Origin of the sequence: Methylocystis sp. (genome assembly GCF_051062815.1) — a bacterium.
In the GTDB taxonomy this organism is placed as follows: domain Bacteria; phylum Pseudomonadota; class Alphaproteobacteria; order Rhizobiales; family Beijerinckiaceae; genus Methylocystis.
The window spans coordinates 1-41638 of record NZ_JBPFDU010000061.1; the positions used below are offsets into that span (position 1 = coordinate 1).

The following is a 41638-nucleotide window of genomic DNA, read 5'->3' on the forward strand; positions in this document are numbered from 1 at the left end:
GATATGCCCTAAGCGATACTGACGAATTGAAATAAAAGCCCCCGGCCCAAAAGGCCGGGGGTTTTCGTTTGGAGCCGCCCCGCGCCGCCTGTGCCGCAAACCAAGCGCGCCTTCCTATGACGACGCGCCTCCCGCGCGAACACAGAACGCGCCTTCTGCGCGAAGGCGTTGCGCCGAGCGTCAAGCGGCGTTCTGCAAGTCGCCCGCGAAATCCCGCGCAACGCGAACATTCGCGCCTTGGCGCCGTGCTGCTTCTATTTCTCTGTTTCTACTGGCGCTTGTTTCATCAAGCGCCGCTAACTATAAAATACGGGGGGTAAGGCTGCCTCGTGACCGACGGCGCATTGGAGCGCCGCCGGGAGGCCGCGCCCCTTCCATCGCCTCGGCATTGCGCCTGAGGAGCCCACGGCGAGCACGATGTCCGACCTCTCCGAAGTCTTTCGCGCCGGCGCGACGAACGCCTGGATTTTTGCGCCGAGCGCGGTGGCCTTGGGCGCGCTGCACGGACTCGAGCCGGGCCACTCGAAGACGATGATGGCGGCGTTCATCGTCGCGGTTCGCGGCACCGTGGCGCAAGCGGTGCTGCTTGGCGTCGCGGCGACAATTTCCCATACGGCGATCGTCTGGGCCGTGGCGCTGACCGGGCTTTATCTCGGCGCGCAACTGAACGTCGAGGCGAATGAACCTTATCTGCAGATTGTCTCTGGCGCGTTGATCATCGCCGTCGCTGTTTGGATGATGTGGCGAAGCTGGCGCGATATCGCCGCCACAGCAGCCGTGACGGCGCCGGCGCATGAGCGCGGACGGTTTCCGGCCGGCGCCAGCGCCGCGCATGGCCACTCGCACAACGGAGACCATGTTCACGGGCATGTCCACGGCGATGTTCACGCCCATGTTCACGTCCATGACGGCGGCGTGCCGCATACCCATCAGGAAGAGGAATTCGAGAGCGCGCTCCTCGACGTCGATCCCACCGTCTACGCTGACGCGCATGAGCGCGAACATGCCTTGGATATCGATCGGCGCTTCGCCAGTCGCCGCGTGACGACCGGACAGATCATTCTCTTCGGCCTGACGGGCGGGCTCATCCCCTGTCCCGCATCGATTACCGTGCTTCTGCTCTGCCTGCAGGTCGGCCGCATCGGGCTCGGCGCGCTGCTCGTGCTCTGCTTCAGCGTCGGTCTGGCGCTGACCCTCGTGCTTGTCGGGGTGGCGGCGGCGCTCGGCATGCGTCACGCCGCGTCGCGCTGGCCAGGATTGGAAGCGCTGGCGGCCCGCGCCCCCTATGTGTCAGGCGCGATCGTCGCCGCGGTCGGCGCCTATACGATCGCAGTGGGCGCAGCCGCGCTGGGGTAGAGCTATTTGCCGAGGTGAAACGCCGACTTCGTCACCTTTGCGCTGATCGGCGCGTCGAGGAAAAAGTCGAGCACGGCGTCGACCCTCGGATCGACGGCGTAGGTCGAGAAGTCGGTCATGCCTTCTTCCTTTAGGACCTCTACGTCGATGAAGAAATTCCCGCTGCAGCTCTGTGCGGGACGAACCAGAATGGCGTGCGCGGCGTCCGCGACGATCTCGGGCTTTCGGGACCGGCGCAGCAGTTCGTCGCCGCCGAGAAGATTGCCCACGGCGGCCGTCGCGATCGCGGTCTCCGGCCACAGCGAATTCACGGCGACCCCGTCGGCGGCGAGGTCCCGTGCGAGGCCGAGCGTCACGAGGCTCATCCCATATTTCGACATTGTGTAGGCGAGGTTGGGCGAAAACCACTTCGGGTTCAGATCCAGCGGCGGCGACAGCGTCAAGATGTGCGGATTGGCGGATTGGCGCAGATGCGGCAGCGCCGCCTTGCAGCACAGATAGGTCCCGCGCGCGTTGATCTGATGCATCAGATCGAAGCGCTTCATCTCGAGCGCGTCGATCCCACGCAGATCGATGGCGCTGGCGTTGTTGACCAGGATGTCGATCCCGCCAAAGCAGGACGCGGCCTGACTGACCGCCGCCTCGACCTGATCGTCGAAGCGAATGTCGCAGGGCACGGCGAGCGCCTGTCCGCCCGCCGCTTCGATCTCCGCCGCCGCCGTGTAGATCGTGCCGGGAATTCTCGGGTTTTCGGTCACGCTCTTCGCCGCGACGACGACATTCGCGCCGTCGCGCGCGGCGCGCATCGCGACCGCGAGTCCGATGCCTCGGCTCGCGCCGGTGACGAAGAGCGTTTTGCCGGCGAGCGAGCGCGTCGTTGCAGGCGTCATGGCGCGCTCGCGCCGTGGTTCGTCGTGAAACTCACGCGGCGACCTGCGCCGGATAGCCCGCTTCGCTGATCGCCTTGGCGAGCGCCTGCGCGTCTTTCGGCGACGGCGTCACGTCGACCTTGCCGGTGGCGAGATCGACCTTGACGTCGGCGTTCGGCTCGACCGATTGGACCGCCTTGGTGACATGTTTCACGCACATATTGCAGGTCATGTCTTGCACATTGAATGTCGTCATTACTTCCTCCTTGAATTCCTTATCCGCCGCGTGCGTTTCGATCGGCGTCGCTTGCGGGCCGTGGTCGGCGCTTGCGATGACCGGAGCCTTGAAGCGGCGCAGGCGCAGCGCATTGGTCAGCACGAAAACGCTCGACAGCGCCATGGCGGCGGCGCCGAACATCGGCGAGAGCAGCATGCCGTTGACGGGATAGAGCGCGCCCGCCGCGACCGGTATGAGCCCGACGTTATAGCCGAACGCCCAGAACAAATTCTGCTGAATGTTGCGCATCGTCGCGCGCGAGATCGCGAGCGCCGCCGGCACTTTGGCGAGATCGCCCGACATCAGCACCACGTCGGCGGCTTCGATCGCAATGTCGGTTCCCGTGCCGATGGCGATTCCGGCGTCTGCGGCGGCGAGCGCCGGCGCATCGTTTACGCCGTCGCCGACGAAGGCGATCCTGTTGGTTTCTCGCAGCCGCTCGAGCGTCGCGACTTTTCCGTCGGGAAGGACGCCAGCGACGACCTCGTCAATTCCCAGTCTCGCGGCGATGGCCTTCGCCGTTCGCGCGTCATCGCCGGTGATCATCGCGGTTTTGACGCCGAGCGAATGTATCGCGTCGATCGCGGCGCGGCTTGTCGGCTTCAGATCGTCGGCGACCGAGAGTATGGCGCCAAGCTTCCCGTCGACCGCGACGTAAAGCGGGGTTTTGCCTTCCTCGGCGAGCCTCTGAGCGTCCTGCGCGAAGGGCGATGCGTCGAGGCCGAGCGTCGCCATGAAGCGCTCGGCGCCGATGGCGACGGTCTTGCGGTCGACGAGTCCCGTAACTCCCATGCCGGCGATCGATCTGAAGTCGGCGCAGGGCGAAAGCGCCAGATCCGCGGCCTTGGCCGCGGCGACCAGCGCCGCGCCGACGGGATGTTCGGACTGCGCCTCGACGCTCGCGGCAAGCCGCAGAAGCTCGTTCTCCTGCTGGCCGGGCGTTGCGACGAGATCGGTCAGGCGCGGCTTGCCATAAGTGAGCGTGCCGGTCTTGTCGAAGGCGATGAGGGTGACGTCGCGCAGCGTTTGAAGGGCTTCGCCCTTGCGAAACAGCACGCCGAGTTCCGCCGCCCGGCCGGTGCCGGTCATGATCGCCGCCGGCGTCGCCAGCCCCATGGCGCAGGGGCAGGCGATGATGAGCACGGCGACCGCGTTGACCAGCGCGCAAGTGAGGCGCGGCTCCGGCCCGATCAGCATCCAGGCGACGAAAGTCAGCGCCGCGACGGCGAAAACGGCTGGGACGAAGACGGCGGTGACGCGGTCGACCATCGCCTGAATCGGCAGCTTGGCGCCCTGCGCCTGCTCGACCATGCGGATAATGCCGGCGAGCGTCGTATCCGCGCCGACGCGGGTGGCGCGAAACGAGAACCCGCCGGAGCCGTTGACAGTCGCGCCGGTGACGGCTGCGCCCGGCCGCTTGGCGACGGGCGCCGGCTCGCCGGTGACCATCGACTCATCGACATGGGACGAGCCCTGCGTGACGACGCCGTCGGTCGGGATGCGCTCGCCCGGCCGCACCAGCACGATGTCGCCGACGCGCACGTCATCGATATCGACGTCGACGGTCGCGCCGTCGCGTTCGACGCGGGCGGTTTTCGGCTGAAGCCGCGCGAGCGCGCGGATCGCCTCCGACGTGCGGCCCTTGGCGCGCGCTTCGAGATAGCGGCCGAACAGGATCAGGGTGACGATAACGACCGCCGCTTCATAATAGACATGCACCGAGCCGGCCGGCAGCGCATGGGGCGTGAAGGTCGCGACGACCGAATAGAGATAGGCGCTGAGCGTGCCCGTGGCGACGAGGGCGTTCATGTCGGGCTGGCGCCGCAACAGGGAGGGAATCCCCTTGAGGAAGAAAACCAGCCCGGGGCCAAACAGCACGACGCTGGCGAGCAGGAAGGAAATCTCGCGGATCCTCGCCTCGCCGATCACGCTCATCGTCCAGTGATGGACGGCGGGAATGAGATGCCCGCCCATTTCAACCACGAAGATCGGCGCCGTCAGAATGGCGGCGACGATGAGGCGGAAGCGCAGCGCGCGCATCTCCTCCTCACGTCGCATCTTCTCGCGATCGGCGCCGCCGGAATCGGTTTCGATCGCTCGCGGCTCATAGCCGGCCTGTGAAATCGCCCGGCGCAGACGGTCTGTCAGGCCAGGCCCGGCGAGCGCGCGCACGGTCGCGCGTTCGGTCGCCAGATTAACTTTCGCTTCCATCACGCCTGGAACGGCGCTGAGCGCCTTTTCAACATGCGAGACGCAGGAGGCGCAGGTCATGCCGCGAACGCCAATCTCAATCGTCTCGACGACCGCCTCGTAGCCCGCGTCCGAGACCGAATTTACGAGTTGCGCGAGACTCGCTCCCGGCGCCAGCGAAACTTCCGCCCGTTCGGTGGCGAGATTGGCGCTGGCGGCGTTAACGCCGGGCGTATGCGCTAGCGCCTTTTCGACATGCGACACGCAGGAGGCGCAGGTCATGCCCCGGACGGTGAAGTCGAGGCGTTCGCCGCCCGGTAAAGGAGTTTGAGCGTTCATATGTGCCGCCTCAGTCGCAACGCCCTCGCGCCTCAGTTTAAAGCCACCGCCGCGTGCGCGCCATATAGGACCGATAGTCGTCGCCAAATTTCCCAAGAAGATGCCGCTCTTCGGGCTCGATCGCCAGCTTCGTCAGCCCAAAAGCGAGAAGAGGCGTTAACAACAGCGTGAAGGGCGAGCCGAGGAACAGACCAAGTCCAAAGATCAGGGCGACATGAGACACATAGATCGGATTGCGGGAAAAGCGGAACGGCCCCTCGGTGACGAGAGAGGACGCAGCGCGATGCGGCATAATCGTCGTTTGATGGCGCGAGAGGATGCGAAAGCACCAGACGTCATTGGCCAGCGCGAGGACGACGATCGCGGCGCCGGCGAGCTGCGGCAGCGGGGAGGAAGCGCGATCGATGAGTGAAGCCCCTGTCGCGGCGTCGAGCGCCAGTCCGGCGGCGAGCGTCAGCCCCATCAAAATCGGCGGCCAGGGAATGCGGGAGGGGGGCGCGTTTGCGCCGATCTGCGCGTTCATCGCGGCTCCTATCGGGGGAAAACGCTTCTCTTAAGATCGCGGTTCGGGGCGCTCGTTTCAAGTGCGCCTTTGTCAAGGGCGACTTGACGGCAGTCCTGCAGGTTGTCAAGATCAGCTTGACACATGATCGCCCTGGACATGCGAGAGCTGTCATGCTGGCCTTGCCCAAACGTAAGCTGCGCTGTTCATTCTGCAAGAAGTCCGAGACAGAGGTCGCGCGGCTCATCGGCGGCGCAGCCGGCGGCTACATTTGCGAAGATTGCGTGGGGGTCTGCAACAAGATCCTTGACGCCGCGCCTTCGCCGTTCAAAAGCTGGGACGACCTCACCGACGAGCAGCTGTTGACCTCGATCAAGGCGAGCGAGGCCAGCGTGGCGGCGCTGCATTCACTGATTCACGCGCAAGTCGCGGCGCTTCGCAAACGCGAGGTAAGCTGGACGGCGATCGGCAAGGTCCTGGGCGTTTCCCGACAGGCCGCCTGGGAGCGTTTCTCCTGATCGAGCATCGGCCCTTCATGCTTGAGCGCTACGCGCACGATCTTGCGAACCTCGCCGCGCGCGGCAGGCTGCGCGCGCTCGCTTCGCGCGCCGGATTGGATTTCGCGTCGAATGACTATCTGGCTTTAGCCGAGTCGCCGGAACTCGCCGCGGCCGTGACGACGGCGCTGGCGCGCGGCGTTCCCGTTGGCGCCGGCGGTTCGCGGCTGTTGCGCGGCAATCATCCGGAGCATGAAGCGCTGGAAGAGGACGCGGCGCGCTTTTTTGGCGCGGAAAGCGCGCTGTATTTCAGTGGCGGCTTTAACGCCAACGAAGCGCTGCTTTCCACGGCGCCGCAGCGTGACGATCTCATTCTCTATGACGCACTCGCGCACGCCAGCGCCCATGAGGGCATGCGACTGTCGCGCGCGCCGAATGCGCGATTCCCCCATAATGACGTCGGCGCCGCCGAGGACGTGATCCGCGCCTGGCGCGAAAAGGGCGGCCGCGGGCGAATTTGGATCGTCGTGGAAAGCCTTTACAGCATGGACGGCGACAAGGCGCCGCTCGATGATCTGTTCGCGCTCGCCGCGAGGACCGACGCCTTTCTCCTGATCGACGAAGCGCATGCGACCGGCGTCTATGGCCCAGGCGGCCGCGGACTCGCCGCGCGTTTTGAAGGCGCGGAGAACGTCGTCACTTTGCATACATGCGGCAAAGCGCTGGGAGTCGCCGGCGGTCTACTCTGTCTGCCGCACGTCCTGCGCGACTTCATGGTCAACCGCTGCCGGTCCTTTATCTTCGCGACTGCGCCTTCGCCGGTTATGGCCGCCTGCGTGCGCGCGGCGCTCAAGATCATCGAAGCGGCCGACGATCGGCGCGCCGAGCTGATGTCGCGCATCGATTTCGCGGGCGCCGAACTGCGGCGGCTCTGCGCGATCGAACCTTCAGGCTCCCAGATTCAACCGGTCATCGTCGGGGCCGACATCCGCGCGACGACTCTGGCGTCGCGCCTGCAGGCGCATGGCTATGACATTCGCGCCATTCGTCCGCCAACCGTGCCGAACGGCTCTGCTCGCTTGCGCATCGCGCTGACGCTGCATGCGAGCGAAGATGACGTCGCGCGCATGATTGCGCATCTTGGCGAAGAGCTCGCGAGGCTCGAACCATGAAGCGCCGCTTCGTGATCGTGGGAACCGACACCGGCGTCGGGAAAACCGTCGTCTCCGCCGCGCTCGTCGGCGCGCTCAACGCCTGCTATTGGAAGCCCGTGCAGTCGGGCCTCGATGGCGAGACGGACTCGCAGATCGTCGCGCGTCTTTCGGGCGCGCCGGCTGAGCATATTTTCCCAGAAGCCTGGCGGCTGCGTCGACCGGCCTCGCCGCATCTTGCCGCGCGCGACGAGGGCGTCGAGATCGATGCCGCCGCGCTGAATCCGCCGCCGTGCGACGGTCCTCTGATCATAGAGACAGCGGGCGGCGTGCTGACGCCGCTCAGCGACCGCGCGTTGACGATCGACGTGCTCGAACGCTGGCGCTTGCCCGTCATACTCGTCGCGCGCACGCGTCTCGGCACGATCAATCACAGCCTGCTCACGCTCGAAGCATTGCGCAGGCGCGGAATTTCGGTAACGGGAATCATTTTCGTCGGCGACGCCGACGCCGACGCGCAACATTCGATCGAGACGATCGGCGGCGCGCGCATTCTCGGCCGTCTGCCGAAACTCGATCCTCTAAATAAAGAAACGCTCGGCGCGGCGTTTAACGCCGCAATCGCGCGCGACGCCTTCGGGAGCGGCGCGTGAGCCTCGTCACAGAGTCCCCGGTCTGGCGGCCGTTCACGCAGCATGCGCTGCAGCCCGGCGCCGTCAAGATTGCGCGCGCGGAAGGCGCTTGGCTCGAAGCCGAGGACGGCAAGCGCTTTCTCGACGCCATCTCGTCCTGGTGGGTCATCACCCACGGCCATCGCCACCCGGCGATCATGCAGGCGATCCGTGAGGAAACCGAGCGGCTCGACCAGATCATCTTCGCCGGCTTCACCCATGAGCCGGCGGAAGCCCTGGCGCGGCGCCTTGTGGCGCTGACGCCGCCGGACCTCGACTACGTGTTCTATTCCGACAGCGGCTCCACCTGCGTCGAAGTGGCGATCAAGATGGCGCTCGGCTTCTGGCGCAATCGCGGCGAAGCGCGCACGCGCATCGTCGCGCTCGAACATGGCTATCACGGCGATACGATCGGCACGATGTCCGTCGGCGCGCGATCGCCCTTCAACGCGCCTTACGAGCCGCTGCTCTACGAGGTCTCGCGCATTCCCTTCCCCACGCGCGGGCGCGCGCAGGAGACGCTCGACGCGCTGGAACGCGCCTGCCGCGACAGACCCGCCGCCTTGCTTGTCGAGCCGCTGATATTGGGCGCGGGCGGCATGCTCATCTACGGCGCCGAGACACTCGCGGAGATGAAGCGCATCTGCGCGCGTTACGACGTGCTGTTCATCGCCGACGAAGTGATGACCGGCTTCGGCCGCACCGGAACGCTCTTCGCCTGCGAGCAGGCGGGCGTCGTTCCGGACATCGCCTGCTACGCCAAGGGCCTCACCGGCGGCGCGCTGCCGCTCGCCGTCACCATGTGCAAACGCGAAGTTTTCGAGGCGCATCTATCGCCGGAGCGCGCCCGCGCCTTTTTTCATTCGAGCTCCTACACCGCCAATCCGATCGCCTGCGCGGCGGCGCTCGCCAATCTCGACGTCTGGGCGACGGGCGAACCCGCCGCCCGCGTCGCGGCGCTGTGCGACATGCAGGCGACGCGCTTAGCGCGCTTTGCCGATGACGCGCGCTTCTCGAACGCCCGTCGGCTCGGAATCGTCACGGCGCTCGATCTCAATGTCGCGGACGGCGGCTATCTTGCGACGATCGCGCTCGATCTCATGCGCTTCTTCAATGCGCGTGGTCTTCTGCTGCGCCCGCTCGGGCCGACGATCTATGTGTTCCCGCCATACTGCGTCGAGGCGGCCGAACTCGACCTCGTCTATGACGCGATCAGCGAGGCGGCCGATTGCTTCGGCGGATCTGCATAGTGCGATCGTCAGCCTTTGAGTTCGGTTCTCACGCTCTTGCCGCGTCCCTCATCAGCGACGGCATTCTTGCGCGCGAGAAATTCGTCCTTGAGCGCGCGCCGCAAGATTTTGCCGACGGTGCTCTTGGGCAGGCTCTCGCGAAATTCGTAATAGCGCGGAACCTTGTAGCTCGTCAGTTGCTCATGCGCGAAAGCGCGCAACTCTTCGCGCGTGAGGCTGGGATCGCGCGCCACGACGAACGCCATCGGCGCTTCGCCGGAATGTTCGTTCGGCACGCCGATGACCGCTGCTTCCTTCACCTTGGGGTGTTCGACGAGGACCGATTCGACTTCGTTCGGATAGACGTTGAAGCCCGAGACGAGGATCATGTCCTTCAACCGATCGACGATCTTGATGAGCCCGTCCGGGGCCATCACCGCAATGTCGCCGGTCTTGAGAAAACCGTCGGGGGTCAGGGCGTTCGCCGTCTCATCTGGCCGGCGCCAATAGCCGCCCATCAACTGCGGGCCCTTGACGCAGAGTTCGCCGCGCTCGCCAAGCGGAACGGGGTCGCCTTCGGGCGAAAGCAACGTAACTTCCGTCGACGGCGCCGGATAGCCGATCGCGCCGGTGAATTCGGCGATCGTCGGCTTGTTGACCGTCACGATCGGCGACGTTTCGGTCAGCCCATAGCCTTCGACGATCGGCTTTCCCGTCAAGGCCTTCCACTTTTGCGCCACGACCTCCTGGGTCGACATGCCGCCGGAGATGGTCAGGAGAAGATTGGAATAGTCGACCGAGCCGGCGGTGGAATGGTCGGCGATCGCCGCGTAAAGCGTGTTGACGCCAGAGAACAATGTGAACGTCGATTTCCGCAGCGTCGCGATCAGGCCCTTGATGTCGCGGGGATTGGCGATCAGCAGGCAGCAACCGCCGGTCTTCACCACAAGCAGCAGGCAGGCCGTCAGTCCGAAAATATGGTAGAGCGGCAGCGCCGTCACCATGATCAGCGGCTTACCTTCGAGGTAGGGCTTCAGCCAGGTCCACGACTGTTCGACATTGGCGGCGACGTTGCGATGCAGCAGCATGGCGCCCTTGGCGACGCCGGTCGTGCCGCCGGTGTATTGCAGAAAGGCGATATCTTCCGGCCCGATTTGCGGCGGCTTGAACGGCTCCTCGGCGCCGGCTTGCAACACATGCGCGAAGCCGACGCAGCCGGGCAGCCGATAGGCGGGGACCATGCGTTTGACCCAGCGCGAAACGAAATTGACGATCAGTCCGCGCAGCCCCATCAGATCGCCGGGCTTCATAATCACCGCACGTTCGACTTTCATGTGCGGCCAAGCGGAGGCCGCCGTATGCGCGAAGTTTTCGAACACGAACAAGAAGCGCGCGCCGGAGTCGTTCATCTGGTGCTCGAGCTCGTGCGGCGTATACAGAGGATTGACGTTCACAACGACGCCGCCGGCCAGCAGGACGCCAAAAAGCGTCGCCGGGTAGGCGAGGACGTTGGGCGACATGATCGCGACCCGATCGCCCTTTCTCAGTCCGCGCGTCTGCAGCCAGGCGGCGACGGCCACCGCGGCGCGGCCGAGCTCCTCGAAGCTGAGCGTCGCGCCGAAACTCTCCATCGCGGTCCGGTCGGCGAATTCCGCAACGCTCGCGTTGAAAATATTGACCAGCGTCGAATAGGAAGATTCGTCGATCTCCGCCGGGACGCCAGCGGGGTAGGACGAGAGCCAGGGCCGCTTGACGTAAGGGCCCTCTATTTTTTCTGCGTTGGTCATGTCGTCCTCGGCTTCGCGGGCGTGAAGCGCGCGACGCGAATCGTCCGCTGCGCCTGTGTGTTCTTGTTCAAGATAGCGCGTCTCGCGTCGAATGAGGCCATTCCCGCGGCGATCATTATGTTGCGTCGCCGCGAGCCGCGTCACGCCGTCCCGGGTGGCGCCGGTCCGAGGCCGAAGAGCAGCGAAACGCCGAGCGCCAGAACGAGGATTGCGGCGACGAACTCGCCGCCGCGGGCGATGATGACCGCGCGCCGTGAATCCTTCGCGCCAAACCGCACCGCGGCGCTTTTGGCGTAAACAGCCGTCGCGGCGAGGGCGCTCGTTGTCATCGCCGTTCCCGCCGACATGGCGATGACCGCTCCGGCGCCGGCGGCGAAAAGCCCCTGCGACAGGGTGAAGACCAGCACCAGAATCGCCCCCGAGCAGGGGCGCAGGCCGGCGGCGACGACGGTCGCGGCGGCGTCGGCGAGGCGAAACTTCGGTCCTCCCAATGTCGAAGGGTCCGGCGCATGGCGGCAGGTCGCGTCATGCACATGCGTTGGGTCGTCGATGGCCTCGCAAACGAACCCGCGCGCCGCCGGTGCGATTGCGGGCATGTGGAGGGCCGCCGATAGCGCGTGGCCTTTCACCCAGGCGAGGCGCGCGCCGAGCGCCGCGACCGCCGCATAGCTCGCAAGCTCGATGAAGTGGGTCGCGTCGCTCATCTGATTCGCGGTCGCGCGGAACAACGCCGCCGCCGCGCCGACGACGGCGATGGCGACCAGTCCTTGCAGCAGCGCGGCGAGCGCCGCGAGCAGCAGACCGCGGCGCAGCGCCGTTTCATTGGCGAGCATGTAGGATGCAAGCACCGCTTTGCCGTGGCCGGGGCCGGCGGCGTGAAAGGCGCCATAGGCGAAACTCGCCGCAGCGAGCACGAAGAACGCGGAAGGATCGGTCTTCAGCGCGCGAACGGCGGCGTGCAGCTCAGCGTGGAACTTGCTCTGCCACGCAAGGATAAGTCCGGCGACGCCCGTCGCCGCCGCGGTCGATTCTTGCGCGCCGATCGCAAACGGATGGCGCGGCGCGCCCCAGGCCGATGAGGCGGCGATCGCGGCCAGCGCCGCGGCGGTGACGCCGAGCCAAACCGCCCTCTGCCCAATCTTCACGGACAGGCCACGATCGCGCGGGTCGCCAGCTTCATGCCGAAATCGGCGCCTGGCGACATGTTCTGAAAAAACGCTTCGCTCAGTTTCTGGTTTTCAGTCGCCACGAGCGGCGCAGGTTCGATCAGACTGAGCGAGCATCCGCCCGGCGCTCCCGCGAGCGTCACGGGATCCTTCTTTTCCAGTCCGAAGGAGACGAAATAGGTCGGGTCATAGACCTGAAAGGAGAACGGCTTCTTGGCCCCGATCGGCTTCTCCAGCGGCAGGAAGAAGCGCAGGGTGACGATCTTCTTGTCATTGGCTTCGAGCGCCACATTTTCCGGCTGCTTGAACGCGAGCTTGGCGCTGTTCTGCTTGGCGAAGGTGAAAAATTCGAATTCGGCCAGCGACTCGACGTTCGTTTTGGCGAGCGGCGCAAGTTCTTCCCGGGTGGGCGGCTTGCCGTCCTTTCCGAGCCCCTGTACGGCATAGGCCGAATACATCTCGTCGAACTCCCAGGCGTGCCGAACGCCCGCGATCTTGCCGTCTGGCGCGAATACGACTTCGCTGTGCACCGCGACCCAGACATGCGGATGGGCCGAGGCCGCGCCAATGCCCGTCGCCATGGTCAAAAGGATGAGAACCCAGTCGATTTTCAGCTTCATGCGAGTCTCGCGCTTAGGCGGCGAAGGCGGCGAAAACGCGGCGCAGGCTCCCGCTTCGAGCCTGTGCATGCTAGCAGATCCGTCCTTGAAAAGGCGCTTCCGTGTGGCATAAGGTGGCGGATATAGAATCGGCGCTACTGGGCGCCTCTGCGGCGGAAGGCCGCGACCAGCTGGGTCTTTAAACCGGATTCGTTCACGGGTTGATCCTTGCTTTAGCGTGTGAGCGCAAGAGTCCCAAGCGCGCTTCGCCCCGATTTCTCGCAGGAGAGCAGTAATGGCGGACACAGCCGCCGGCGACGCAAAGACCGGCTCCGCCTTCGCCGAGGCGTCGCTCTCCGATCGATTTGATCTCGACAGGTCGCGCGTTCTGATCACCGGCACCCAGGCGATCGTGCGTATGCTCCTTATGCAGAAGGAGGCGGACCGCCGCGCTGGACTGAACACTGCGGGTTTCGTGACCGGCTACCGCGGCTCGCCGCTCGGCGGCGTCGACGCGCAGATGCACAAGGCCAAGGCGCTCTTCGACGCCAACAATATCTTGTACATGCCCGGGCTCAACGAGGATCTCGCCGCGACCGCCATCTGGGGCGCGCAGCAGGCCGAGATGCGCGGCGAAGGCAGATATGACGGCGTCTTCTCGCTCTGGTACGGCAAAGGTCCAGGCATCGACCGCAGCGGCGACGCCTTCCGTCACGTCAATCTCGCCGGCACGTCGCGCCATGGCGGCGCGCTGGCCCTCATGGGCGACGATCACACCGCCGAATCCTCAACCACCGCGCATCAGTCCGATTATCATTTTGTCGATGTGATGATCCCCATCCTGTCGCCGGCCGGCGTGCAGGAAATTCTCGATTACGGGCTTTACGGCTTCGCCCTGTCGCGTTTCGCGGGCGTCTGGGTCGGCCTCAAGCTCCTCAAGGATACGGTCGAGTCGACGGCCTCGATCGACGGTTCGCTCGACCGCATTCGCCCGATCGCGCCCCCATCTTTCTTCATGCCGCCCGGCGGCCTCAACATCCGCCCCGGCGATCCGGTTCTCGCGCAGGAAGAGCGCATGCAGGAGAGCAAGCGCGACGCGATGCTCGCCTTCATCCGCGCCAATCGCTTGAACCGCATCATCACCTCCGGCGGCGCCAATCCGAAGATCGGCGTCATCACCGTCGGCAAATCCTATCTCGACGTGCGCCAGGCGATGGACGATCTCGGCCTCGACGAAGTGAAGGCGAACGATCTCGGTCTACGCCTTTACAAGATCGCCGCGCCCTGGCCGCTGGAGCCGCAGGGTCTGCGTGAATTCGCCCGCGGCCTCGACCTCATCATCGTCGTCGAGGAGAAGCGCTCGCTCATTGAAGTGCAGCTGCGGGAGGAACTGTACGGCGCGCCGCATCAGCCGCTCTGCATCGGCAAGAAGGACGAGCGCGGCGAATGGCTGTTCCCGGTCAAGGGCGCGCTCGACTCCAATGACGTCGCCATCGCGATCGGCCGACGGCTGTTGAAATATCATTCGCTCGACGAGCTGGAGGCGCGCGTGCGCCGGCTCGAAAAGCTGCAGGATCGCCGCCGGACGATGACCGACGTCACCGTTCGCGTGCCGCATTTTTGCGCCGGCTGTCCGCATTCGACGTCGACCCATGTGCCCGAGGGCTCGCGCGCCTATACCGGCATAGGCTGCCATTACATGGCGCAATGGATGGACCGCTCGACGGAAGGCTACACCCATATGGGCGGCGAAGGCGCGAACTGGATCGGCGAAGCGCCGTTCTCGACGCGCAAGCATATGTTCCAAAATCTCGGCGACGGCACCTATAATCATTCGGGGTCGCTCGCCATCCGCTTTGCCGTCGCGACCAACACCAACATCACCTTCAAGATTCTCTTCAACGGCGTCGTCGCGATGACCGGCGGCCAGAAGCATGAAGGCGAGCTGACCGTCGAGACGATCGCGCGGCAGGTCGCGGCCGAAGGCGTGCAGAAGATCGCCCTCGTCTCCGATGAGCCTGGCAAATTTGCGCCGACGATCGGCTGGCCGCCGGGCCTGACGATCCATCATCGCAATGTCCTCAACGAGGTGCAGCGCGATCTGGCGCAAACGGACGGCGTCACCGTGCTGATCTATGATCAGACCTGCGCGACCGAAAAGCGTCGCCTGCGCAAGCGCGGGCTGATGAGCGATCCGGATTCGCGCGTCATCATCAACGAACTCGTGTGCGAGGGTTGCGGCGACTGCGGCACGGCGTCGAACTGCGTCGCGGTGCAGCCGGTTGAAACCGAATTCGGCCGCAAGCGGCGCATTGATCAGTCCGCCTGCAACAAGGACTTTTCCTGTCTCGAGGGGTTCTGCCCGAGCTTCGTCACCGTACATGGCGGGCGCATGAAAAAGGCGCCGCTGCCCTCGACGCAGGATAACGGCGGACTGCCGGCGTTGCCGGAGCCTGCGATCGCCGAGATCGGCGCCGTGCCCTACGGCGTTCTCATCGCCGGGCTTGGCGGCACGGGCGTCGTCACGGTTTCCGCCATTCTCGGCATGGCCGCGCATCTCGAGGGCAAAGGCGTTGGCGTCATCGATATGGCCGGCCTCGCGCAGAAGGGCGGGGCGGTCTATTGCCACGTGAAGATCGGCCGCACGCCGGCGGAGGTTCACGCCATCCGCATCGCCGCGGGCGAAGCCGATCTTCTGCTGGGCTGCGACCTCGTCGTCGCCGGCGCGAAGCAGGTGCTCGCCGCCGTCGAGCAGGGCAAGACCGCGGTGCTCGTCAACAGCGCCGAGGTGTTCCCCGGCGATATCGAGCGCAATCCAGACTTCGTGCTGCCTTCGGAAGAGATCAAGCAGGCGATCCGCTGGGCCGCAGGACCGGAGTCGACCTTCATCGACACCACGGCGCTGGCGCAGGCGCTGCTCGGCGACTCGATCGCCGCCAATATTTTCATCCTCGGCTACGCATGGCAGAAGGGCTATCTGCCGCTGTCCGACGCCGCGATCCTGCGCGCCATCGAACTGAACGGCGAATCCGTGCCGATGAATCAGTCGGCCTTCCTGTGGGGCCGACGCGCCGCGCATGATCTGAGCAGCGTGCTCGCCACCGTTAAGTCGCTGCGCCAGCCCAATGGCGATCGCGAGAAATCGAAGACGCTCGAGGAGATTATCGAACGTCGCGCGGCGTTTCTGGTTGATTACCAGAACGAGGCCTACGCCGCTCGCTATCGCGCCCGCGTCGAAAAGATCGCGAGGCTCGAAGCCGCGCGCGCGCCGGGTTCACGCGAACTCACCGAAGCGGTCGCGCGCTATCTCTTCAAGCTGATGGCGACGAAAGACTATTATGAGGTTGCGCGGCTATACACGGACGGCGCTTTCCAGCGCCAGCTCGAGGAAACATTCGACGGCGATCTGCGTCTCGAACTGCATCTCGCGCCGAATTTTCCGTCGCTGCAGCGCAAGACCGACTTCGGCGGCTCGCGCAAAATCACCTTCGGACCCTGGATGTTCAAGGTGCTGCGCGTGTTGGCGCGGATGAAGAGCTTGCGCAACACCTGGTTCGACGTCTTCCGCTTCGACCACGATCGCGTGGTCGAGGGCAGGTTGCTAAAGGATTACGAAGCGCTGCTCGATGAATTTGCCGCTTCGTTGACGCGGGAAAACCACGCGGGCGCCGTCGCGCTGGCGCGCCTGCCGGAATACATCCGCGGGTTTGGCCACATCAAGGCCCGACACATCGCGGCGGCGGACGCTGAGCGCGAGCGGCTCATGGCCGAATATCGCCAGCCAAGCGCGGTGAAACTCGCCGCCGAGTGAGTCCGCCGGGATTAAGCGGTGATATAAATCCGACCGCCAGCGCCTCGGGGCTGTCATTCCCGACAGGCCAAAGGCCTGATCGGGAATCCAGAGCCACATTGCGAGGCTGGATTTGGCCCTGGATTCCCGATCGCGCTTCCGTGCGTCGGGAATGACATCCGCGAAGCAATCAATCAGTTCTGCTGCGATGTGAGTGAATGGAGCGATGGAATTCGGCGTGAGACAGGCGGATTCGACGCCATCTCTTTTCTCCGCAGCGATCGAGCGGCGCCGCGCGCTTGTGCTCGGCGGCTCGAGCGAAGCGCGCGCGCTTGCGACGGGCATCGCCGCCGACCCGCGTCTCGACGGCGTCATTTCGCTCGCCGGACGCACCAGCGCGCCGATGGCGCATGATCTGCCGGTTCGCGTCGGCGGCTTCGGCGGCGTCGAAGGATTGACGCGCTACCTCATCGAAGAACGCATCTCGCATGTCATCGACGCGACGCATCCCTTCGCCGCGCGCATCTCCGCCAACGCCCGAGCCGCCTGCGCCGTCGCCGGCGCGCCGCTGCTCGTCCTGACGCGCCCGCCATGGATCTCTGCGCAGGGCGATCGCTGGATCGACGTCGACGACAACGCCGCGGCGGCCCGCGCGCTCGGCGCCGCGCCGCGCCGGGTCTTTCTCGCGATCGGCCGGCAGGGCGTCGCCGATTTTCGCGTTGCGCCGCAGCACGATTATCTCCTGCGGGTAATCGAACCGCCGCAGGCCGGCGATTTGCCGCCTTCCTGCGAGGTCATCTACGGTCGCGGGCCTTTCGCGCTGGAGGATGAGATCGCGCTGATGCGCAAGAGACGCATCGACATGGTCGTCACCAAGAATAGCGGCGGCGCGCTCGCCTACGCCAAGATCGAAGCGGCGCGGACGCTCGGGCTTGACGTCGTCATGATTGCGCGTCCCGCGAGTGGAGACGCCGCGACGACGCATGACATTGAAGCGGCGCTGGCCTTCCTCGTTTCATGAGCCGCACGCTGATGATCCAGGGCACGGGCTCCGACGTCGGCAAATCGCTGCTCGTCGCCGGGCTCGCGCGCGCCTTCGCCAATCGCGGCGTCAGGGTCGCGCCCTTCAAGCCGCAGAACATGTCGAACAACGCCGCGGTGACGAGCGACGGCGGCGAGATCGGCCGGGCCCAGGCCTTGCAGGCGCGCGCCGCGCGGCTTACGCCTCGCATCGACATGAATCCCGTGCTGCTCAAACCGCAAGGCGCCTCGGGCGCGCAAATCATCGTGCAAGGACGCGTCGTCGGCCAGGCGAAGGCGCGCGACTACCAGGACTTGAAGCCGCGCCTGATGCAGCCTGTGCTCGAGAGCTACGCGCGGCTGAAAGCTGAAGCCGAGCTTGTCATCGTCGAAGGCGCCGGCAGCGCCGCCGAAATCAATCTGCGCAAGAACGACATCGCCAATATGGGCTTCGCCCGTGAAGCCGACGTTCCGGTCGTGCTGGTCGGCGACATCGACCGCGGCGGCGTCATCGCCCAGCTCGTCGGCTGCAAGGCGGCGCTCGGCGATGACGACGCGGCGATGATCGAGGGGTTCATCGTCAACAAGTTTCGCGGCGACGCGTCGCTGTTCGACGATGGCCTGCGTTTCGTCGAAGCGCGGACCGGCTGGCGTTCGCTCGGCCTCGTGCCTTTTTTCGAGGCCGCCGCGAGGCTTCCGGCGGAGGACGCATTCGGGTTGCGTATGCGAGGCCACGATCAGCGCGATGGCGTGACGATCGCTGCGCCGCTGCTCCCGCATATCGCCAATTTCGACGATCTCGATCCGCTGAAAGCCGAGCCCGGCGTGCGCGTGGTCTTCCTCAAGGATGGAGAGCCGCTGCCGCCGGAAACGCAACTCGTCATCCTGCCGGGATCGAAAGCGACGATCGCCGATCTGGCGGCGCTGCGCGCCAATGGCTGGGACATCGACATTCTCGCGCATGTGCGCCGCGGCGGCCGCGTCTTCGGCATTTGCGGCGGCTATCAGATGCTGGGCCGCGTCATCCGCGATCCGCTCGGCGTCGAAGGCGCCGCCGGCGAAGCGCAGGGATTGGGTCTCCTCGATATTGAAACGACGCTGACGGGAGAAAAAGCGCTGGCTCCGGTCAGCGGCCACGCGCCGCTTTTCGACGCGCCGTTCTGCGGCTATGAAATGCATGTTGGCGCAACCAACGGTCCCGACTGCGCGCGACCGGCGCTCCACCTCGCAGATGGTCGCGCGGATGGCGCGACCTCACGCGATGGGCGTGTGGCGGGCGTCTATGCGCATGGAATCTTCGCGGACGATTGCTTGCGCGCGTCGCTGCTGCGCACGCTCGGCGCGCCGCAGTCGTCGTTGCGTTATGAGGAGTCGATCGAAGAGACGCTCGACGCGCTTGCGGCGCATTGCGCGCGCCATATCGATCTCGACGCGCTGTGGGAGATGGCGCGATGACGGCGCATTCCGCCATCGGCGCGCCACCGCTGGTCGCGCATGGCGGGCGACTCGACGCCGCGCGCCGACTCTATCCGAACGCGCCGCAGCCCTGGATTGATCTGTCGACGGGCGTCAATCCGCGCGCCTATCCGCTGCCGCCGCTTGCCGATGAGGTTTTCACGCGCCTTCCGGACGATGACGCTTTCGCCGCGATCGACAGCGCCGCGCGCACGGCCTATGGCGCGCCCGCCGGAGCCGACGTCGTTCCAGGCGGCGGCGCGCAAGCCTTCATTCAGATGCTTCCGCGCGTTTTCCCGGCCAAACGCGTCGCGATCCTCGGCTTCACCTATGCCGAGCACGCCGCCTGTTGGGCCGCAATGGGCGTGCAGGTCGATATCGTGGAAACATTGGACGCGTTTGCGAACGCCGACGTTGGCGTGATCGTCACTCCCAATAATCCGGACGGACGCGTGGTCGAGCCGCAGGACATTTTGTCCGCCGCCACGCAAATGTCGCAACGCGGTCTGCTGATCGTCGATGAATCCTTCATGGATTTCACGCCGGAAGGTAGCGTCGCGCGTTTCGCGCAGAATGAGAGCCTCGTTGTGCTGCGCTCCTTCGGCAAGGCCTATGGGCTTCCCGGATTGCGGCTGGGCTTCGCGCTCTGTTCGCATGCGCTCGGGGCGAAGCTGCGCGCCGCGCTCGGGCCCTGGGCCGCCTCAGGTCCGGCGCTCGCCATCGGCGCCCGCGCGCTTGCGGATCAAGCATGGCGCACAGGCGCGGCGCGAGCCTGCGCGGGCGACGCTGCGCGCCTCGACGCGCTGCTGACGCAGGCTGGTTTTTACATTGTGGGCGGCACGACGCTGTTTCGGCTGGCGGCGCATCCGCAGGCCTCTCGCTTTTTCGTGCATCTCGCCGCGCGCGGCTTGTTGACCCGAGGCTTCGCCGACAGGCCAGACGGGCTGCGGTTCGGTCTGCCGCCAAACGAGTCCGCCTGGGCGCGGCTTGCCGCGGCGCTGGAGAGCGTCGATGGCGGCTGAGTCATCGAAGCCGGATGAGGAGCAAGCGGGTCTTGCGCCCGCCGACGCCTTCAGCGACGCCGAACGCGCGGCGATCTATCGGGTCATCCACGCACGCCGCGACGTGCGGGACGAATTCCTTCCGAAGGACGTGCCGCGCGAAGTTTTGCTGCGCATCCTTGACGCAGCCCACCATGCGCCCTCCGTCGGTTTCATGCAGCCCTGGAACTTCATCATTATCAGTGACATGGAAAAACGACGCGCCGCCTATGCGGCCTTTCAACGCGCCTGTGAAGCCGAGGAGCAGGCGCTGGAGCCGGAGCGTCGCTCGCTGTATCGCAGCCTCAAGCTGCAGGGGATCATCAAGGCGCCGCTGAATATCTGCGTCACCTGCGATCGCGCGCGGTTCGGCGCGACCGGGCTCGGTCGCACGCAGCAGCCGGACACCGATATCCTCAGCACCGCCTGCGCTGTTCAAAATCTATGGCTGGCGGCGCGCGCCGAAGGCGTCGGCGTCGGCTGGGTGAGCATCGTCAGGGAAGCCGATCTGCGCCAGATCTTCAGGATTCCCAATGAGATCGCCATCGTCGCCTACCTTTGCGTCGGCTATGTCGCGCAGGCCTACAAATCGCCAGAACTCGAGGTCAAGCGCTGGGCCTCGCGTCTGCCGTTGGAGAATCTGATCTTCGAGGACAGCTGGGGAGAATTGGCCGCTTCCACAAACCCGCCTTAAATAACTGAAAGGCTGAGCCCGGCTTTCCTGTGGACTTCGATCGACAACCTGTTAGCGCAGTTCGCTTTTTAGCGTGACGCGTGAAAGGGTTGGAGCGTAGGAACCGCCTGATAGTCGAAGCTCCAATTAGGGGGCGTCGGAGACGCGAACATGGCGCTGGTTAATTTGGAACAGCTGTTCGAGAAAGACTTCCCCCTCGCCAACAACATCATTCTCACCGTCACGGAAGTGCCAGACTGCGAAGAGCAGCTGCTGAAACTGTTCGAACGCGCCATGCTGCGCGGCTTCGACAATCACGCGCGGCTCACGCAGATCCAGCTGCCGATGGAACGCTTCCCCGATCTCGATTCGAAGTTCTGGCATATCCCGATCGAGGATTGCGGCGCCGCCCAGGTGTTGCGCTTCTTCTTCGAAACGCCGCAAGCGCCGGCGCACTAAATCACGCTGCGTTTAGGCGGAATCGCCTAAACGCAGATGACGTGATCGATTCCAAAAACTTAGAGCGCGCTGTACGCGAAAAACCGGCGTCCTCTTTTTCGCGGCGCGCTCTAACGTCAAGCGCCGTGGGCTTTTAGCGGCGTGATGCGCTGGTGCGCCGGCGTCGCCGGTTTTTTGCGCCTAAGCCTGCTCATCAGCAGATAGATCACTGGCGTCGTGTAGAGCGTCAGCGCCTGGCTGAGCAGCAATCCGCCGACGATGGTGATGCCGAGCGGACGCCGGAGTTCGGCGCCGATCCCGGTCGCGAAGGCGAGCGGCAGCGCGCCGAAAATCGCGGCGAGCGTCGTCATCAGAATGGGACGGAAGCGTTCGCGCGCCGCCGCGAGCGCCGCGTCATGCACGGACATGCCGCCGTCGCGCTCCGCCTGCAAGGCGAAGTCGACGAGCATGATGCCATTCTTCTTGACGATGCCGATCAGCAGCAAAATGCCGATGAAGGCGATGATGGTGAATTCGACGCCGAAGAGTTCAAGCGACAGTAGCGCGCCGAGACCTGCGGACGGCAGCGTCGAGATGATCGTGATCGGATGAATGAGGCTTTCGTAGAGAATGCCGAGAATGATGTAGACCGAAAGCAGAGCGGCAAGGATCAGCGCCGCCATTCCCGCCGCCACCTTGCGGAAATCCGCGACGTCGCCTGCGAATTCGGCGCGCAGTCCGCCCGGCGGATTGAGTTCCGCAATCGCCTTTTCGATCGCCGCGACGGTCGCGTCGAGACTATAGCCGGGCGCGACATTGTAGGAAATGGTCGTCGCCGGCACCACGCCCTGATGATTGACGACGAGCGGCGTCGAGCTGCGCTCGATATGGGCGAGCGCGGTCAGCGGAATCTGCGCGCCGGTCGTCGACGTCACGTAGACTCCGGCGAGGTCGCGAATGTCTCGCTGCCGTTCGGGCGGCGTTTCGTAGATCACGCGATATTGGTTGCGCTGAGTATAGATGATCGCGTCCTGCCGCTGGCCGAACGCGCTATTCAGCGCCGCGTCGATGGCGGCGATCTGCACATTCATACGGGAGGCGGCGTTGCGATCGATGACGATTTTGGCGCGAAGGCCGCCGCGCTCCTGATCGGTGGTCACGTCGACAAGCTCGGGCGCCTGCTTTAGGCGCGCCACCACCTTGTCGCGCCACGTCTCGAGAGTTTCGACAGACGGACTCGACAGAGTGAACTGATATTGCGACTTGCTCATCCGCCCGCCCTTTCGCAGATCCTGCGAAGGCACCATGAACACGCTGAGGCCGGGGATTTTCGCGAATTGGCCGCGCAGGCGCGCGATCACCTCCTTGCTCGACGCACGCCGTTCGTCCGCCGGCTTCAAGGCGACGAACAGCCGGCCCTGATTCATCGAGGCGGTCAAGCTTTTCGCGCCGATGAACGAGCCGACATTGGCCACATCCGGATCAGCGAGCAGCGTGTCGGACGCGAGCCTTTGCAGCCGCTCCATCTCGGCGAAAGACACGTCGCCAGACGCCTCGGTGGTTCCATTGATCAGGCCGATATCGTCTTGGGGCAGCGTGCCCTTGGGGATCGTCTCGTAGAGACGCACCGTCCAGGCGATCGAGACGACCACGACAATAAGGGTGGCCCACGGATGATCGATCACCGGCCGCAGGCTGCGCGCATACAGATCGACGACCGTGTCGAGAGCGCCTTCGACGATCCGATCGAAGCGCGATGGCGGCTTCTCGCGATGCGCAGGCAAGCGCGCGCAGATCATCGGCGTCACTGTCAGGGAGATGACCGTTGAAATCGCAATCGCGAACGTCAGCGTCCAGGAGAATTCGCGCAGCAGCCGGCCCATCACGCCTTCCATGAAGAGCAGCGGTATAAAAACGGCGACGAGCGAGAGGCTGATCGAAAGGACGGTGAAGCCGATCTGCTTCGCGCCCACCAGCGCCGCTTCCATGCGGCTCAGACCGCGCTCGGCGTTGCTTTGGATGTTTTCGATCATGACGATAGCGTCGTCGACGACGAAGCCGACCGAGACGGTCAGGGCCATCAGCGATAGATTATCGAGCGAAAAACCGGCGGCCCACATCGCCGCGCAAGTGCCGACCAGAGAAAGGGGCACGGTGACGCCGGCGGCTATGACCGGCGTCGAACGGCGCAGAAATACGTAGACGACCATCATCACCAGCAGGACGGAGATCGCCAGCGTGCGCTGAATGTCATGAATGCTGGCGCGAATCGTTTGCGTGCGGTCGGCGAGCACGTTGATCTTGATGCCGCTCGGTATCCATTCCTGAAGCCGCGGCAACAGCGCCTTAATCTGATCGACCGTTTCGATCACATTGGCGTTGGGTTGTTTGGTGACGATAAGCAGCACGGCGGGCTTGCCGTTGAACCAGCCGGCGGCGTTGCGGTTTTTTACGCCGCGCTCGACCGTGGCGACGTCGCCGAGCTTGACCACCGCCCCGTTGCGCGATGCGATGACGATGTTGCGATAATCGTCAGGCGTCGACAGCTGATCGGTCGTGGCGAGCGTGATCTCCCTCGTATCGCCGCCGAGCGCCCCTACGGAGGAGTGGGCGTTGGCGGCGTTGAGCGCACTGGCGACGGCGTCGACGCCGAGCCCCATGGCGGCGAGCCGCGCGCTGTCGACCTGGACGCGGATCGCTGGCTGCTCGGCGCCGGCGAGGCGCGCCTCGCCGACGCCCGGAACCTGCGAAACGCGCTGCAGCATCACGGAGTCGACGGCATCGAAAATGGCGCTCGTCGGCAAGGTGTCGGAGGTCATCGCCAGCACGAGCACGGGCATGCTGGATTGGCTTGCCTTTCGATAGGTCGGCATCGTTGGCAGATCGGTCGGCAGGTCGGTGAGCGCGGCGTTAAGCGCCGCCTGCACGTCGCGCGCCGCGGCGTCGATCGGCCGCGAGATGTCGAACTGGGCGATGATCTGAGTCGAACCGAGCGAATTGGTCGAAGTCAACTCATTCAGGCCGGAGATGGTGGACAGGCGACGTTCGAGCGGCGCCGCGACCGACGCCGCCATCGTCCGCGGATCAGCGCCCGGGCGCTGGGCGGAGATGCCGATGATCGGAAAATCCACCTCCGGCAGGCTCGCGACGGGCAGGAAAAAATAGGCGACGGCTCCCAGCAGAAACAACGCGCCGGCAAGCAGCGTCGTTCCGACCGGCCGCTTGATGAAGGGCGCGGAGACGTTCACTCGGCGGCCTCGCGGGTTGGCGGCTTCGGCAGTTGGCCGATCGGTTCAAACTCCTCGGCGGCGGGCGGCTCGGCCGGCGGCGAGAGCCGGACGCGCAGCCGCTCCACGGCGAGATAGATGACCGGCGTCGTGTAAAGCGTCAGCGCCTGCGAGAGCAGCAGGCCGCCGATGATCGCGACGCCGAGCGGAATGCGCAGTTCGCTGCCCGGCCCATGCGAGAGCGCGAGCGGCAGCGCGCCGAAGAGCGCGGCAAGCGTCGTCATCATGATGGGACGGAAGCGCAGATGGCAGGCGCGCACGATCGCGTCACGCGCCGAGAGTCCCTCATCGCGCTCGGCGTCCAGCGCGAAGTCGATCATCATGATCGCGTTCTTCTTGACGATGCCCATCAGCAGAACGACGCCGATCAGCGCGACAATGGACATTTCGATGTGGAAGGCGAGCAGCGCGAGCAGCGCGCCAACGCCCGCCGAAGGCAGAGTCGTCAGGACGGTGAAGGGATGGGCGAAGCTTTCGTAAAGAACGCCGAGCACGATATAGATCGACACGATCGCCGCGAGAATGAGCCAGGGTTGGCTCGCCAGCGACTTGTTGAATTCGGCGGCGTCGGCGCTGAATACGCCGACGATTGACGACGGCATGCCGACTGCGGCTTCCGCGTTGGCGATCATTTTCACCGCGTCGCCAAGCGAATAGCCTTCGGCAAGATCGAAACTGATTGTCGAGGCTGGAAACTGATCCTGATGCGCGACGGAAAGCGGCGCGGAAAGATTTTCCAGGCGCGCAAAAGTCGCAAGCGGCGTCTGCGGTCCGCCGCCAAGCGGCGCGACATAAAGCTTCTCCAAAGCCGACGGGTCGCGGAGATATTGAGGCGCAGCTTCAAGAATGACGCGATATTGATTCGACTGCGTGTAAATCATCGAAATCTGTCGCTGCCCAAAGGCGTCGTTCAGCGCGTCGTCGACATTTTGCGCCGTAATGCCGAGCCGCCCCATTTTATCGCGGTCGATTCGCATGAGCGTGCGCAAACCGCCCTCCTGCGTTTCGGCGGCGACGTTACGCAAGCCTGGGGTCGTGCGCAGTCGATCGAGCAATCGGCCGGACCATGTCAGCAATTCGCCGCCGTCAGCGGCGGTCAGCGTATATTGAAACTGGGATCGGCTTGGCCGCGTCGTAATCTGGATGTCTTGAACCGGCTGGACGTAAAGCGTGACGCCCGGCGTTTGTTCGCCCGCCGCCTTCAGACGGTCGGCGATCTTTTCGGCGTTCTCCCGGCGCTCGTCATGCGGACGCAGCATCACGGTGAGCCGCGCGACATTGGTCGTCGCATTGAGGGGGCCGACGCCCAGCACCGATGTCACGCCGCTCACGTCCGGGTCGCGGCGAAACTCTTCGGCGATCTTCGCCTGTAGCGCCGTCATCTTGTCGAAGGACGCGTCCGACGAGGCCTCTAAAACCACCGACAGCACGCCGGTGTCCTGTCGCGGCAGGAAGCCTTTGGGAATAACGGCGTAGAGCGCGACGGTGAGCGCCAGAGTCGCGACGGTGAGCGCAAGCATGAATCTCTCGCGCTTGAGCGCCCAATCGAGCGAGACGTGATAAGCGCGATCAAGCGCCAGCGAAAGCGTCTCCCATCGCGATTGTCCCCGCGGCGGCGACATCCGCAGCAGCGCCGCACAAAGCATTGGCGTCAGCGTTAGCGAGATCACTGCCGAAATGACGACGGCGATCGTCAACGTCAGCGCGAATTCGCGGAACATCCGTCCGACGATGCCGGTCATGAACAGCAGCGGTATAAAGACGGCGATAAGCGAGACGGTGAGCGATACGACCGTGAATCCGATTTGGCGCGCGCCGTCGAGCGCGGCCTGGCGTGGGGCTTTGCCTTCCTCGATATTGCGCACGATGTTCTCGATCATCACGATCGCGTCGTCGACGATGAAGCCCGTGCCGATGGTCAGCGCCATCAGCGACAGATTGTCGAGCGAGAAGCCCGCAGCCCACATGATCGCGAATGTGGCGATGATCGAGAGCGGCAGGCTGACGCCGGCGATGACCGTCGCCCGCCAGCTCCGCAGGAACATCAACACGACGAGCACGACGAGCGCCGAGGCGATGACAAGCGTCAGCTGCACCTCGAAAATCGAGGCGCGGATCGTTACGGTGCGGTCGTTGACGATCTCCAGAGACATGCCGGCGGGAAGCGCCCGCTGAATCTGCGGCAGTTCGCTCTTGACCAGCTCGACGGTGTTGATGATGTTGGCGCCGGGCTGGCGCAACACGTCGAGAACGACCGTCTGCTCGCCATTGTGCCAGCCGCCGACGCGCGCATTCTCCAGTCCGTCGATGACCTGAGCCACGTCGCGAAGCATCACCGGCGCGCCGTTGCGCCAGGCGACGATGATGTCGTTGTACTGACTCGCGTGCAGAATCTGGTCGTTGGCGTCCAGCATGTAAGACTGTCGCCTGCCGTCAAGCGAGCCCTTGGCGCCGGCGATGTTTGCCGCGGCGATGGCGAGGCGCAAATCCTCCATGCCGATGCGATTGGCCGCCAGGCGCGCAAGATCGGCCTGAATGCGCACGGCCGGCCGGACGCCGCCCTGCACCGACACGCGGCCGACTCCGGAGACCTGCGAGAGCTGCGGCGCGATCAGCGTATCGGCGCGATCGCTCAAATCGCGCAGGGTGGCGGTCTTTGAACGCAGCGTCAGCGTCAGGATTGGCGTGTCGGCGGGATTAACCTTGGCGTAAACGGGCGGATAGGGGAGATTGCGCGGCAGCGTCGAGGCGGCGGCGTTGATCGCCGCCTGAACGTCTTGCGCGGCCGCGTCGATGTTGCGATCGAGATCGAATTGCAGCGTGATCTGCGAAAGCCCGAAAGAGCTCTGCGACGACATGCTGGTCAGCGACGGGATCTGGCCGAACTGCCGTTCGAGCGACGCCGTCACCAGCGATGCGATCGTATCGGGATTGCCGCCGGGGAGCTGCGTCGTCACCTGAATGGTCGGAAAATCGACCTGCGGAAGCGGCGAGACGGGAAGTCGCAAATACCCCATCACGCCAAACAGCAGAACGGCGAACGCCAAGAGCGACGTCGCCACCGGCCGGCGGATGAAGGGCGCAGATACGTTCATCTTTGCGTTCGATTACCTCGCGTGCGTCGGGTCGGCGCGCTGCGCGCCGCGTTTGAGCGCTGGTCTTCGCCGCTGGCCCCGACATCTTCGGCGCTTGCAGCCGAGGGCGCATTCATGATCTGAATTTTTGCGCCGTCCGTCAGCCGGGAGAAGCCGCTTGTGATGACGACCTCGCCGGGCTGAAGCCCCGAAGCGATGACGGCGATTTTCTCGTCCTGGCGACCCGTCGTCACCTCGCGCATTGTCGCGATATCGTCAGGGCCCGCCACATAGACGAAAGCCCCGTTCGGCCCACGCTGCACCGCTGGACTCGGGGTCACGATAACATTTTTCAGCGTGTCGAGCATCAGACGCACATTGACGAATTGGCCGGGCCAGAGCGACAGCGTTTGATTCGCAAAGGTCGCTTTAATGCGCACCGTTCCCGTCTGCGGGTCGATCTGATTATCGATGACGCTCAGCTCTCCGATTTCGATCGGCGTCACATTGTCCGGACCGAGCGCCGAGACCTTGGCCCTTCCTTGAGCCTGCGCCTTCTGCACCGCGGGCAGCGCCTGCTGAGGCAGGGTGAATACGACATAGATCGGCTTGAGTTGCGTGATGACGACAATGCCGGTCTGGTCCGAGGCATGCAGAATATTGCCGACGTCGACAAGGCGGATGCCGGCGCGACCGTCGATCGGCGAGCGGATCGTCGCATAGTCGAGCGTCGTCTTGGCGTTGTCGATCGCCGCCTTGTCGGCCCGCACCAGCGCTTCGAGCTGAGCGACGGTCGCCTTCTGGGTGGCGTGCTGCTGCTTGGACGCAAAATTGCCGACGACGAGCCTTTCATAGCGCGCGAGATCGACGCGGGCGTTGGCGAGATTGGCCTCGTCCTGCGCCTTCTTGGCGACCGCCTGATCATATTGCGCCTGATAGAGCGCCGGATCGATTTCGGCCAAGATGTCGCCCTTGCGGACGTCCTGTCCCTCGGTGAAGGTGAGGCGCAGCAGCCGCCCGTCGACCTGCGTGCGGATCGTCACCGTGTTGAGCGCCTGCACGGTGCCGACGGCGTCAATGGTCACGGGAACGTCGTCGAGACGCGACTTCGCCGCCGTCACCGTAACGATGCGATCGCCGCGCGGACCGCCGGAACGCGCCGCGCCGGGACCCTGGTCCCTGGCGCCGAATCCGGGAATCTTTCCGGCCTGATACGCCCAGCCCAGGGCGACGGCGAGCGCGAGCGCGCCGATCGCGAGCAGCGTCCTTCGGCTGACGCGGGTCATGGCCATGGTCCCCTGTCGGCCTCATAGGCCGCGTTGGAGCGGGCGATCTCGATTTCGCGGGTCGTCGGCCCCCAGCCGCCGCCGAGCGCTTGATAGAGGCTCGTCGCCGCCTGAAAATGAGAGAGCCGCGCGATGGCGAGCTGTTCCTGCGTCTGGAAATAACTCGTTTGCGTCTGCGCCAGCGTCACGATGTCGATTGTCCCTTCCCGCAGAGTCATTTCCGCCGCCTCCAATGCGCGGCGGGCGGCGGTCACCGCGACGCTCAGGAACTTCATCTGGCGGTCCGTCTCGCGTATTGCAATCAGCGCGTTCTCGGTATCGGACAACGCCGTCAGAATTTGCTTGCGGTAAAGCGCCGCGAGTTCCGAGTAGCGGCCTTTCTGCAGGTCATATTGCCCCTGCAGATTCCATCCGTCGAACACCGGCTGCGTGATCGTCCCGGCGAGCTGTATGGCGATGGCGTCCGGCCGCAAAAGCAGCGTCGAGAGCAGCGCGCTCTGGAAGCCATAGAGGCTGGTCAAGGTTAGAGACGGGAAAAAGGCGGCCCGCGCCTGCAACACTGAAAATTCCTGCGACACGAGTCGCGCTTCCGCCTCGGCCACGTCGGGTCGGCGTAGCAGCACTTCCGACGGCAGACCCGGCGCAATCCGAGGAAAGCTCAACCGAGTCAGCGAACCGCCCCTGATGGTCATGCTTTCGGGCGTCTGTCCGAGCAGCACTGCAAGATTGTTGCGGGTCTGGCGCAGGGTCTGTTCGAGCGGTGGAATCGTCGCCTGTTGCTGGGCAAGGATGGTTAGCTGTTGCGACGTGTCGAGCACGGTCGCCACGCCCACTTCGAGCCTTGCGTTGATGGCGTCCATGACCTGCTGGGCGATCGTGACGTTCTGGCGGGCGATGCGCAGACGATCCTGCGCCGTGAGCACCTGGAAATAGGCGTTCAGCACGGCGGCGACGGTCGAAATTTCGACGACGTCGCGGTCGAAGCGCGAGACGTTGGCGAGGATGCGCCCGGCCATGGAGGCGTCCTCGTTCTTGCCCCAGAAGTCCACTTCATAGCTCGCGGTCAGGCCAAGCTGGAAAAAGCCGAAGTTGCGCGCGCGGAACCCGGAGCTCGAGGTAGAGGTCGAACTCGAGCTCGACGTGGTGGCCGGATTAAATCCGCCGCTTGCGGAGCCGACGTTGATCGTCGTGCCGGGAGTCCGCGTCGTGCGGGCGATATTCGTCATGGAGACCGACGGCCATTGCGCGGCGCTTGAAATGCGCGCCTGAGCGTCGGCTTGGGTGATGCGGGCGATCGCCGCCGCGATGTCGAGGTTGTCGTCGAGCGCGCGCTCGACGAGCCCGGTCAGCTCCTTCGAGCCGAATTTGACGGCGAAATCCCGTCCCCCGGAAATCGGCGGCTGCGGATGCGGCTTCGCCTCTATGAACCGCGCCGGCGGCGGCGCCGACAGATCGGGCTTGTCCCACTCAAGATCGCAGCCGGCAAGCGCCGCCGCGAGCGTCGCGGCGGCCGCCAGCGCTGGTCGAAAAGAGCGAGACGGAGCGGGCGCGGTCAAGTAGCAGACGTCTCCAGAGGAACCGCGGGAACGGCCTGAGCGTCCTCTTCCTTAAGCGCCAGTGGAGGCGTGGGGAAGGCCCGTCGCTCGTCTCTGTAACTCGCAAACTCGCATCGCTCGACCGAAGACCTGACGAGCGACGAGTTGCGGGCCTCTAAGCGGCGGCGGGGGAGGCGCGCGATGGCCGTCAACGCGCGAAAAGCTGTGAATTCTAAGCTCGCGCGGCGCGCCGCGACGGTCAAGTTACCTATCGGTAAGGCCGTCCCCGCCGCGCGCTGGAGCGCGCCGCTATTCCGTTTGGGCTGGCGGGGCTGTCGTCTTGCCTTTCGCCGGTTTCGTCGCCTTGGCTGCAGGCTTCGCCGTCTCCTTGGACGCTGGCTCGTGGGCTGCGGGTTTCGCCGCAGCAGGCTCCTTCGCGTCCGGCGCGGGCGCGGCCGTTTTGGCGGCAGGCTGTCCGGCGGGCTTGGCGTCGGCCGCCGGCTTGGTCGGGCCGGAAACCTTGGTCCAGGTCTCGCTTTGGCAGAGGAAGGCGACGAGGCAGCCGGTCATCGTCAGCGACGTTGGCGAATCAAGCGCGATCTTGCCGATGTAGGTCTTGCCGCTCTCGGGATCATTGATCTCGCCCTCCCAGTGGTTGGGCGTTGTTTTGGCGGCGTTGCGCAAGACCTCCGGGGCCGGTGAGCCGTCTGGCATCGCCTCGATCCCCTTGGCGCAAAGCTTGCCCGAGCAGTCGTAGAATTCCAGCTTGTCGTTCGGATGTCCTTCGCGAACCCAGACGCCGTAAACGGCGTCGACGGCGTATGCCGCCGTGGGGGCGCAGAGGGCCGTCGCCATCGCGATGCGTAGAAGTGCTTTTCTCATGACGCCGGACCTCTGTTCGGTTGCGATGAATATGATTCGCTCAAAGTAGCGAACGGCGGAACGCCGACTCCGTCAAGCCTCCTCCGCGTCCGTTGCTGGGGCGCGCGGCGGGCCAAGAAACGCCGGCACGATAATGAAGGCGGCGAGCAATGTGAAGAACAGCGCAATGGCGAGAAGTTGGCCCATGCTCGCCGTTCCTGGATGGCTCGACAGAATCAAGCTGCCAAAAGCGGTGCCCGTCGTTAGAGAACTGAAAAAGATGGCGCGAGTCAGGCTCGACGCCAACATATCAACGACGCCCTTTCGCCAAGCGATCACATAATAGATATGGAAGGCGACGCCGACGCCAAACATCAGCGGCAGCGCAATGATATTGGCGAAATTAAGCGACATGCCGAGTAAGTCTGCGGCCTGAAGGCTCATGATGCCGGCGAGCACCAGCGGGCCCAGCGTCAAGGCGACGTCGAGCGGATTGCGCAGCGCCACCGCCAAGATGATGAAGATCGCGATAAAGGCGTAGAGTCCAGCTTCGAGAAACGCGCGCGTAATGGTTTTTTGCGCCTCCGACACAATCACCGGCGGACCACTCGCGTCCGGCGCGATTGCTTGCATCGCTTGGGCGAATTCGGTCATGACGACACGGTCGTTGCTGTCGCCTTTGGGCGTCACCTCGACGCGCACCAGGCCGGTGTCGGAAATCCAGTCGCGACGCAAATCCTCGGGTAGCGTGTCGATCGTCACGCGCTGCGCTTGCAGCGCCTGACGGATTTCGCCGAGCATCTTGTCGAAGCCGCCGAACACCGCCTGGCGCGCCGTGGCGCGCGTCTCCGGGCTCGCCTTGGCGAGAGCGTCGAGGTCGTCGGCGAAGCGCGTCACGGCGGGGATGGGCTTCTTCGCCGTCGCACGGCGCAGCGCCTTGGCGGCGTTCGTCAGCGCCTTGACGGTCTGGGCGTCGCTTGGCGGCGATTTCATCTTGGGACTCAGCACGCCGCGCAATTGCGAAACCGCCATGTCGACGAGCGCGAGCTTGTCGTCCTGATCCTTGGGGACCAAGGAGTCGATCGAGTCGACGTGATCGACTTCAGGCAGCGCTTCGATCTTCTTTTCCATCTCGCGCGCGGCTTCGATCGACGGCGCGAGCACCTCGATCTTGTTTGGGGCCGTCTTGGGGTCCTTGGAGAGATCGAGAAAAGTCGCGACCGATTCGACCTTCTGGTCGCGCAGATTCATCGGATTGGAGTCGAAGGTCAGATGCATCAGCGCCGGCATGCCGGCGAGCACGACGATCGCCGTGGCGATCAGCACGAAGGCCCTGTGATGCGCGATCCAGTGGTCCACGGCGGCGAGCGACGTGGTCGCGATCGGCACATGCTCCGCGCGCGGGCGCAGCAATTTGATCGCCGCCGGCAGGAACGTGAGAGTCGCGATGTAGGCGACAATCATGCCGACGCCCGCGATGAGTCCAAGTTCGGACACGCCGCTGAACGAGGTCGGCAGAAAGCAGAAAAATCCCGCGAGCAGCGACACCGCGGCGAGCGTGAGCGAGCTGCCGATGCCCCGGGTCGCGGAAAGCAGAGAGCGTTCGAGATCGTCGTCGTTGTGCCGTTCTTCGCGATAGCGGGTCGCGAACTGAATGCCGAAGTCGACTCCAAGCCCGATGAACAGCGCGGCGAAGGCGACCGAGATCAGGTTGAAGCGGCCGATCATCAAGATCCCGAGTCCCGACGTGATGGCGAGACCAGCGAGCAAGGTGGCGAGGACCGCGAGAATCAGCTTTGGCGAACGCAGTGCGGCGAACAGAATGAGCGTCACCACGGCGAGCGTGCCAGTGGTGTTGAGAGTCATGTTTTCCGAGATGGTGGCGAATTCGTCGTCCGCGAGCGGCACCTGACCCGTCAAGCGCAGCTTGACTCCGTGTTCTTCGTCGAGATGCAGGTCGGCCGCCGTCTTTCGCACCAGCTGGATCGCGTCGGCGCCCGGCTGAAGGTCGGAATAGTCGACGACCGGCTTGGCGATCACGATGCGTCGCTTGTCCATTTCAGGCGCGGCGGGCGCGCTTCCGTCCGACGCCAGCAGCTTGCCCCAGTCGACCTCCGCCTGCTTTCCAGCGAGCGCCTGTTCGATCCCGGCGGAAAACTCCTCGACGCCGTTGATGTACAGTTTCATGGCGCGTTCGCTGCCCGAAGCGGACTTGAAGTTGCCGACGAGCACGCTCGACAGGCCGCGCAAACTTGGATCTTCGGCGAGCGGTTCAAGAACGTCGCGCTGGCCGATCATCACGCCGACATGTTTTTCGATGTCGGATACCGGCAGGAACAGCAGGCCGTTCTTGCGGAAAAATTCGTGCTCGTCCGGGCGCCATACGCGCGACAGGAGGGGCTGGCCCTGCAGGGCCGCGTTGAGGCGTTTCGCGGCGTCGTCAGCCTCATCGCTGGTCTTGCCGTCGATGACGACGACGATGACGTCGAGAAGGTCCGGGAAGGCTTTGTAGAGCGCCGCTTCATTCTTGCGCCAGGGGATATCTGGCGAGAAAAGATTTCCGGTCTCCGTATCGATGGCGAACCGCTCAGCGGTGACATATACGCCCCCCGCCGTCAGACAGAGAGTGAGCAAAACCACTGTCCAAGGCCAGCGGAGGCAAAAGGCGACCAGCTTTTCAAGCATTCCGTTTTTCCCGCCTTCTGGCGTAAGACCTCATATGAGCGGGAACCGGCGCTCCTGGGTCGGGTTCCTCTATACAAGCGCGCTGCGCGACCACCAAGGCGGCTTACGCCGAAACCTTAATGGCGACGCCGTGCGCCAATTTAACGCCACCTCGTCACAAATACGTCAGCCACCAGAGATCGCGGCGTCGGCGCTTCACCTCCGCAAACCAGCGGCACAGCGGGTACAGCGCCAATACAATCACTATCCACGCGACGTAAGCGCCCGCGAGCCCCGCGCCGAATTCCGGCGGCGGGCCCCCGCCTTTTGCCCAGGCCGCGACGTCCTGCAGGGAATAGCCGCGCGCCAAGGTGAGCGCCAGCGCCGCGAAGGCGCCGACGTAAAGATGCAGGACATAAAAGAACAACGGGGTGCGGCCGAAGACCGTCAGCGCCTCGCCGATCTTTTCGCCGGCGCGCGCCAATGCCGGCAGCGTCAACGCCGCGCCGCCAAGCGTCACCAGAAGATAGAGAAGCGAGGGCGGATATTTCGTGACGTTGAGAAAGGAGAGCAGGGTGAAAACCCAGTCACGCTGCACGCTCCAGGGACGCGGGTCGCCGTAGAGATTGGAGAATCGCAGCACGACGAAAAGCGCTAGCGCCGCGCCGCCGGCGAGATAGAGCGTGCGGTCGCGCATCATCGCCGGCTTGAGGAACAGCGGCCCGATTCCGTAACCCAGCGCGCCGACGCCAATCCAGGGAAGGGCCGGATAGAGGACGCCGCCCGGCGCACCGAAGGGCAGTTTGCCGCGTTCGTGCAGCAGAGACCACCACGGTCCGAACGCGCCGAGGTCGGCGGCATGAATCCCATCGAGAAGGTTATGGCCGAAGATGATCGCGACGCCGACGAGCAGCACGATTCGCGGCGATAGGCGCGAGAGGGCGGCAAGCGCCACGAGGCTGCAGCCGATCGCCCAAAGCGTCGCCAGTTCGATCCGGCCCCAGCCCATGCTCCAGATCGGGCTGATGACGGCGACTTCGAGCAGGATGAGCCACAGGCCGCGCGCGGCGAGAAACTTTGAAAGCGCCGCGGGGTCTTTCACCTTCACGCCATAGAGATAGGCGCTCACGCCGGCGAGAACGGTGAAGGTCGGCGCGCAGAAATGCGTGATGAAGCGCGTGAAGAACAGAAAAGGATAGGTATGATCGAGATCCGTCGGCGAGAAGCGCATGACGTCCGCGTCGAAGAAGTCGCGCATATGGTCGAGCGCCATGAGGACCATGACGAGGCCGCGCAGCCGGTCGATCTCCGGCAGCCGATGCTCGTCATAGAGCGGGTTTTGCGTTCCGCCTATCCGAGCTTGGCGAGCCCGGGAAACAGCTCCAGTAGCCAATAGGACATCTCCTGCACGCCGCCTGTGAGAAAGGCGACGCCGGTAAAGACGAGCAGCACGCCGACGACCTTTTCGACTTTGCCGAAATGCCGGCGGAAACGCGCGACGAAAGCGAGGAAGCGGCCGAGCGCCAAGCCGGCCAGGATGAAAGGCAGACCGAGGCCGAGCGAATAGGTTGCGAGCAGAGCGGCGCCGAGCGCCACCGTCTCCTGCGTTCCGGCGACGGCGAGGATCGCGGCGAGGATCGGCCCGATGCAGGGCGTCCAGCCGAAGGCGAAAGCGAGGCCCATGACATAGGAGCCGAAAAGCCCTATCGGCTTCGTGATCTCGGCGCGCTTCTCGCGATACAAGAGGCTGACTTTCAGCAGGCCGATAAAGTGCAGGCCCATCAGAATGATAATCCCGCCCGCGACCCAGGACAGGATATGCAGATTGGCGCGCAGCACGCCGCCGAAGGCGCTGGCCGTCGCGCCAAGCGCGACGAAGACCGTCGTAAAGCCAAGAACGAACAGAATCGACGACAGCAGAATGTCGCGCCGCGCGCGGGAGCGGGTCTCGAGTTCGAGATCCTCCATGCTGACGCCGGCGAGATAGGTCAGGTAGGGCGGCACCAGAGGCAGGACGCAGGGGGAGAGGAAGGACAGTAATCCCGCCGCCGCAGCAGCCGGGAATGTGACGTCCGCCATTAAGGGTCCTCGTTAGGTCGCTCGGCGCTTCTGCCACAGGCGGGCCGTCCCGCAAAGGCGTACGCAAGAAGAAGCCCCGCCGAAGCGGGGCTCTTCATCGGTCCGGTCGACCGTTTAGTTGTTGCGCTGGCCGAACAGGAACAGCAGCGACTGGAACATGTTGATGAAGTCCAGATAGAGCGAGAGCGCGCCAAAAACGCTCTTCTTCTGCGCGACTTCATAGCTGTCGCTGCTGTAATACATGTCCTTGATGTTCTGCGTGTCCCAGGCCGTCAGGCCGGCGAACACCAGAACCGCGATGATCGACAGCGCGAACTGCAGGCCGGTCGACTGCAGGAACAGATTGACGAGGCCGGCGATCACGAGCCCCCAGACGCCCATCACCAGGAAGGAGCCGAAGGCCGACAGATCCCGCTGCGTCATGTAGCCGTATAGGCTCAGCCCACCGAACGCCGCGGCGGTAATGAAGAATACCCGCGCGACCGATACGCCCGTGAAGATGAGCAAAAGCGAGGACATCGACAATCCCATCACCGCCGCGAAGGCGATGAAGAGATTGCGGGCCGTCGCCGCCGAAATCGTGTTCGCGCGCGCGCCCATGAAGAAAATGAACGCCAGCGGCGACAGAATCACCACCCAGCGCAGGGGCGTGGCGTAGAGCGTGTGGCCGAACGACGTCAGCTCGATCGCGCCGGGCGCCACCTTGGCGACAGCGAGCATATAAACGCCGAGCGCGACGAGCCCGGTCACGCCGAGGCCGAGCGTCATATAATTATAGACGCCAAGCATATAGGCGCGCAGGCCCTGGTCGATCTCAGCCGTTGTCGGCCGCGCGACCCCGCGCCCGTAGCCGAAGCTGGTGTTGCGGTCGAAGTTGGACATGTGATCCTCTTGGTCTGGTTGGCTGTTCCGCGTTTCGCTATATGGGAAGCGCACCCCAGCCTCGCGCTGAATATGGCTCCGCCTTAATTGGGTGGCAAGCTTTCTGCGAATGAACTCTTGTTAAGGTGCTTTCACGACGGAGAGTAGACTTACGATATTTTTTCTGATTTCGGTCAATTTTATTTCGCGCTGCAAAATCGATTCCTCGGCGCGGCGTTCGTTCGAGCGCCGGCGATCCCGACGGAGCCGCGCGCGGGAAGAGCCCGCCACGTTGCGCAGCGCGGAAACAGCGACTGATCGTCGCACCCTTGCTGAAGCGACGAAATCCGCTAACATCAAGCCTCAGGCGTTGTTAGAGCGGCTCCCTGGAGCGTAAGCTTCACGGGGGAGCGGCTGTGCGGCGCAAAGGCAACATTTCTGAGAGTCGCGTGTTCTTGTCACACGAAGACCCAGGAGGTCATCATGCGTGATGGTGGAAATCCGGAAGCGCATCCCGCGCCGGACGTGGGTGAAGATCGCCTCACGCCGCGGAACGCTTGCCGTTTCGCGAGAGGCTTTCGCCTCGCGATTTTTTTGGCCGCGGCTGGCGTCGCGGCGCTGGTCGCCGGCGCGCCCGCTCCGGCCGAGGCGCATGGGCGCTTGGGGGCGGCCGAAGGCCGGTGCCGGCTCTTCATTGGCCCGGATATCATGAATTTCACCGGTTATCTGCCGGAAGCGTCCAAGAACGAATTCTGCGAGGACATTCCGGCCACCGGGCCGATCATCATGGTTTTCGACGCGGAGCAGGAAGAGCTGCGCGACATGAAGGTCGAGCTGCGCATCGTCAAGGATGTCGGCGGGGAGGAGAAGGAAAACGAGGATCTCCAGGCCGTCACTGTCGCCTACCGGGAACCCAAGAGCTATCCGACGGGCACCATCAATTTCGAACATACGTTCAATGACCCCGGGTATTTCGTCGGCATCGTCACCGTCACAGGCGATCACGGAGAGCGTTGGGTGTCGCGCTTCCCCTTCTCGGTGGGAAAGAGCTTCATGCGCGACCTGCCGATCTATCTTACGCTCGGCCTCGGCACGGTCGCCGCCTTCGCAATCTATCTCGTCCATCGCCGTCGTGAGACGACGGCCGCGGCCAAGGCTCACAAACCCCCGCCGCCGCCTCCGCCGACCGCGCCAGACGAGGATCACGGACCCGAGGCGACTCCGGCTGAGTGATAGCGCCTCGCCTTGGGCGTTTTCGGAATGTGCGCCGGCGCCGATTGCGCCGGCGTTTTTTTGGCTTGGCGCGTCACTGGTAGGCGCCGCCGCCGTCGATCTGTCTGCCAATCTGCGCAATCGCCCGTTGATAGACCGAAGCTGCATTCCACGCCTGGATCGCCCCGAAATTGCTTTCGCCTGGCTGATAGCCGCCGCCGGCGCGCCAGCCATGGGCGTGAAGGAAATTCGCCGTGGCGTTGAGCGCGGGCGCCGCGCTGTCGAGATTGCCGCCTCCGCCGTAATTCAGGATGTTTTTCGGCAGGAACTGAGTCTGGCCGATCTCGCCATGCATGGAGCCGCGGGCGTTCGGCGATAGCGCGCCCCGATCGACCAATGTCAGCGCGGCATAGAGCTGATCGGTGAAATAGTCGGAGCGGCGACAGTCGTAGGCCAGCGTCGCCACGGCCGACAGCGCGTGCTGGTTGCCATGCACCGCGCCAAAGCCGGTCTCCATTCCCCAGATCGCGAGAAGGGGTCCCGGCGGCACGCCGTAGCGCTGCTCGATCTGGGCGAAGAGTCCGCCGTAGGACCGCTTGAGCGCGCGGCCGCGCGACACGATGGCCGAGCCGCCGCGCTTGGCGAGGAACTGGTCGAGCGAAAGGCGGAAGCTCTTCTGGCCGCGATCGGCGGAAATCGTCGCCGCGTTGTAATGGGTGCCCATCAGCGCGCTGATGCCAGCCTGACCTATGCCGTGGCCGCGCGCCTCCTGGGCAAATTCCTGCTTCCAATTGTCGAAGCCCGCCGCCGAGCGTCCGCACTGGGCCGCCAGTGCGGGATGGGAGATTCCAACAAACGCGAGCGCAATCGAAAATTTGAGGACAGTCCGCATAGTCTGTTTCCTTTTGTCTAAATTTCTGAACTCGCTTCCGTCGTGGCCGTCAGTCGGTCGCGGCCGCTCGGCCGCCGTGGCGTTCCCGCTCTCTCTTATTTCTTCCCGGACTTCTCTTCCCGCTACAGCGAGAGCTTACCTCGAATGGCCGTTTCTGCGCCACCGTCACATGGCTCGTCCACATCGCGTCCAACATGGCGTCCACATGGCGCGTCGTAAGCTCGGCATTGAACTTACGATCGAGCCCCTTCGTCGTTTTAGCGACGCTTGCGTTAGGAAATTGTTCGAGCGCTCATTTCGCGCGTCCTTCCGACCTGACCCAGGCGGAGTCCAGCGCCAGGATCATTGACGCACGCCGTCAGTCAGTTAGCATTGAACATTCGTGTAGACCTCATGCGTTCCCGGATGATCGTCGCTGCAGCCATGAGCGCAGGAGCGGAGCCGGTGAGTGGGGATGAAATTTTGGAAGAAATTCTCGAAAGCGATTGGACGCTGGGCGCCTTGAAACGCCGCGAAGACGCGCGGCGAAGCAGCGAGAGCGGCTCTTCCCCAGGCGATGTGGACATCGCCGAGACGCGCCGCGCTCACGACGGATTCGGCAATAATTGGATCGCTGAAGCCTTCAGGCGCCGGCAAGAGGAAGAGCGCGCAAAAGCCGCGAGCCATCAATTCCGTAGCGCGCATACGGCAAGCAAGGAAGTTCCCGTCGATAACTGGCTCATCGAAGGCTTCAAGCGTCACCAGCAAGAAGAACGGCGACAAGAAACAATCGCTAGACCGGATCAAGCAGAAGCGGCGGACGTTGGCCGCATCAGGCTGTCCGAGGATCGCGGGTCTGCGAACCAAGACGCGGCGGGATCTCTCGCCAGCCGCGACGGCGGAACGGATCTGGACAAGCGGCCGAGTCGCGCCGGCCGGATCATCATGATCTCCGGCCTCGTCGTTGTTGGCGGTTTGGTTTCCGTCATTGGCGTCAAAACAGCGCTCTGGGGCCCTGACGATTCGACCAATCGCGCCGACGCGCCCAGCGTGTCGCCACAGACAAAAAAGGAAACGGTCAATCGCAGCAAAGCCGCATTGCCCAAGGCGGAGACCTCGGACGCCCCGGCGACAAAGCCCATGGAGAAGGGGAGCGCGCCGACAAATGACGCGCCGACACATCCGAGCGGCGCCGCGCCGGCAGGGGGGAGCGACGCCGCAACCGTCGCTGCGCCTCCGGCAGAAACGCCAGAAAGCTCGAAACAGAATCCTGTTGCGCCGGGCGCCGAGCAGGGAAGCAATGCGCGCTCTCCATCCGGAGAGCGTGAGCAGGTAGACAAGGCTCTCCATGGCAATGAGGCTGCGCCAGCGGCGACTCTGCCGGCGCCCGTTCCGCGCGCCACGGAAGGCGCCTCGCCTGCAAAGCCGGACAAAAATTCAAATGCGGAGCCTGCGGCCGTGGCGCCGGAACGATCGCGTGAGCAGATCAGGCCCGACCAGGAGCAAAACGCCTCTGAGTCAAAGCGCCGGGCCGTCAATGCCGGCGTGGACGCCAAGCCCAAGCAGCAAGCCAAGGACAGGAACGCCAGCCGTCACGCCTCTCGGAAAACCGACGGCCTCTCCACCTTTCTGAAGCGCACCGCGAATTCGGTTCGCAAGTTTTTCGGACGGCTCGGGGAGAAGCAGTAACGATCGCCGTTGATCGACGCAGTCGCCCACAATTGATCGTCGCCGCCGGCCCCGATGCACTTGCCGCGTCAAACGCGCGAACGCCTGAAGGCGCACGAACCGCCCGACGATCCCCAAGCTTAAATCTACGAGAGAGAAAGAAGCTCGCAGGCCGCTCTGAAAGAAGCGGCGATGCCGGCAGTTCGCGCCTGGAAGTGGACCAGCCGTGCGATGAGGCCCATTTGAAGAGCACGTGGGCCGACAGCCCGGTCGGTTTCGGCTTTCAAACGCGAGCATTCCCGTGAGAACGATCATCGAGCCGTTTCGCATCAAGATGACCGAGGCGCTGCCCATCACCACGCGCAGCGAGCGTGAAGTCCTTCTCGCCAGGGCGTTCAACAACGTCTTCCTCTTGGACGCCGACCACGTCACCATCGACTTGCTGACCGACAGCGGCACGGGCGCCATGTCCGACCGCCAATGGGCGGCTCTCATGCTCGGCGACGAAAGCTACGCCGGCAGTCGCTCCTGGCGGCGCTTCGAGCGAACCGTGCGCGAGATTACCGGCTTCAAACATATTTTCCCGACGCATCAGGGGCGCGCCGCCGAGCGCATTCTAGCCGCGACGCGTTTGAAAAAGGGGAACGTCGTTCCCAACAACGGTCACTTCGATACGACGCGCGCGAACATCGAATATGTCGGCGCCGTTGCGACGGACTTGCCGTCGGCCGAAGCGCGCGATTTGCATTCTGAAAAACGGTTCAAGGGAAATATGGACCTCGCGCGACTCGAACAGTTGATCGAGGTCGAAGGCGCCGGAAATATTCCTTTCTGCATGCTGACAGTGACCAACAACACCGGCGGAGGCCAACCGGTGTCGATGGAAAACGTCCGGAGCGTCAAGGACATCTTGGAAAAGCGCAACATTCCGCTGATCATCGACGCATGCCGCTTTGCGGAAAACGCATTCTTCATCAAAGAACGCGAGCAGGGCTTCGCCGATCGGAGCCTGCTGGAAATTGCGCGGGAAATGTTTTCATTCGCCGATGGGGCGACGATGAGCGCAAAGAAGGACGGGCTCGCAAATATCGGAGGATTTCTGGCCTGCAACAATGATTCTTGGGCAGATGATTTCCGCAACCTGCTCATCCTGACGGAAGGATTTCCGACATATGGCGGTCTCGCCGGCCG

Annotated in this window: 30 protein-coding genes; 14 read left to right on the forward strand and 16 right to left on the reverse strand. The window is 64.4% G+C overall.

What is annotated here, in order from left to right; translation table 11 throughout:
- The first annotated feature begins 417 nt into the window (after window positions 1-417).
- The gene (locus ACR65W_RS09910) at window positions 418-1356 is read left to right on the forward strand and encodes a nickel/cobalt efflux transporter (RefSeq protein ID WP_434500155.1); all 939 of its coding nucleotides are present in this window, start codon (window positions 418-420) and stop codon (window positions 1354-1356) included.
- A gap of 2 nt (window positions 1357-1358) precedes the next feature.
- Here ACR65W_RS09910 and ACR65W_RS09915 read toward each other — a convergent pair whose 3' ends face one another.
- Genes ACR65W_RS09915 through ACR65W_RS09925 form a run of 3 tightly spaced genes read right to left on the reverse strand, consistent with a single transcriptional unit; the run spans window position 1359 to window position 5554 of the window.
- Window positions 1359-2246, reverse strand: a complete 888-nt coding sequence (locus tag ACR65W_RS09915) for an SDR family oxidoreductase (protein ID WP_434500156.1) — start codon at window positions 2244-2246, stop codon at window positions 1359-1361.
- A 31-nt stretch (window positions 2247-2277) separates the two neighbouring features.
- Window positions 2278-5031 carry a heavy metal translocating P-type ATPase gene (locus tag ACR65W_RS09920; protein WP_434500157.1) on the reverse strand — a complete coding sequence of 918 codons (2754 nt, stop codon included), beginning with the start codon at window positions 5029-5031 and terminating at the stop codon, window positions 2278-2280.
- Between the two features lie 37 nt (window positions 5032-5068).
- Window positions 5069-5554, reverse strand: coding sequence for a methyltransferase family protein (locus tag ACR65W_RS09925; RefSeq protein WP_434500158.1), 486 nt, complete (start codon window positions 5552-5554; stop codon window positions 5069-5071).
- Window positions 5555-5706: 152 nt separating this feature from the next.
- On the opposite strand from ACR65W_RS09925, the gene ACR65W_RS09930 reads away from it, so the two are divergent.
- From ACR65W_RS09930 to ACR65W_RS09945, 4 genes are read left to right on the forward strand one after another with little or no spacing between them, the layout of a single operon-like run.
- A complete protein-coding gene (locus tag ACR65W_RS09930; RefSeq protein ID WP_434500159.1) occupies window positions 5707-6051 on the forward strand; it encodes a ClpX C4-type zinc finger protein in 345 nt (114 codons plus the stop codon).
- Window positions 6052-6068: 17 nt separating this feature from the next.
- On the forward strand, window positions 6069-7202 hold the full coding sequence (locus ACR65W_RS09935; RefSeq protein ID WP_434500160.1) for an 8-amino-7-oxononanoate synthase: 1134 nt from the start codon (window positions 6069-6071) through the stop codon (window positions 7200-7202).
- Window positions 7199-7834: a dethiobiotin synthase gene (gene bioD / locus ACR65W_RS09940; RefSeq protein WP_434500161.1), complete on the forward strand. Its 636-nt coding sequence runs from the start codon at window positions 7199-7201 to the stop codon at window positions 7832-7834. The genes ACR65W_RS09935 and bioD overlap by 4 nt, the downstream gene beginning before the upstream one ends.
- Entirely contained in the window at window positions 7831-9102 is a 1272-nt protein-coding gene (locus ACR65W_RS09945) for an adenosylmethionine--8-amino-7-oxononanoate transaminase (RefSeq protein WP_434500162.1), read from the forward strand. Before bioD ends, ACR65W_RS09945 begins: the two co-directional genes overlap by 4 nt.
- Before the next feature lie 8 nt (window positions 9103-9110).
- Here ACR65W_RS09945 and ACR65W_RS09950 read toward each other — a convergent pair whose 3' ends face one another.
- The 3 genes from ACR65W_RS09950 to ACR65W_RS09960 form a co-directional block, all read right to left on the reverse strand.
- The gene (locus ACR65W_RS09950) at window positions 9111-10868 is read right to left on the reverse strand and encodes an AMP-binding protein (RefSeq protein ID WP_434500163.1); all 1758 of its coding nucleotides are present in this window, start codon (window positions 10866-10868) and stop codon (window positions 9111-9113) included.
- A gap of 140 nt (window positions 10869-11008) precedes the next feature.
- The gene (locus tag ACR65W_RS09955) at window positions 11009-12013 is read right to left on the reverse strand and encodes a nickel/cobalt transporter (protein WP_434500164.1); all 1005 of its coding nucleotides are present in this window, start codon (window positions 12011-12013) and stop codon (window positions 11009-11011) included.
- Window positions 12010-12723 carry a DUF1007 family protein gene (locus ACR65W_RS09960; protein WP_434500165.1) on the reverse strand — a complete coding sequence of 238 codons (714 nt, stop codon included), beginning with the start codon at window positions 12721-12723 and terminating at the stop codon, window positions 12010-12012. Before ACR65W_RS09960 ends, ACR65W_RS09955 begins: the two co-directional genes overlap by 4 nt.
- 205 nt (window positions 12724-12928) lie before the next feature.
- Here ACR65W_RS09960 and ACR65W_RS09965 point away from each other — a divergent pair, with 205 nt between their 5' ends.
- From ACR65W_RS09965 to ACR65W_RS09990, 6 genes are all read left to right on the forward strand, one after another.
- Window positions 12929-16444 (forward strand): indolepyruvate ferredoxin oxidoreductase family protein, encoded by a 3516-nt coding sequence (locus ACR65W_RS09965; protein ID WP_434500166.1) that lies wholly within the window; start codon window positions 12929-12931, stop codon window positions 16442-16444.
- A 205-nt stretch (window positions 16445-16649) separates the two neighbouring features.
- On the forward strand, window positions 16650-17444 hold the full coding sequence (locus ACR65W_RS09970) for a cobalt-precorrin-6A reductase (RefSeq protein ID WP_434500216.1): 795 nt from the start codon (window positions 16650-16652) through the stop codon (window positions 17442-17444).
- Window positions 17441-18898 carry a cobyric acid synthase gene (locus tag ACR65W_RS09975; RefSeq protein WP_434500167.1) on the forward strand — a complete coding sequence of 486 codons (1458 nt, stop codon included), beginning with the start codon at window positions 17441-17443 and terminating at the stop codon, window positions 18896-18898. Before ACR65W_RS09970 ends, ACR65W_RS09975 begins: the two co-directional genes overlap by 4 nt.
- On the forward strand, window positions 18895-19920 hold the full coding sequence (cobD, locus tag ACR65W_RS09980) for a threonine-phosphate decarboxylase CobD (RefSeq protein WP_434500168.1): 1026 nt from the start codon (window positions 18895-18897) through the stop codon (window positions 19918-19920). Before ACR65W_RS09975 ends, cobD begins: the two co-directional genes overlap by 4 nt.
- A complete protein-coding gene (bluB, locus tag ACR65W_RS09985) occupies window positions 19910-20632 on the forward strand; it encodes a 5,6-dimethylbenzimidazole synthase (protein WP_434500169.1) in 723 nt (240 codons plus the stop codon). Before cobD ends, bluB begins: the two co-directional genes overlap by 11 nt.
- A gap of 150 nt (window positions 20633-20782) precedes the next feature.
- Window positions 20783-21070: a hypothetical protein gene (locus ACR65W_RS09990; RefSeq protein ID WP_434500170.1), complete on the forward strand. Its 288-nt coding sequence runs from the start codon at window positions 20783-20785 to the stop codon at window positions 21068-21070.
- Window positions 21071-21186: 116 nt separating this feature from the next.
- On the opposite strand, the gene ACR65W_RS09995 is transcribed toward ACR65W_RS09990, so the two are convergent.
- The 9 genes from ACR65W_RS09995 to ACR65W_RS10035 all read right to left on the reverse strand — a co-directional run bounded on the left by ACR65W_RS09995 (window position 21187) and on the right by ACR65W_RS10035 (window position 36717).
- Entirely contained in the window at window positions 21187-24297 is a 3111-nt protein-coding gene (locus ACR65W_RS09995) for an efflux RND transporter permease subunit (protein WP_434500171.1), read from the reverse strand.
- Window positions 24294-27431 carry an efflux RND transporter permease subunit gene (locus ACR65W_RS10000; protein WP_434500172.1) on the reverse strand — a complete coding sequence of 1046 codons (3138 nt, stop codon included), beginning with the start codon at window positions 27429-27431 and terminating at the stop codon, window positions 24294-24296. Before ACR65W_RS10000 ends, ACR65W_RS09995 begins: the two co-directional genes overlap by 4 nt.
- Window positions 27428-28696, reverse strand: coding sequence for an efflux RND transporter periplasmic adaptor subunit (locus tag ACR65W_RS10005; protein WP_434500173.1), 1269 nt, complete (start codon window positions 28694-28696; stop codon window positions 27428-27430). The genes ACR65W_RS10000 and ACR65W_RS10005 overlap by 4 nt, the downstream gene beginning before the upstream one ends.
- On the reverse strand, window positions 28693-30252 hold the full coding sequence (locus ACR65W_RS10010; protein ID WP_434500174.1) for an efflux transporter outer membrane subunit: 1560 nt from the start codon (window positions 30250-30252) through the stop codon (window positions 28693-28695). The genes ACR65W_RS10005 and ACR65W_RS10010 overlap by 4 nt, the downstream gene beginning before the upstream one ends.
- A gap of 288 nt (window positions 30253-30540) precedes the next feature.
- Window positions 30541-31113 (reverse strand): DUF2147 domain-containing protein, encoded by a 573-nt coding sequence (locus tag ACR65W_RS10015; protein ID WP_434500175.1) that lies wholly within the window; start codon window positions 31111-31113, stop codon window positions 30541-30543.
- 72 nt (window positions 31114-31185) lie between these two features.
- Window positions 31186-33777 carry an MMPL family transporter gene (locus tag ACR65W_RS10020; RefSeq protein WP_434500176.1) on the reverse strand — a complete coding sequence of 864 codons (2592 nt, stop codon included), beginning with the start codon at window positions 33775-33777 and terminating at the stop codon, window positions 31186-31188.
- A 154-nt stretch (window positions 33778-33931) separates the two neighbouring features.
- Window positions 33932-35149, reverse strand: coding sequence for a DUF1624 domain-containing protein (locus tag ACR65W_RS10025; RefSeq protein ID WP_434500177.1), 1218 nt, complete (start codon window positions 35147-35149; stop codon window positions 33932-33934).
- Entirely contained in the window at window positions 35107-35835 is a 729-nt protein-coding gene (locus ACR65W_RS10030) for a cytochrome c biogenesis CcdA family protein (protein WP_434500178.1), read from the reverse strand. Before ACR65W_RS10030 ends, ACR65W_RS10025 begins: the two co-directional genes overlap by 43 nt.
- Before the next feature lie 114 nt (window positions 35836-35949).
- Window positions 35950-36717 (reverse strand): Bax inhibitor-1/YccA family protein, encoded by a 768-nt coding sequence (locus ACR65W_RS10035; RefSeq protein ID WP_434500179.1) that lies wholly within the window; start codon window positions 36715-36717, stop codon window positions 35950-35952.
- 462 nt (window positions 36718-37179) lie between these two features.
- On the opposite strand from ACR65W_RS10035, the gene ACR65W_RS10040 reads away from it, so the two are divergent.
- Window positions 37180-37929 carry a hypothetical protein gene (locus ACR65W_RS10040; RefSeq protein ID WP_434500180.1) on the forward strand — a complete coding sequence of 250 codons (750 nt, stop codon included), beginning with the start codon at window positions 37180-37182 and terminating at the stop codon, window positions 37927-37929.
- A gap of 73 nt (window positions 37930-38002) precedes the next feature.
- Here ACR65W_RS10040 and ACR65W_RS10045 read toward each other — a convergent pair whose 3' ends face one another.
- Window positions 38003-38800 (reverse strand): lytic murein transglycosylase, encoded by a 798-nt coding sequence (locus ACR65W_RS10045; RefSeq protein WP_434500181.1) that lies wholly within the window; start codon window positions 38798-38800, stop codon window positions 38003-38005.
- A gap of 444 nt (window positions 38801-39244) precedes the next feature.
- On the opposite strand from ACR65W_RS10045, the gene ACR65W_RS10050 reads away from it, so the two are divergent.
- Together ACR65W_RS10050 and ACR65W_RS10055 are read left to right on the forward strand one after the other, a co-directional pair.
- Window positions 39245-40468: a hypothetical protein gene (locus ACR65W_RS10050; RefSeq protein WP_434500182.1), complete on the forward strand. Its 1224-nt coding sequence runs from the start codon at window positions 39245-39247 to the stop codon at window positions 40466-40468.
- Window positions 40469-40748: 280 nt separating this feature from the next.
- A partial coding sequence (locus ACR65W_RS10055) for a tryptophanase (RefSeq protein WP_434502619.1) occupies window positions 40749-41638 on the forward strand: 890 nt, incomplete at its 3' end.

Coding starts and splice junctions, on each gene's coding strand:
- ACR65W_RS10040 (WP_434500180.1), top strand. CDS start 37,180: ATGCGTGATGGTGGAAATCCGGAAGCGCATCCCGCGCCGGACGTGGGT.
- ACR65W_RS10020 (WP_434500176.1), bottom strand. CDS start 33,777: ATGCTTGAAAAGCTGGTCGCCTTTTGCCTCCGCTGGCCTTGGACAGTG.
- ACR65W_RS09920 (WP_434500157.1), bottom strand. CDS start 5,031: ATGAACGCTCAAACTCCTTTACCGGGCGGCGAACGCCTCGACTTCACC.
- ACR65W_RS10045 (WP_434500181.1), bottom strand. CDS start 38,800: ATGCGGACTGTCCTCAAATTTTCGATTGCGCTCGCGTTTGTTGGAATC.
- bluB (WP_434500169.1), top strand. CDS start 19,910: ATGGCGGCTGAGTCATCGAAGCCGGATGAGGAGCAAGCGGGTCTTGCG.
- ACR65W_RS09950 (WP_434500163.1), bottom strand. CDS start 10,868: ATGACCAACGCAGAAAAAATAGAGGGCCCTTACGTCAAGCGGCCCTGG.
- ACR65W_RS09935 (WP_434500160.1), top strand. CDS start 6,069: ATGCTTGAGCGCTACGCGCACGATCTTGCGAACCTCGCCGCGCGCGGC.
- ACR65W_RS09925 (WP_434500158.1), bottom strand. CDS start 5,554: ATGAACGCGCAGATCGGCGCAAACGCGCCCCCCTCCCGCATTCCCTGG.
- ACR65W_RS09990 (WP_434500170.1), top strand. CDS start 20,783: ATGGCGCTGGTTAATTTGGAACAGCTGTTCGAGAAAGACTTCCCCCTC.
- ACR65W_RS09970 (WP_434500216.1), top strand. CDS start 16,650: ATGGAATTCGGCGTGAGACAGGCGGATTCGACGCCATCTCTTTTCTCC.
- ACR65W_RS10030 (WP_434500178.1), bottom strand. CDS start 35,835: ATGGCGGACGTCACATTCCCGGCTGCTGCGGCGGCGGGATTACTGTCC.
- ACR65W_RS10015 (WP_434500175.1), bottom strand. CDS start 31,113: ATGAGAAAAGCACTTCTACGCATCGCGATGGCGACGGCCCTCTGCGCC.
- cobD (WP_434500168.1), top strand. CDS start 18,895: ATGACGGCGCATTCCGCCATCGGCGCGCCACCGCTGGTCGCGCATGGC.
- bioD (WP_434500161.1), top strand. CDS start 7,199: ATGAAGCGCCGCTTCGTGATCGTGGGAACCGACACCGGCGTCGGGAAA.
- ACR65W_RS10005 (WP_434500173.1), bottom strand. CDS start 28,696: ATGACCCGCGTCAGCCGAAGGACGCTGCTCGCGATCGGCGCGCTCGCG.
- ACR65W_RS09910 (WP_434500155.1), top strand. CDS start 418: ATGTCCGACCTCTCCGAAGTCTTTCGCGCCGGCGCGACGAACGCCTGG.
- ACR65W_RS09930 (WP_434500159.1), top strand. CDS start 5,707: ATGCTGGCCTTGCCCAAACGTAAGCTGCGCTGTTCATTCTGCAAGAAG.
- ACR65W_RS09915 (WP_434500156.1), bottom strand. CDS start 2,246: ATGACGCCTGCAACGACGCGCTCGCTCGCCGGCAAAACGCTCTTCGTC.
- ACR65W_RS10035 (WP_434500179.1), bottom strand. CDS start 36,717: ATGTCCAACTTCGACCGCAACACCAGCTTCGGCTACGGGCGCGGGGTC.
- ACR65W_RS09965 (WP_434500166.1), top strand. CDS start 12,929: ATGGCGGACACAGCCGCCGGCGACGCAAAGACCGGCTCCGCCTTCGCC.
- ACR65W_RS10000 (WP_434500172.1), bottom strand. CDS start 27,431: ATGAACGTATCTGCGCCCTTCATCCGCCGGCCGGTGGCGACGTCGCTC.
- ACR65W_RS09960 (WP_434500165.1), bottom strand. CDS start 12,723: ATGCACAGGCTCGAAGCGGGAGCCTGCGCCGCGTTTTCGCCGCCTTCG.
- ACR65W_RS09975 (WP_434500167.1), top strand. CDS start 17,441: ATGAGCCGCACGCTGATGATCCAGGGCACGGGCTCCGACGTCGGCAAA.